This is a genomic window from Bacillus sp. SRB3LM, from assembly GCF_015712745.1.
In the GTDB taxonomy this organism is placed as follows: Bacteria; Bacillota; Bacilli; order Bacillales; family Bacillaceae_G; genus Bacillus_A; species Bacillus_A thuringiensis_K.
This window is the reverse complement of sequence record NZ_VWVQ01000103.1, coordinates 57672-115342: the sequence shown is the minus strand read 5'-3', so window position 1 is coordinate 115342 and position 57671 is coordinate 57672. Positions and strand designations below refer to the sequence as shown.

The following is a 57671-nucleotide window of genomic DNA, read 5'->3' as shown; positions in this document are numbered from 1 at the left end:
TCTATAAATCAACCCTTTTGCTGGAATTAAATTGAACAAATTATAAACTGGTGTAAATAAAAATCCCTATTACTGTGGAGTAATAGGGATTTTGTTTAATATATAGCTCTTGTTCTAAACGAGCCGCTTCCGCTTTTATTTGTTAAACAGCCTTTTGTTTTTCTTCTACATCCTGTCCATCCCAGCACTCTGTATTCTTTAAGCCAGGGATAGAGTTTGCAACGAAGACAGGATCTTTTCCTTGCTTCTTTTGCTTCAAATAGTCTACTAATGCAGCGTAAGCAAATTTGCTAAGGAATGAGATGGCAATTAAGTTTGTGAATACCATTAGTCCCATGAATAAATCAGCTAAACTCCAAACTGTTTTAAGAGCAGCAATTGATCCGAAGAATACCATTCCAACAACTGCAACACGATAAATCATTAACCATGTTTTGCTTTCTTTAATGAATGCAATATTTGTTTCACCGTAATAGTAGTTTCCTAGAAGTGAACTGAAAGCGAATAGGAAAATAATAATCGCTAAGAAAGTGCTTGCCCACGGTCCAATTTGTGAACTTAATGCGTTTTGTGTTAATTCGATACCTTCTAAATTTGATCCTTTGTAAAGTCCAGAACATAATACGATAAATGCTGTTGATGTACATACTAAGAATGTATCTACGAAAACGCCTAACGCTTGAACAAGTCCTTGTTTTACAGGGTGAGATACATCAGATGTTGCGGCTGCATTAGGAGAACTACCCATTCCTGCTTCTGTCGCGAATAAACCGCGCTGAATTCCGAACTTGATTGCTGCTCCAATACCACCAGCGATGGCTTGGTCTAAACCGAATGCACCGTTAAAGATTTCCATAAAAATGCTTGGTAACATACTGAAGTTGTTAATAACGACAAAAATAGCCACGCCGATATAAACGATTGCCATTGGCGGAACAATCATTTCTGTAATACGTGAAATGCTCTTAATACCACCAAAAATAATGACTGCAACTAATAAGGCTAATAGAGCTCCTACGATCGTTCGCTCTAGTCCAAAAGCATTTTCAAACGCTATTGTTACTGTATTCGCTTGTACTGAATTGAAAATTAATCCGTACGCAACTGTAATAAGAAGTGAGAACCAAACACCCATCCAACGTTTGTTTAATCCTTTTTCCATGTAATATGCCGGCCCACCACGGAACCTGCTACCATCTTTTACTTTATAAATTTGCGCGAGCGTACATTCTACGAAACTAGTAGCTGCTCCGATAATTGCGATAAACCACATCCAAAATATTGCGCCAGGTCCACCCATTGAAATTGCTAATGCTACACCGGCTAAGTTTCCGATACCGATACGTGCTGCTGCACTTAAGCAAAATGCTTGGAATGGGGAGATGCTATCTTTCTTTTTTTCCTTTCGATTAAACCCTTTACTAATTAAGCTGACCATTTCACTGAAATGAGTAATTTGGACAAATTTTAATTTAAAAGAGAAGTAAAGACCGAAGCCGATTAGCATTGCAATAAGAATATATGACCATAAAATATTATTCGTTACCTCAAGGAATCTGCTAAAGATATCAACCATATAATACACTTCCTTTTTTTCGTAATAAGAAAATTATATGCAAAAAATATACGAGAATCAATTTTTCTAAAAAACATGTTACTTAAATCATTTTTGTGTTATGATTATGTTACATAATAATATTTTTAGAATTATTTACATTTTAAAAAACTAAATTTAAAGCGAGAAGGTGGGGGTAATTTGAAAGAAGATTCTTTATTGAAAGTAAGCCTTGAGAGTTTGAAAATGAGAAGTAATATATTCTTTATCATTACATCTTTAAGTATCTTTTTAGGGTCCACTTATTATTACAATAAAAGATTTCCAAATCACAAATATCCTGAGTGGTTAGAATTTCTAAAGCTGATTGGATGAATAAAAGACAGAAAAACAGAAAATTAAAATAAATAAGTTATGGAGGATCTAAAAATGAATATTAGAGAAAGTGAACTTCCGGGTATTGGTTATAAGTTTCAAATCGTTACGAAAGGTAACGAAAAGATGGTAATTGTTATTCATGATGATGGACGTAGAGAAATGTATCATTTTGATTCAGACCATGAAGAAAGCATCTCAAGTATTTCACTACGTGACTCAGAGGCAAGACAAATTGCAGCAATATTAGGTGGAATGGTATATAAGCCTAGGGCGTTAGAAAATGTTGAGATGGTTTTTGAAGGTTTAGCAATTGAGTGGTTTAAAGTAGAGAATACAGCTCCAGCAATCGGAAAAACAATTGGCGATCTTGAAATAAGAAAAACATATAGCGTAACGATAATCGCAGTTATGAAGAAGAACATGAAGAAGCTATTTAATCCAGGACCAGAAACAGTAATTGAAGAAGGAGATATGCTTGTAGTTTCAGGTGAGAGAGAAGAAATTAAAAAAATCATTAATGAATTACTTTCAAATAGGGGGGACTGATTAGATGGATACGTTAATTTTTGAAGTTGGTACAGCTTTAGTTTTAGTGGCAATTGCAGCAGTAATTGCTGGAAAATTTAAGTTCTCAGTAATTCCTTTTCTAATCGTTCTTGGAATGTTAGTAGGACCGCATGCACCGACAATAGGTGTTATCAATCTCAAATTTATTGAAAGTGCAAGTGTAATTTCCTTCCTTGGACGAATTGGGGTTCTATTCCTTCTATTCTATCTAGGATTAGAATTTTCAATGAAAAAACTTATTAAATCTGGACGCTCTATTGCGATTGGCGGAACGATTTATATTTTAATTAACTTTTCACTTGGTTTGTTATACGGATTTATAATGGGATTCCCATTACTAGAAATCTTAATTATAGCGGGTATTATTACGATTTCTTCTAGCGCTATCGTTGCTAAAGTGTTAGTGGACTTAAGAAGAACTGGTAATAATGAAACCGAATTAATTTTAGGAATTATTATGTTTGAAGATATATTCCTTGCTGTATATTTATCAGTTGTTTCTGGTTTAGTACTAGGGGATCACGCTTCCTTCTTAGGTGCCCTTACTTCAATTGGAATTGCTTTAGGATATATGCTTCTATTCTTTATAGTAGCTAGAAAGGCTACGCCGTTATTAAATAAATTGCTCAATATTAGCTCAGATGAAATCTTTATTATTGTAGTATTTGCTTCTTTATTCTTCATTGCTGGTTTTTCAGAAACAATTCACGTTGCAGAAGCAATTGGAGCACTTCTTCTAGGATTAGTTTTCTCTGAGACAGAGCATAGTGACCGAATTGAACATCTTGTTGTTCCATTTAGAGACTTTTTCGGAGCTATTTTCTTCTTCAGCTTCGGGTTAAGTATTGATCCGTTCTCATTAGGCGGAGCGATATGGTTAACGTTAGGCGCTGTCCTTCTTACGATAATCGGTAACTTTGTAGCAGGAATGATCGCGGGAAGACAAGCTGGATTATCTCATAAAGCATCAACAAATATCGGATTAACAATCGTTTCAAGAGGAGAGTTCTCCATCATTATGGCTAATATCGGTATCGCCGGTGGCTTAATGTCAGTACTGAAACCATTCTCAGCACTATACGTGCTTATACTATCCATTTTAGGCCCACTTCTGACAAAAGAGTCGAAGAATGTATATAAATTCTTAAATAAAATCTTTAAGTGGGATACGAAAGCTACAAAAATTTAAAATTTAGAAGAACCTATGCTGATATAGGTTCTTTTTATTGTCATTTTTTTAGGGTAAGAGAATACGTTTAATATTTACCATATTGTGGCATACATATAGAAAAAGGGTGCTTGGAAAGGGGAATAAAGAGAAATGGAACTCCAGTTTCAAAATGTATATCAACAGGTAGAGAATTGGTATGTGTTGGATTCGGAGCTTCCTTGGGATGTCAAAAAGCTAAGAGAGGATTTATTTTCTCTTATTGAAGTATGTAAAACGCCCGTTATTTTTTGTGATACGTGTGATGCAAACGATGTGCTTCTATCATTAGGGGAAGAGGAAGAAGAGTTTCTATTCCCAGTAGGTGGTTTTTATCATAAAGAAAAACAATTAATTTTCGTTTGTATGTGGGAAGAGTATGAGCAAGTTCTCAAAACGCTACTGCATGAATTTCGCCATGCGATGCAGCATAAGAGAGATATATTGTATGTGGGAAGTGAACGGTACGAAGAGCGATGGATTGAAAAAGATGCGAGGAAGTTCGCGGAGAGGAAATTGGATGAATATAAGAGTAGAAAGTTAATGTAAAGCATAGTGGAGAAATAGCGCTGTGCTTTCCTTATACTTATTAAAAATAAGTATTTGACTTTAATTAAGTTTAGTTCTAAACTAATGATATGAAACGAGCGAGGTGATGAAATGAAAACAGAGGATAGACTAGGACTACTATTATGGTTTCGTTTGTCACGTTTTTATAATAAGAGTATTCGTGAGACGAATCAGCACTTAAAAAAATGGAATGTATCTGCCGCCCAGTTTGATGTGTTAGCTCAAGTTGGAGGACATGATCGTTTAACGCAGCAAGAACTTGGAAATAAGCTATTTGTTACGAAAGGAAATGTAACGCAGCTTTTAAATAAAATGGAGCAGCTTGAGTGGATTTTGCGTGAACAAGAGGGTACTACGAAATATATTTCTTTAACAGAAAAGGGAAGAGCTTTATATGAGGAAATCGTCCCACCTCAAGAAACGTTCCAAGCAGAGAAGTTTCATAATTTAAATATAGAGGAACAAAAGCAATTATTAAAACTACTAAAAAAGTTACAGTAAGAAAAAATTTTAGAATAAATCTCGAATTCGAGATAGTATGAGGTGAAGGATATGTTTAGAAAAGTTGATCATAAAAATATGGGCAGAGCAAATCATGGTTGGTTAAATACACATTTTCATTTTTCTTTTGCCAATTACTATAATCCAAATAATATGAACTTCGGAGCGTTACGTGTTATTAATGATGATCTAGTAGCGGCGCAAACTGGTTTTGATATGCATCCACATCGTGATATGGAGATTATTTCTTACGTTGTAGATGGTGCTTTAACACATGAAGACAGCATGGGAAATCGCGGAACGATTGAGCGTGGACATGTTCAATATATGAGTGCTGGTACGGGTGTATTTCATAGCGAGCATAATTTAGGCGATGAAACGCTGCGTTTATTACAAATTTGGATTTTACCAGACCGTGCAGATCATAAACCAAACTACGGTGAGTTTAAATTTGATTGGAGCAAGCGTGAAAATGAATGGTTCCATATGGTGTCTTCAGTAGAAGGAAATGCACCAATTCAAATTCACCAAGATGCGAATTTATATTCTTTATCATTAGAGGCTGGAAAAGAAATTCATTTTCCAGTGAAAGAAGGCCGTCAATTGTACCTTGTACAAATTGAAGGAAGCAGTGTAATAAATGGTGAAACATTTGTTATGCGGGATGCAGCAGAATCTGTAGGAGAAGATATTCACATTCAAGCGAAAGAGCAATCACACTATTTAGCAATTGAATTGAAAAAACAATAAAATGCGTAAAAAAAGAGGACATCCTATCGGATGTCCTCTTTTTTTGATTGGAATTGTCTGAAAAATGTTTCTCAAATTTTCGGTAGAGGTATGAGCTGTAAAAATCAGAATTGTATAAAAGTGTCAAAAATCTTTATGGGAATGGGGAATGTTATAGTGAAAAAGCAAGTCATTTCATCAGCATTAGCGTTAACTGTTATCGCCGGGGGATTTGGAGCGTTTGGGGCAACGACAACGAAAGCGGAAGAACAAAAAATTCAATATCATCAAGAATTTAAAACACCTGCATACATAGGTGAAGAATGGAAAGCACCGGAAGGACTAGATAAAAAAGAGACGGTCTTTCAATACTTAGAGAGTAAGAAAGATATGTTTAAATTAGCAGGAAATATTGAAAAGCATTTTAATATCGTTGGAGAAGAAAAAGACGCTGAATCTGATACGACACATGTGAAGCTAGTTGAGAAACATAATAACATCCCTGTGTACGGTTCTGATCAAACTGTTACACTTGATAAAGAGAACAATGTAAAAGCATTCTTCGGACAAGTTATTCCGAATTTAGATGATAAAAATATTCCTGCATCTGCAAGCATTAGTGCGGAACAAGCAGAAACAATTGCAAAGGCAGATATTGAGAAAGAAATTGGTAAAGTAAAGAGTTATGACGGTGTGAAAAAAGATTTATTTGTATATGAAAAGGACGGTAATTACTACCTTGCATACTTAGTTAAGGCATCGATTTCAAAACCAGCTCCAGGATATTGGCATTATTTTGTTGATGCAACGAATGGAAATGTTATTGAGAAATATAACGCTGTAGATAACATTACTGGATTTGGTTACGGAGTATTAGGTGCTAGACAATCATTTGAAATTGCTCAAGATACGAAAACAGGACAATTCAACTTGTTTGATGGTAAACGAGGACAAGGTGTTCACACATTTGATGCAGAAAATATGGACGAGAACTGGTTTAATTTATTCTCACAAATTCTTGGATATACAGGAGAAGAAGTTGAAAGTAAATCTAAGTTCTTCGAAGATAAAGCTGCAGTTGATGCGCATGTAAATGCAGGAAAAGTATATGATTACTACAAAAAGACATTTAATCGTAACTCTTTCGATGATAAAGGTGCGAAGCTTATTTCAACTGTTCACGTAGGGGAGAGCTGGAATAACGCAGCTTGGAATGGTGTGCAAATGATGTATGGTGATGGCGATGGAAAAACATTCATTCCATTATCTGCTGGACTTGATGTTATCGGTCACGAATTAACGCATGCTGTAACTGAACATACAGCAAACCTTGTTTACAAAAATGAGTCAGGGGCGTTAAATGAATCGTTATCTGATATTATGGGTGTTATGGTTGAGAAGAAGAGCTGGGATTTAGGTGCTGACATTTATACACCTGATAAACCTGGTGATGCGCTTCGCTCTCTTAAAGACCCAGCGTCTATTCCAAACCCATTAAAACCAAGTGAAGGTTACCCAGATCACTATAGTAAACGTTATACTGGAACAGCTGATAATGGCGGCGTTCATATTAACAGCAGTATTAACAATAAAGCTGCATACTTAGTATCTGAAGGCGGAGATCATTACGGCGTGAAAGTAACTGGAGTGGGCCGTGAAGCGACAGAAAAAATTTACTACCGTGCTCTTACGAAATATTTAACTGCAAACTCTGACTTCAAAATGATGCGTCAAGCTGCTCTTCAGTCAGCTGAAGATTTATATGGTAAAAACTCTAAAGCTGTACAAGCTGTAACGAAAGCTTATGATGCAGTAGGTGTAAAATAATAAGAGAAAAGACCTGACATCCTAGTCAGGTCTTTTCTTTATCCCGCTATCCGTAAATGATGAAATTTTCACTTTATTTAGTCGCGAATACCTAATGCGATTTTCGCCATACGTGACATACGTTCTTTCGACCAGGGCGGATTCCAAACGACATTAACTTCTATTTCATTAACTTCAGGTACGTTCGTTGATAATACTTTTTTAACGTCTGATACGATTTGCCCAGCCATTGGACAACCGATAGAAGTCATAGTCATCGTAATGACAGCATTATTATTTTCATCTGCTGTAACATCATACACTAATCCAAGATTAACGATATCAACACCTAGTTCAGGGTCAATAACAGCTTCTAAATTGGCAAATAATTTATTTTCAAATGCTTCTTGTGACATAAGCAGCCCCTCCTACACTTTAATGATATCGATTCTCATTATAACGGAAATGAGCATAATGTGCAGGAAATGAGCTCAAAAAAATATCCCTCTTCGCAAGAGGGGTATTTTTTGAACATCTATTCTGTTTTAAAATGAGATACGAGTTGATCTAACTCTTCAACTGTTTGTTTCATTTTTCCAGCAGTTACTGCCATTTCATTCATAACAATAACTTTCTGTTCAGCAGATTGTGCCGTTGCGGCAGTTTCGCTCGATACTTCAGTAGAGATAGAAGCGATGTTATTAAGTGAAGCGTTCATTTCTTCAGCACTTGCAGCCATTTCTTCAGCAGTTGCTGATATATCTTGCATTTGAGTAGATACTTTATTTACTTGTTCTACAATTGTTGTGAAAGAAGTACCAGCTTCACGAATAACATTGATACCTTCAAATGCTTCAGAACGGCCTTGAGACATCATAGAGCTAGCAGTTTCTGTATCATTTTGAATTTGATGTAGTAATTGATTAATGTCTGTTGCAGCTGTTTTAGATTGTTCAGCAAGTTTTCGAACTTCGTCAGCTACGACAGCAAATCCTTTTCCTTGCTCGCCAGCACGAGCTGCCTCAATAGAAGCATTTAAAGCAAGTAAGTTTGTTTGCTCAGCAATATTAGAAATAGATTGTACAGCAGTATCAATATATTTCGTATGAGTGATTAGACGTTCAACCACTTCTGACGTAGCATTTACAGCTTCATGTATCGTTGTCATTTGTGAAACAGATTTTTGGATAACGGTACTTCCATCGCTAGCATGTTCAGATGTGGCAACAGCAAGTTCCGCTACAGATGAAGCAGATTCAGCAATACGCTGAACACTTACTGCCATATCGTCCATTGCAGTTGAACTTTCTTCCATACTAGAAGTTTGTGATTGAATACTTGCATTTAAGTTGGACATCGAGCTTTGGACTCTTAATGTCGCCTCACGTGATGTATTCGTTTTTTCTAGCATATTTTCAGAAGCGGTTTGTACTTCCACTGATGTTTTTTGAACACGATTAATGATATGTTGTAGGTTTTCTAACATTTTATTAAATGATGTTGCGATAGCACCTATTTCATCGTTGCTATTTACTTGTAGACGTGCCGTTAAGTCACCTTCTTGAGAGGCTAATTCTTTTAGTTTCGTGTCAATTTGTTGAATTGGTTTCACCAGTTTACCAGAGAACCACCATGCAAGAATAATTGCAACGATAATACATACAACAAGTGATAAGAAAATAACATATTCGATTAAGAGTGCAGATTGATCAATTTTTTCAATAGATTGTTCACGTAATTTAGCTTGTTCATTACTGTAGTTTGTGAAGTCACCAATTACTTTATAGACAGTTCCGTTTTCTGAAGAAGCTACTTGTAAAGCTTCTTCCCATTTTTGTTCTTTTGCAAGAGTGAATACTTTTTCTTCAACGAACTTTCTCCAAGTAGACCCTAATTCCATTGTGCTTTTTACGGACGAAGAAAGATTTGGATTAGAAAGAAGTTTATCTTTTGAATCCTCAAGACGTTTACTCATCTCATTAAACTTGTCTAATTCGACTTGATCATGTTGTAGTAAATAACCTCTTAAAGCAGAGAGCTGTACTTGATAAGCGTCTCCACGTTCTTTCAATTCTGTTGCCAGTGGAGAAATTTCTTTTTGTAATGTTTCAGCTTTACGAGATTGATCAATAGCAAAAAATAAAATAAAAGCTAAGGCGATACCAAATAAAGCACAAATCGTTCCCATCATGAACATAAGTTTTTTTCTGATACTTACAAAATTCATATGATTAAAAGCCTCCTTTGTGAAATCTTAGTATTAGAATTAATAAATGTAAAAAATTGAAAGAAAGCTTTACTCCGGTTGGAATAAAGCTTTCTTATTTCCTTTAGGAATTATAGCAGACGGAATGAGAGATAGAAAGAGATATTTTAAAGTGAAAAAAGAGAGACTGTAAAACTTTCTTTCCTATACCTTTGAGCTCGTGTCATTTTCACTTTAAGCGTTTGTTTTGAAATGAGAGACGAGAACTTCAAGTTCTTGTACGATTGTTTTCATTTCAGATGATTTTTTAGCCACGATACTCATTTTGTTTACTTGATCACCAGCCGAATGTGCGGTTTGTGATGTTTCTGCAGCAACTTCGTTTGAAATAGAAGCGATATTATTTAAAGCTGCGTTCATTTCTTCAGAGCTTGCAGCCATCTCTTCAGCAGTTGCAGACATTTCTTGCATTTGCGTAGAGACTTTGTTAATGTGGTTAACAATTTCTGAGAATGAAGATCCGGCAGTACGAATAACAGTAATTCCTTCAGAAGCTTCTGCTTGACCTTGTGTCATCATGTCATTTGCTATTTTTGTATCGGCTTGAATTTGATGCAGTAAATGGTTAATGTCAGTTGCGGCTAGTTGAGATTGTTCAGCAAGTTTTCGAACTTCATCGGCAACAACAGCGAATCCTTTTCCGTGTTCACCAGCACGAGCTGCTTCAATAGAAGCATTTAAAGCGAGTAAATTTGTTTGGTCGGCGATATTCGAAATAGATTGAAGTGCAGTATCTATATGATTTGTATGTGTAATGAGTCGCTCAACTACTTGTGATGTAGCGTTAACAGCTTCGTTAATTGTATGCATTTGTGTAATAGATTTCTCAATGACTTTATTCCCATCATCTGCTTTTTCTGACGTTGTGACAGCTAAACTAGTAACAGAAGAGGCGGACTCAGCGATACGCTGAACACTCGTTGCCATGTCATCCATCGCGGTTGAACTTTCTTCAATGCTAGAAACTTGTGAACGAATATTGTGTTCAAGAGCATTCATAGTTTCTTGGGTTCTTGCGGTATTTTCCATAGAAGCGGTTGTTTCGATAAATACATTTTCGGAAGCTTCTTTTACACTTGTTGATGTTTGTTGAACTTGTTTTATTATATGCTGTAAGTTAGTGAGCATTTGATTAAAGGAATTTGCAATGTCACCAATTTCATCTTTACTTGTTACGTGTAATCTAGCCGTTAAATCTCCATCTTGAGAAGCTAATTCTTTTAACTTCTCATCAATTTGTCGAATTGGTTTAACGAGTTTACCAGAGAACCACCATGCTAATAAGATAGACGTTAATGTACATGCAATGAGTGAGAAGAAAATAATATATTGAATAAGTGATGAAGAAGACTCGACGTCAGCAATTAATGCGTCACGTTTCTCATTTTCTTCATTTGTATATTTATTAAAACGACCTAAAAGATCATTTACATAATCTGTTTGTGCTAAAGCAATTTTAGATGCTTCGTCCCATTTTCCTTCACGCGCAAGAGGGAGTACCTCATTATCTATGACGCTACGCCATTTTCCCCCCATTAAAATAGCTTCTTTCATTCCTTCTGGGAGCTTCTTGTCACTTGTTACTTTCTCTCTAGTATCAGCTAATTTTTTCCCTTCTCGGTTGAACTTATCTAATCCTTTTTGATCATGTGATAGTAAATATTCTTGTAAACCAGCAACTTGTGCTTGGAACCAATCGCCACGTTCTTTTAAAATCGTCGCTCTTTTTGATACATCATTTTTTAACGTTTCGATTTCACTTGCTTGATTCATGGCGAATGAAAGAATAACAATAAGAGCAATGCTAAATAAAGAAGAAATGCTTAAGAGTGTGAACAGTAGTTTTTTTCGAATACTAACATATTTCATCGTTACCCCTACCCTCATTTAAACTATTTATTATGATTTATAGATTTTTAAAACGAAATTAATAAAAACATTATTATGAAGTTATTAATCTGTTCAATGAAAATTATAGCAGATAATGGAAGGAGTCAGATTGGTATTAGAAAAAGTTCTTAAAATGTATACATTTGCATATCATAAAATTCATAAATAAATATTAGAAATGCTATTGAAATTTGAAATGACATCATGTATACTTCTAATTAGTTGATAACGATTATCAATATCAACTAAAAACATTACTCTTCGTTATGTTGGTCATACCCCTTTTTGACGACGTAAGTCAGAGACGAAATGTTGAAATATCTTGTGTCCTATTCTACAGAATTATGGTAATCTCCAACCTCAACTTATATGCGTGAGCATGCAAAAAGGATCCTATCCGTGAAGGGATCCTTTTTTGCATGCTGTCGCAATTATTGTATATAGACCAGGGATACGTTCTTCGATTCCTTCTGGTGCAGTAGAAGGGAAGACCCATCTTTGATGGGGCCCATGTTCTTCAACTAGTTTTTCAATTTTAAAACGTTCTTCCGCAAGTGTTGTAATGATTTCTCCTAGCGTCCAGCGACGGATGGTTGTTTTAGGTAACGATTCTTTCTGTGGTTCTGTAAGAAGGATGCTATAAGCAACATCATCTTCAATTAATTCTTCATCAAAATAATTTCCATTGGCCTGAAATGATGGGTGGTTGACTCCTAATAATTTCGTGTAAACAGGATGATAGTCACGAAGGATAAGCATTCCATCTCGCTTAAGTAAAGTAGCAATTTTTTGAAAGAGTGGTTTTAAATCTAGAAAGTAATGAAGTACACCAAGCTCCAGCAATACGATATCAAATGATTTGGAGAGATTTACATCTAGTACATCAGAAACGATGTAATGAATAGAGACGTCTGCGGCGGCAGCAAGTTCATTTGCATATTTTGCATTACTCGCTGAAATATCAACAACTGTTACGTCAGCTCCTAAAAGGGCGAGAGCAACACCTTTATTTCCTTTTGAGCCGAGTAAATTAATAATACATTTTCCTTTTGGAGATTGTATGTAAGGTAAATAATGTGCTACCTCGCGCGTGGGATCTTCCATAATTTTTTTCGCATAACCCTCCGGCGCCCCATGGCGATTCGTCCAAGCTTCATAGGCAGCTGCATTCCAGCTTTTTTCATTTATAGTGCTTAGTTGTTTTTGGTTCAATGTTATCACTCCTTTTGTGAACGTATAGGTATTCGGTGAGAGGATGGGATTTCCTTTTCTTTCTGGATAAAAGTTTGATTTTTCTGTGATTAAGTCGTACAATACTTGTTATACGTAAAAGCGTTGAAAAGGAAAAGTAGGATGAACACATTCTTTCCAGAGAGCTTCGGTAGCTGAGAAGAAGCAAGAATATTCATTTGAACAATGGCCTTTGAGCTTCGTCCTGAACTTATCAAATGATAATAGTAGGCGGCGACGAGAGTTGGTACTCGTTATCAAAACCACAGTATAAGAGCATAGAGCTCCGTACTTGTTAAGGCTAATTATGTGAGTAATTAGCGAAATAAGGTGGTACCGCGACTGTTTATACAGCCCCGCCCTTATCTTTTTTAAGATAAGGGCGGGGCTTTTTATATTTTAAAGGAGGAATATAAGATGAGTATTTTTATTGGAGGCGCTTGGCCGTATGCAAATGGTTCGTTACACCTTGGCCATATTGCAAGTTTATTACCAGGAGATATTTTAGCGCGTTATTATAGGGCAAAAGGTGAGAATGTGTTGTATGTTTCAGGGAGTGATTGTAATGGAACACCGATTGCAATTAGGGCAAAACAAGAAGGTGTGACAGCGAAAGAAATTGCTAATAAGTATCATGAAGAATTCCAGAGATGTTTTCATGACCTAGGTTTTACGTATGATTGCTATACACATACCGCTAGCGAGCATCATCATGAAACGGTTCAAAATGTTTTTTTACGTTTATTAGAAGAAGGCTATATTTATAAAAAAACAGTGGAACAAGCATATTGTGAAACGTGTACGCAATTTTTACCGGATCGTTATGTAGAAGGAATATGTCCGCATTGTCATGAAGCAGCAAGAGGAGATCAATGCGATGCGTGTTCAGCTATTTTAGATCCACTCGATTTGTTAGAAAAGAAATGTAAGTTATGTGGTAGTACACCATCTGTACAGGAAACAGAGCATTTCTATTTCGCGTTGCATACATTTCAGGAGCAAATTAAAAGGGCTGTAGAAATTGCCAAACAAACAGGGACATGGCGCGACAATGCGATTCAACTAACAGAGAGATATGTAAAGGAAGGATTACTAGATAGGGCCGTATCACGTGATTTACCAATTGGGGTACCAATTCCAGTAGAAGGGTATGAAGATAAGAAAATTTACGTATGGATTGAAGCAGTGACAGGCTATTATTCAGCGAGTAAACATTGGGCTGAAAAAACAGGGAAAGATGATCAAGAGTTTTGGGATAGCGAAGCGAAAACATATTATGTGCACGGAAAGGATAATATTCCGTTTCATTCCGTCATTTGGCCAGCGGTATTACTTGGAATAGGGGAAGGAGCAAGCCCGCGTCATATCGTTTCGAATGAATATTTAACAGTTGAAAAAAGAAAATTATCTACAAGTAAAAACTGGGCAGTATGGGTGCCTGACATATTAGAACGCTATGATCCAGATTCTATTCGTTACTTTTTAACCGTCAATGCACCAGAAAATCGCGATACTGATTTTTCATGGCGGGAATTTATTTACAGTCATAATAGTGAATTATTAGGTGCATAAGGGAACTTTGTGAACCGGACATTAAAGTTTATTGAAAAATATTATGGTGGTATCGTGCCGAAGGGAAGTATTGAGGTAGAGCTGAAAGATAAAGTAGAAGGATTATATAAATATGTAGGAGAGGCGATTGAGCAAACTCAATTTAAGGTGGCGTTAGAGACAATATTTGATGCAGTCCGTTTTGCAAATAAATATTTTGATGAAAAGCAGCCTTGGAAACAACGAGAAGATGATCCAGTTTCGTGTGAAGAAATGATTTATAACTGTGTGTATCTTATCGCTAATTTTGCAAATCTCCTTGAACCGTTTTTACCATTTTCAAGTGAAAGGGTTAGAAACACATTATCGATTGTGAAACGAAATTGGGAACCGCAAAATACGTTGCCAAGTAGAATTGATAGCGTGCAGCCATTATTTGAGCGAATCGATGTAAAACAAATTGAGCATGAGATAGAGAAGCTGTATGTAGCGGCAAAATGAGATAGAGAAAAAGACCTTTCAAGTAAATGAAAGGTCTTTTGTTATGCAGTATGATTCTCTTTCTTATCTTTCAAAAAGAAAAGTACAGCAAGGATTACAAGAATAATAGCTGCAATATCATACGTTATTTTAAATGTAGTATTAAAGTTTAAGTACTCTACGAAAGGAGTTTTCACTGCTCCTGCATATATACAAACGGGAATGAGAAGTAAATCGTAAAATTTCTTTTCTTTCATATATCTTATTAGGAAGAAGATACACATAATAGCAAAAAATACGATGCTTAAAATAGTCATTTATACCTCCAGATAAATTCTGCATTTTTTTCAAGCGCTATGCACGCGATTATGTTTCCTTGCTTTCCTAGCTGTAAGCAGCTGGGGAGTGAAAATCCCAATCAATATAAAAATAATTCCAATCCACTGCATGAATGTTACGACTTCATGTACAAGTGTAATAGAAGCGATAATAGCAGTTGGTAATTCAGCTGCACCTAATATTGTACCGAGTCCTGTTCCAACCTTTGGTACACCGATTGAAAAACAAATGACAGGTACAACAACGCCGAATAATCCGAGGAAGAAAGCATATTTCCATAGACCAGCTTGCAGGGCACCATCTATTAAAAAGGTCGGCGGGAAGAATAGGCATACGATAAGAGTTGCACTTGTTGTCATAAGAAAGCTTTTCGTATAAGGGGGAACATCGGTAGCAACGCGTCCGCTTGCAAAAACATAGAATGAAAAAGAGACAGCAGCTAATAGTCCAAATATAATCCCTTTCGTAGAAAAACTTTGTCCGAGGCCCTCAAATATACCACCTGCAAACAATGTACCAGCAAATAAAATAAGGATAGATATGATCTTATCGCGGCTTGGAAATGTTCGATTTGCAATTGCTTCGATAATGACACCAATCCAAGTGAACTGAAAGAGTAGGACGACAGCGATAGATGCGGGTAGCTCTTCTACAGAAATAGCGTAGAAAATTCCAGTCATACTCATTGTTGTTCCGACGGTTAGTAATGAAAAGAATTGTTTTTTTGTTACTTTATGACGTGAAAAGAAAAGAACGAGTAGAAATAGTCCAATCCATCCGAAGACATATTGTCCCCCTAATAGTTGATGTGCTGAAAATCCACTTAGGAATCCGAGTTTGAAAATAGTTGAAAGTATGCCGTAGCTGCAAGCACCAAATAAAACGAGCAAGGAATATTTAAACTTCTCCATAAAAAATCCTCCTTTTAAGTAATAAAAAACGCCCGCTATCCAAATAAGGATAACGGGCGAACGAAACAGAGTAAGACACTCTACAAAATTCCGCCACTCACACATAAAGTATGAGTTTGGGGTATGTAATTATAGTGAATGCTACATTGCTTTTGGGAATACAATGGAGCATTTTACACCTTGAGCTGTGTTTTGTATTCCGTAAGGAAATTGATGTTTATCTAATATTTGTTTCACGATATATAATCCAAGACCGCTACCTTGTACTAAACCGTGTTTATCAGGGTTTGCACGATAGAAAGGCTCAAATAAATGAGCAAGTTTATCTTCATCAATTTGCGAACCTGTATTTAATACTTCTAATGCATAACCGTTTGGTTTTTCATAAAGTTTTACATATACATGCTGATGGTCAATTGTGTAATGAATTGCATTTGAAATAATGTTAAAAATAGCAGTTTGAATAAATTTAGGATCAGCTAAAATTTGTACGTCGTGTTTAATATTAGATTGTACATTTAATTGTTTTACAGATACAAAGTAATCTACTTTCTTCATAACATCCTCAATAATATTAGATAAAGAAATGACTTCTAAATTCGGTTTAAATTGAGGGTTTTGTATTTTGGATAATTCCGACATTTTTTCCGTTAATATGTTAATATCTTGCATCATTTCATAGGAACGTTTTAAATATTTATCTCTATCTTTATAAGCTCCAATTCCGTGAATCATGCCATCTAGTTGTCCCATAACGGCTGCGATTGGTGTTTTTAATTCATGGGATACCATAGACATAAATTCTTTACGAGATTGCTCTAATTGTTGTTCCTTTTTGAGCTCATTTCTTAAATCTTGATTGCTTGCATGTAAATTCTTCACAATATTTGGTACTTGTGAAGCGGCTACTTGCAAATTAAAATCTGTTTGATCTGTATTTTTGTTAAGTAGTTTTTTATCTGAGAAATCAAGATTCATAATATCTTTTAAAGCATCGCTCATATATTGAAAAGGTTTGGCAATTAGTTTTGTATAAATTAAAGATCCGAGTAGTGATAATGCAAGCATTGTCGCGCCAATATGTGGAGCTAATTGCTGCAACGCATCTGCTAACTTTGGATTATCATTTATATCATTTATTTTACTTGCTGCATTTTGTGTATGTAAGGCATCATTATTAGCAGCTTTCTTTTCTGCTTCTATAGGCAGATTAGAAGTGCTATTTTTCCCCGAAAGATTTTGTGTATGTTCTTTTGCCTTTGCAGTTTGGCTAGGCTGCAAAAGGTGATTGATAGCCGTAGAAAGAGATTTATAATCTATAATAGAAGATTGGAAATTAGAAATGCTCCCCTTTGATACAGCTTTATTTTGCGTCGTTTTACTTTCGTCGTTTTGCTTATCTGAATCGGCCTGTTCTGTAGTCGGCGTTCCATTTTCTTTTGCAAAACGTTCTTTATCGTAGTTTGAAGCTAGAAAGTAAATCATTTGATAAAGACAAAGTGATAAAAGAATACAAAATAATAAGGTTTTGATGAAAATATTTTTGGTGATGTTGTCTTTGCTACGATTCGATTTTGTAGCCAATGCCTTTCACCGTTTTAATATAAGGAATTCCTAATTTTTTTCTTAAGTTTTTAATATGTGTATCTATAACTCTTACATCACCATAATGTTCATAGCCCCATACCTTATTCAACAAATCACTTCTTGATAATACTTTTCCTCGATTTTGCAGTAAAGTATAAATAATTTCAAATTCTTTTGTTGTCAATTCAATTTGATTACCATGAACATAAGCTGCATATGCTGTAGAGTTTAACATCAATTCATGGAATTGTAGTATAGTTGCAGCTTCTGCTTCCTTCGTTGCTGCCCTTCTTAATACAGCCTCTACACGCTTAATAAATACAGTGTAATGGAACGGTTTCGTAATATAGTCATCAATACCTAATTCAAATCCTTTAATTTCACTTTCTTCATTATGTAAGCCTGTTAACATAATGATTGGTACATCAGATTGTCCTCGCATAATTTTACAAATACTATAGCCATCTATATCTGGTAACATTACATCGAGGAGGACAAGATCGTATGAATTTTTTTGGAAAAGAAGAATACCTTCTGTTCCAGCACCAACTACATCAACGGTAAAGTTTTGTGCCATTAGAAATTCACGAATAAGTTCTTGTATATCTGGGTTGTCTTCAATCACCAGTATATGCGTCATAGTAACACCTCCTAAATAACGCTTTTTACTGCAATATTCGAATTCATCATTTTTCGAGTGACTCAGATTGTTTATACATATAATAAGCCCCCGCTATAAAATAATCATGAAGGTAGCAAGGGGAATAGTTTAGTGTTACTGAATAGTTCAGAATTACAGTAGTTCTATTATAGTATGTATTATAAAATTTATAAAATATTATAACTGTATAATTTTAATATCTACGTTTATCAATGTTTAGACATTAGCTAATCAAATCTATTCCTATTATATATGTAAATACAGTTGTTTTGCTACTGTAAATGAATAAATAAAATAAGCCAAGACATAAAATTCTTGGCTACACATAAATCTTGTTTTTAGGCTATTTTACAGTGACGGTAGCTTGCTGCTGAACGCGCTCAAATAACCAGTGTATATCATTGTTATACATACGAATACAACCAAGTGTTGTCCATTTGCCGATTGCTTGATTATTGTTAGTTCCGTGAATCGCATAAGTTGTTCCGTAAGTTCCTGCCATATTTAATCCAAGCCAACGGTCACCAAGTGGATTACGTGGATCGCCGCCTTTAATTTTGCCTGTATAATAAGGGCGGTTTTTAATTTTATTTACGATTTGAAAAGTGCCTTTAGGTGTAGGTGTTGCTGCTTTTCCAGTAGCGACAGTAAAACTTTTTATAAATTTTCCATCCTGATAATAATCCATTTTATTTAACTGAGTATCTACGATTAATTGATCTTTCGTTGTAGCTGCCTCTGTGCTAGCGAATGGAAGAGTTAAAAATCCTAATGATAATAGTGCGCTTAATAATAATTTTTTCATTGTTATTCTCCTTTTACTATCGTAATAGTCTTACATACAATGAAGTTGTAATCCTCGTAATGCTTTATTTACATTTTCATCTAATGTTTCAAAGAATGTAGTGATTTTGCTGTTATGTTTGTTGTTATCAATAAGTAATCTTTCATTTAATAAAAGCTCACCACGTAGTCCAAAACTTTGAACTTGAATATTTAGCTCATCTTCATTTTCAGAAATGATTGGTAAGAAATAGTGAAAAGCTTTTGTTGGAATGATGTAGCTTTTGCCAATCATGCTTTCTTGATTTGAATTAATCCATTTTTTCGTGACAATTTTAATATTCTTTTTTGAAACGATAAAAGATAGTGTTGTAGATTTTGTTAAACTTACGTCAAATTCACTTGTTTCACATATTTGTAAATTAAAAACGGTTTCATTTTGATGAGATTCAACATTTGTATTAATAAAATCGTGCATTTTATATGCTTCCATTTCGTATTCACCCTTTTTTCAATTTCGAAAAACGACTTATATTTATTCAAATTAATGCTTAGTCATATATTGGTTAAATTTTTCAACAAATTCCGATATAATCTTACAATACGTATATGAAGCTAATATGAAGTTAGCATGAGTTTGTGATGGTTTTTTATTGAGAACAAAATAAGAGAGGTTTTTTAGTGCTAAAAAATGGATGAAATCTGCATGTTATTAATGTACCTTTTCGCTATTTCGACTTAAAAAATGATTTTTACTATTTAATAAAGAACGAAAATCATTAGTGTGACCCTTACAAAAATGTAATAAAAATGTAAGCTATTGTGATAGTTATTTCGACAATTTTTTTATACAATAATAGTAAGAAGTTGTACGTGACTGAAAGGAGAGATGACATGGAATGGATTCATGAATTATTTCAGCAATACGGGTACTATGTTGTACTTGTCGGCTTGCTGTTAGAATATATTGCACTTCCGTTTCCGGGAGAGCCAACATTAGCATATGCGGGATTTTTAGCACATAAGGGTGATTTAAGTTTACCGATTTTAATTATTCTATCCTTTATTGGGACAAGTGTAGGAATGACGATTCAATACTTTTTAGGAAATAAATTAGGTATGCCTTTCATTCAAAAGTATGGAAAATACGTATTTTTAACACAAAGAAAAATTGACTTAACGAGAATGTGGTTTGATAAGTATGGGTACTTCTTAATTTTTATTGGTTTCTTTATTCCTGGTGTACGTCATTTCACAGGATACTTTGCAGGAATTATTAACTTACCATTCCGTCGTTTTGCCATTACAATTTACTCAGGTGCTCTATTTTGGGTATCATTCTTCTTAATTGGTGGTTACTGGTTAGGTGGCAACTTACATGATATTTTTGGGGCGCTAGAAGGTCACATCGGTAAAATCATTTTTGGGGTGATTGTGATTGTAGCGGTTACGTTAGGTATTCGTTTCCGTAAGCAGTTAAAACGAGTATTACTACAAAACGCAAGTTAATATGAAATCCATTCTATGTCAAAATTTTGAAAGGCAGTGCAGACGCACTGCCTTTTTTATTTTATGTTCCAGTTTATTTTTAATTTTCCTTTTAACTGGTGTCCGCTAACTATAATGTAGTAAGTTCCGGTCTTAATTGCTGCGAAATGGTATGTATTAGGGCCGACTGAAGCTAAATAATTTTCTTCCTCTTGAAACTCACTAGCCATTTTTACGTCTCCCATGTAGCCATCTGGATTTTCAGCTTGTGATTCAATGGTGAATTCTAATATGTCACCTCGTTTTAGCTCAATGGGGACTTTATGTTCACCACTAAAATGTTGAAAAGATGCTTCGAAAGAGTTATCTGTTATTGTTTCGACCCATTGCTCTTTTGATGTTCCAACCTTTTCTAAATCAATAAAGTTGATTGTGATAAATATAATAAGCATAATGCCTGGGACGACATATTGTATCCACTTAAATTTTGTTGCTATAACTATACATAAATAGAAAAAAAGAGAACATAATGCTCCAATTGATCCGAGGTACAAGAACTGTGTTAGACTAGCTTCTTTAAATATTAGGAAGGGAAGAAAAAATAAATAGCCGCAAAAAATATAAAGGAATAATGTCTTTAGTCTTGTATGTGTTTTTAATTTCAATTTATCGATGCAAATAGAACAAAAAATTGCATATGCAGCAAGAATAGGAACGAAGGGAACATATAGTAGTTCGCGTAATCCAGTTAAGAAACTATATAGTGTTGGTTGACTAGTTGTTAAGAGAAGCGTGCTAATAAGTAATAATAACAAGAAAGCTGCTGTAAGCTTAGTAAGAATGTAAGAAAAGGTAGATGTTTTCTTCATATGGAATCTCCTTTGTTTAATATTTCACATTCATTATATAGGTTATTTCTATCATAAGATATCCTTATTTTTGTCAATTATCATAGTCGTAATGACAATTATAATTGACAAAAATAAGGATATTATTTACAATTTTAATTAAATAAATGAAAAAGAGGGAAGACATGAAGCTTCAAAATCGAGTGAGGGAATTGCGAGCAAAGCATCGTTTATCACAAGGGGATTTAGGGAAAGCGATTGGATCATCGCGGCAAACGATTAGTTTAATCGAGCGTGGGGATTATGCGCCATCTATCGTATTGTCGTTAAAAATCGCAAAAATTTTCAACGTATCGGTGGAGGAAATATTTACGTTAGTAGAGGGGGAAGAGGACGATGAAGAGTAAGCGAAAAAAACAATTTGATTCTGTGGGGAAAATAGCATTAAGTATGCTGGGTGGTTTTTTAACGTCTTATATAGCTTTAAATTTACTCTCGGATGAACCGAGAAAATTATCATCCAATACATTTATAGGTATATGTACTATTTTTGGAATCTTAATGATGTACTACACTTGGAAGAATACACGTATGTTAGCAGAGGCACGCGATGAAGAAGAGAGCGTGCAAGGCAGAAAATTAGGCATTATAAGTATATATTTACGTGTAGGTGATATAGTTACGCAGGCATGGTTTGTATATGCAGTTATTACATGTAGACGTGCACTGTTGCAAGATACAAATGTTTCATTTGCGGTGTGGAATTTAGTAGCTTCTATTGCTTGTTTAACTACTGTAGTAATTATCGGACTCATAACAAAAAATCGTTATAATAAGCTATATCCTGAACAAGGTGTAACATATATGGAATCTATGAAAATGTGGACGAAAAACGCAGATGAAGGATTAAAGCACATTGTGCATGAGGCTGGATATAAAGCATATGAATTTACGAATACAATATTGGCATATGTATGGTGGGCTGCTGTTATATATACAGCTGCTAGTGATATCGATTTTGTGTTAATTGGTTTAATCTCATTTATTTGGATATTGCATCTCGGGAAGTTCATGTACGAAATGCAGAGAAAAATGATTTATTAAGGGGAGAAAAAGGTGGATATTTTAAGAAGGCCAGCTGGCTCAATGACAGTGGCGCTAATTCTGTCCATTTTATACGGAGTAATCCGAACTGGGAAATTAGAAGTAATTTTGAACCTGTGGACAATAGTTGGAATTGCATTGTTAGTGTTAGCCATTCATGAGCTAGGACATGTAGTATTTGGTGTAATAGGTGGTTTGACATTTAAATTTATAACAGTAGGACCCATTACTATTCAAAAAGAAAAAGGAAAATTACGCATTCGAGAAAATAAATTATGGGCGTACTTTGGAGGCGTTGCAACACTAGTACCACCTTCTATAGAGACACCGAATCTTTCGAAAAAATGGGCTTGGCTCACTTTAGGTGGACCGATTACGAATTTACTATTTGGTATTACTTTTGGTTACATATACATGGTAAGTTATTATCAATATCTTTTATATTTTTCCTTTTTCCATTTTGCAATCTTTGCGGTTACAATTGTGCCGATAAAAGGAACGCTTATGAGTGATGGGATGCAATTTCTTATTTTAATTAAAGATGATGAAAGAGCTAGAAATCATTTATATGAGATTCAAATATCGAGTGAGTTATTTAGTTATAAAAGACCGAAAGATTGGGATGAAAGATTAGTAGAACTTAGTGAGGAGAAAATAAAAGAGAATAAAGAGATAAGAGAGATAATGAGTAGGCTTATGCTTGTCTTTTTTGCTCGTGCAGATCAAGAGGGAATGGAAAGAGCGATACCGCATATAGAACGAATTGTTCAACTACCTGTAACGAAAGAAAATAAGTTTTTCGTTAGTAGTTTTCATAGTTGGTACCTTTTATATAAAGCACTTTATGAGATGGATAGTCTTTCTTTGCAAGAAGCAAAGGAACATGCAAAGGCCATTACAAAAATGGATCTAAACGGATATTACCGTACAAAAGGAATTATTAAATATTTAGAGGGCGATATGGAAGCATCCCGTACTTATATGAGGAAAGCTGATAAAGAATTAAAGAGCGCCGAGAAGAGTGAAATGGGATATTTACAATTAGAGAGAGAATGGTTTGAGCAGCTAAAGAAGAGGGTATCTTACGATGGGTGAGGTATCCTCTTTTTTCTATGTCATCTTATGCCGTTCCATAAACAGCCTAGGGCGAGTAAAATAAGATAAGAAGAGCGCAGCTTGGAGGAAGTAAATATGGAAATTTTATCAATTATTTTGATAGTCTTGCTCATTTATGTTGTTTTTAAAGTGGCATATGTAGCATTAAAGATACTCGCGATCCTATTAATTATCTTTTTAATCGTAGAGTTCGGCAGTAAGTTGCTTGGGGGATAGGGTATGTTGTACGTTTCGAGTGTCGAAGATTGTCGTTAAAACGATATTTTGTGCCGAATCGTTGATATAAGTGGAGAAACGATCGATATATTTGAAAAATCGTTGATATATTTAAGTGAATACGAAGTGGGGTATGTGGAAAAGAAGTTGCCGTTGGGTAGCTTCTTTTTATTGTGGTGACGGGGTATAGAGCATAAATAGGTTGCCGAAAATTGTCGGTAAGTCGATATAATGTGTCGAACCGTCGATATAATGAAAAAATCGCTGATATAAGTGGAGAAATCGCCGATATATTTGGAGAATCGCTGATATATTACGGTAGATACTAACCGGGGTATGCAAACCAACATAAAAAAGCTGGAAGAATTCCTTCCAGCTTAAGAGTTACTTTCAATTTGGCGACCGCTATCTTCTTCATTGTCTTGTAATAGGTTGAATACGTCTGCTAAGCAGAATGCAATGAACCAAGTCCATAGACCGTGGAAGAAAGCTGAGCTTAATTGAAGTGGTAATGTATAGTTTGTCATTGAGTAGGAAATACATCCACCAACGATTCCGATCATTGTTAATAACATTGTTTTTTGAGCATTTTCTTCTGGATTGAAGAGGAAGTAAATGTATCCGCCTAAAATTGAAGCGCTTACAAGTGTTTCGATTCCATTAAAAATGATATTCTCTCCAAGCTGAGTGTTTGTCCAGAAGCAGATTGTTCCGCCGATAATAGCAAACAGGACAGCTATTGTATATCGTATATATTGATTCATATGTTCATCTCCCTATGTAATAAGATGATTTGGAAGTCAAAAAGGTAGGTATAGTATATTGAAGTGAGTTTTAATTGTACGTATCTTTTTATAAAAAGATCATTGAAGAGTAACTAAGATGATCGGTTGTTTAAACCGTTACGTGTATGGTGTCTGAAATATACCCGACTGCTCGTTTCTTTTTGCTTGTAAAATAAGAGAAACTTCCAAGTCTATATACTCTTTTTTTGTGAGTCTGCTTTCATTATAACACATTTAGGGACATAATAATAGAATTATCTGATTTTGTAATAAGTGTAAAAAATAAAAAGCGCAAGGAAATACCATTAACGGTGCAGTTTAGTGGAAGAAGGATTTTAATTTATTATGATGAAATATGTAATTAAGGTGAGATCTAAGAATGAGGCTTAAATACTATAAAAAATGTTTTATAGCATGAATGTAAGGGAGGAGAGCTAACTTGGAGTTCACAACAGAAAGATTAATAATTAGACCTTTTAAGAGTACTGATTTACAGGATGTATTTGCTATTTATAATAGTGATGATACATGTAAGTTCCTATTACATAATAAGTGGACTCATGAAGACATGCAGAAAAGATTTAATAAGAAGCTAGCAAATAATGTACTTACTAAAGAATCAATATTAAGTTTGGCAGTTATATATAAGGCTAAAGTAGTTGGTGATTTATCCGTATGGTACACAAATATGAAAGACACTGTTGAGATTGGTTATAGTTTTTCAAATGAAGTAGCTGGGAGAGGTTTGGCAACAGAAGCAGTAAGTAGTTTAGTATTGAAATTATTTAATGAATGTAATGTACATCGTATACAGGCTAATCTTGATGCACGTAATACAGCTTCACAAAAATTGTGTGAACGAATAGGCATGAGAAAGGAAGCACATTTCATACAAGATTTTTGGAATAAAAATGAATGGACAGATAGTATTGTATATGGAATGCTATCCTCCGATTTGTAGTAATAAACTTAGTGATTTTATTATGCTAAAAGGTGCGTTAGTTGAATAACAAAGGGCATAACATATTATATATGACTAATATGTTATGCCCTTTAATTTATTACCCTTTTTTATATACGTTTGAAACGGCCGACAATTTCAACTGTTTCAGTAATGTTCATAAATGCTTTGTTATCCACTTGACGGATAATACGTTTCATTTCGCCTAACTCATAGCGAGTCACGACAGTGTAAATCATTTTTTTCTTATGGTTTGTATAGCCGCCGACAGCGTCTACCATTGTCACCCCGCGTATACCGTGATGTAGTAGTGCGCTTTTTATTTCCTCGCCTTTTTCTGTAATAGTCATTATCGTTAATTTAATATGTTTCGTATGCACAGCGTCGATAACTTTGCTGACTACAAATCGACTAATTAACGTATAAAGTGTAATATCCCAACCGAAAATAAAACCTGCTGCTACAAGTAAGATTAAGTTGAATACAAATATGATTGCTCCAATTGAAACATCTCGATATTTCGCTACAATCAATCCAACAACATCAAAACCACCTGTTGAAGAAGCAAATCGGAATATAATTCCTGAAGCTGCTCCGCAGATAACACCACCGAATACAGAAGAAAGTAAAATATCGTCTGAAACTTGGTGTACCGGGATAATGTTCATCGCTAACGATGATATAGCTACAAAGTACGCTGTTAAAAAGGTTGTCTTCTTGCCTAAGTAAAAGTGACTTAAAATAAGAAGAGGAATGTTTAGTAAAAAGATAAGTGCACCGATATTGTAGTGCATTAAATAACCGATAATCATCCCTACACCAGCGAACCCACCGCTAATCATATTATGCGGGATAAAAAACATATTCATAGAAATTGCATACAAAATAGAAGCTATAAAAATAACAACCAACTGTATTATAAATTCTAAGTGAAATGTTTTCGCTGCTGGGAAGGATAAAAAGGCGGTGTCGGGAACGTAATCGGCGTCTCCTAGTTGACCCATAGTATGTTTCATCTCCATATTCATTTTTGATTACAAGAAGAGAATAAAGGTTTTTTCAAAAACTGGCAATAGTTTTATTATAATGCAAAAATTTTATAAATTTCTAATAAATCAAGCCTATTCATTGATGTGTGTGAATATACTAAAGAAAGCGAATACAATGTTTCTTAATTATTATTTTCTTGAGAAAATATGCAAAATGCTTTTTTTGAAAATAAAAGGAAATAGAGAATGTTTGCCGAATGTGCTAAAATGACCTTATTAAGGATGTGAAGCGATGGAATTTTTATTGCAGGATGCAATTCTATATATATCGTTTGTAACGACAGCACTTTGTTTATTAGAAGTTTTCTTCCTTACTAATGTTTCTCGCTTTGTGCGTCAACAAGCATCAAGCGGTAGACAAAGAGCTTTTGCGTTAGTTGATACATGTGAAGATAGTGCGGGAAATGTACCGCTATTTTCTATTTTTTATAAATATGGAATGATTCGTTCTGTACGCAGACAAGAATCAAGTGAAGAGAATGACGAGGTCGGTCCGTATACACCAATGTTTCGCTAAATAATTACGAAACATTGGAGGAATGAACATGTTAAAATCATACCGAGCTGTGCTCGTTAGTTTATCATTATTACTTGTTTTTGTTTTATCTGGTTGCAGTAATGCGGCCCCAATTGATGCACATAGTACTGGGATTTGGGATCATTATTTTGTATATCCAATCTCGTTTATGATTCAATTTGTTGCGCATCATATATCTGGAGCTAGCTTTGGGATTGCCATCATTATCATGACGCTCGTTATTCGTTCAGCCATGATTCCATTAGCTGTTTCGCAATATCGCAGCCAAGCGAAAATGAAGAAAATGCAACCTGAATTGCAGAAGCTAAAGAAAAAATACGGTGATGTAAGTAAAGATCTTGAAAAACAAAAACAGTATCAAAAAGAAATGTCAGAACTAATGAAATCAGGCGGTTGGAATCCACTTGCTGGTTGCTGGCCAATTTTTATACAAATGCCGATTTTCTCTGCTTTGTATTATGCGATTAGCCGAACAGAAGAGATTCGCACATCTTCGTTTTTATGGGTGAACTTAGGACATGCAGATCCATATCATATATTACCGATTATTGCAGCGTTAACGACATTTATTCAAATGAAAGTTTTCCAATCTAATATTACACCTGGAGAACAAGTACAGATGCTAAAGATGCAGCAAATTATGATGCCGGCAATGATTCTATTTATGGGGTTTGCGGCGCCATCAGGACTTGTATTGTACTGGATAACAGGTAACTTATTTACAATGACACAAACAATTGTATTAAGAAAAATAATGGAACGTGAAGAGTTACAATTACAAAAAGCATAGAGAAACACCGCTCATCACGAGCGGTGTTTTTTATTTGAATCGTTAAGGAAATTTTAAGGAACCAACATTACTATAGGTGATGTATACGAAAGTGTACATGCTTTAGAAATATGAAGGAGGAAATTTCCTATGAAGAAGAAAACAGTTGGGTATTTAGCGATTGCAGGTGCTTTATCATTCGGAATCATTGGAGGAGTCGGTATTCCGGCATTCGCGGCAACGAATACTCCAGCAACAGATCAGCCTGCAAAAACGGCGAAAAAGGATTTGGATGACGCTACAAAACAAAAAGTAAAAACAATTATGGACGATACAAAGAAACAGTTAGAGGAACTAGGTGTAAAGCTTCCGGAGAAAGAAAAACGTAAAGACATGTTCGCAGGATTAGATGATCAAACGAAAGAAAAAGCGAAGTCAATTTTAGAGCAAGAGAAATCTGGAAAATTAACGCATGAGCAAGCAAAAGAGGAATTAACAAAGTTAGGTGTGAAAATGCCGGAGAAAGGTAAGCATGGAGACATGTTTGCAGGATTAGATGAACAGGCGAAAGCAAAAGTGAAGTCGATTTTAGAGCAAAAGAAATCTGGAAAATTAACGCATGAGCAAGCAAAAGAGGAATTAACAAAGCTAGGCGTGAACATGCCGGAGAAGGGTAAGCGTAAAGACATGCTTGCTAACTTAGATGAAGCAACAAAGAAAAAAGCAAAGTCTATTTTTGAACAAGAAAAGTCCGGAAAATTAACGCATGAGCAAGCAAAAGAAGAATTAACAAAACTAAGTGTAAAACTTCCAGAGAAAGAGATGCATGAAGATATCTTTGTGGGATTAGATGAAGCAACGAAAACAAAAGCAAAAGCGATTTTAGACAATGAAAAGAAACAATTAGAGGAATTAAATGTGGATCTTCCGCATCATAAAGTGAAACTTTAATCAGTGGTGCATTTCCACTGATTATTAGCCCTCACCAATCGGGCTTTTACGGGGCAAGTTTTTTTATGAAAAAAGAAGATAAATAATGGATTTATGTATCTTTCGTGGGGCAACCGGAAGGTACGTGCGAGGACCGATTTCTACTTATAGAAATCGGTCTCTTTTAATGATTCAATAAAATTCTTTTCATTGTTAGTATGTATCCGAAGACGCAGTAGAAGATTGCAAAACCGATAAACACTTCCGTATATTGATATTTACCCAATACGTAGAAGGAACCAGCTGGTATAATAGCTACCGCTAAAATGCTATAACCAGGATACTTGTGCCGATGCATGATAGCGAATAGAACAGAGAGACATGTAGCGATGATACAAAAGACAGCAATCATTATTGATGCACCTCCTAAATGGATTATACCATTTTTAGGGGAATAGAGAAGTTTTGTATCTTCTGTTATAATATAAGAAGAGAATTCTTTCTTATGTTATATAAAAAATATATTGATTTTTTATAACAATTCAATATAATGAACAATAACTACAAAATTCGACATCAAGAAGTGATGATGAGGACACGATCAATTTTTTACGATTCTCAGAGAGGGAAGCCTTTGGCTGTGAGCTTCCTAATACGGAAAAATAGATTACCACCTCTGAACTGCAGCAGTGAACGAATATCTAGTAATTGCTTGCCGGCAAAAACCGTTATTTAGACTTGAGAAATTGGTGAAGTGTGTTACTTTACGAATTGAAACAAGGGTGGAACCACGAATACAACACTCGTCCCTTTTTTAGGGAGGAGTGTTTTTTTATTTCATTTTTGCATCACACTAGGATTGGAAGGAGGATACGCAGCATGCATCATGATGAGAAGAACAAAATTGGTTTAACAGTAGCACTTTCTATCGTAGTAGGAACGATTATTGGATCTGGTGTGTTCATGAAGCCAGGGAGCGTATTAGATTACTCGGGAAGTTCTAATATGGCCATTCTTGCTTGGGTAATTGGTGGTCTATTGACGCTAGCGAGTGGTTTAACAGTAGCTGAAATTGGAGCGCAAATCCCGAAAAATGGTGGTTTGTATACGTATTTAGAGGAGATTTACGGAAGTTTTTTGGGATATTTATCAGGTTGGATGCAAACAATTGTTTATGGACCTGCTATTATCGGAACATTAGGCTTATACTTTAGTTCTTTAATGATTAATTTTTTCTATTTAGATAAAGCATGGAATTTACCAATCGCAATTGGAACGGTTGTGTTCCTTGGCGTTGTAAATAGTATGGGAACAAAATACGGAGGTATCGTTCAAACAATCACGACAATTGGGAAGATGATTCCGATTGTGTTAATTGTTGTGCTAGGTTTTTGGAAAGGGAATAGCGATATCTTTAACGTAGTTGTGCCGATATCGGAAAATCAAAGTATCGGTATGGCAATTTTAGCAACGTTATTTGCTTATGACGGCTGGATTTTACTTGCTTCAATTGGCGGGGAAATGAAGAATCCAACAAAGTTATTACCGAAAGCAATGACAGTTGGGATTTTAATTGTAACAGCTGCATACGTATTAATTAACTTGGCGTTATTAAATGTATTACCAGCAGCGAAAATTGTAGACCTTGGAGAAAATGCAACAGCGACAGCTGCCGGCATGCTACTTGGAGAATATGGCGGGAAAATTATTAGTATCGGTATTATCGTTTCTATTTTCGGTTGTTTAAATGGAAAGATTTTAACGTTCCCACGTATCCCGATGTCGATGGCAGAACGTGGACAACTTCCATTTGCTAAGTTTATTGCAAAGGAAAGTCCAAGATTTAAAACACCAGCAAATGCGATTACTGTTGAAATCATTTTAGGAATTATTTTAATGATTATTAGTGATCCAAATAAGCTATCTGAGATTTCCGTATTCATTATTTATATTTTCTATGTGATGACGTTTATTGGTGTCTTCATTTTAAGAAAACGTAATAAGAATAAAGAGCGTGCATATAGTGTACCGTTATTCCCAATCGTACCAATTGTTGCGATTTTAGGTTCACTTTTTGTAATCGGTAGTGCGATTATTAACGATCCAGTAAGTTGTTTTTTATCAATTGGAATTGTATTTACGGGACTTCCGGTGTATTGGTACTTGAATAAGAAGAAAGAAACAGAATGATGGAAGGGTAGGCGTATAATACGCCTACCTTTTTTACTGCAAAAAAATTATACTTGCGTCCACTTTCTAATTTGGTTACTATAGTCGTAGTAACCAAATTAGAAAGCGTGGGGAAAGACTTGAATTTTCGTGTTTATATTTTAGCTATCGCGGCTTTCGTAGTCGGAACGGTTGAGTTAATTATAGGAGGAACGCTCGATTTAGTTGCCAATGATTTAGGAGTATCTATTAGCGCAGCTGGTCAGCTTATCACAATATTTTCGGTAGTATTTGCTTTGTCAGGTCCAGTTTTATTAGCTGTGACAGGGAAGTTTGAAAGAAAAACATTGTATGTTGGAGCATTATCGATTTTCTTAATCGGAAATATCATTTCGGCATTTAGTGTAAATTACGGAATGTTAATGTTCTCAAGGGTTATTTGTGCGGCAAGTGGTTCATTAATTATTGCACTATCGGTAACACTTGCTTCTAGTGTAGTGGAACCGCATTTTCGTGCGCGTGCAATTGGAATCATTTTTATGGGGATTAGCGGATCACTCGTACTTGGAGTACCGCTCGGTCTTGTGCTCGGAAATGCATACGGATGGCGTGCGCCATTTGTATTAATTTCGATATTAACAGTTATGGCTATTGCTTGTATTTCATTGTTCTTAACGAAAGTACCACCGACATCGGTATTATCAATAAAGAAACAACTTGCTACTTTAAAAGATAAAAAAATTGTAAGTGCACAGTTAACATCCTTTTTATTTTTAACGGGTCATTTAACACTATATGCATATTTAACGCCTTTCTTAAAGGATGTCATGCATGTTGAAGCAAACTGGATTAGTGTGTTTTACTTCATTTTCGGAATCGCAGCAGTAATTGGCGGCGGATTTGGTGGATGGCTTGCTGATAAATGGGGGTCGAAGAAAAGTATTATCTCGATTATTATCGTATTTGCATGTGCAATCTTCATGTTGCCATTAATGACATTCTCATTCCCGCTCTTCATCATTATGATGGGACTTTGGAGTATGCTGAGCTGGGCGATTTCACCAGCACAGCAAAATTATTTAATTGAAATTGCACCGGAATCAGCTGGTATTCAGCAAGGTTTAAATAACTCTGCGCTTCATTTAGGAATTGCACTCGGTTCAACAGTAGGTGGAGTTGTTATTGAAAAATCATCTGTTATATATAATGCTTGGGTAGGCGGTGGCTTTATTATATTAGCACTACTTTGTGCGATTTTCTCGATTACAAGAGGACGCTCTACTCAGTTCGTGAAAGAAGAATCTATCGTTTGATAGGTTCTTTTTTATTTGTAAAAAATTGCAGGTTTTAGTAGAAAGATGGAGAAGGTGTATATAGCGAGGTGAGGTATATGTATACGAATTTTTCAATTATTGGTCTTCTAATTTCAATGCTCCCTTTGTTTCTTATTATTCTTGCACTTAGATGGGGTCGTTTCATCTATAAAAATTCTGAGAAACAGGTAGAGCAAAATGAGAAAATCATTGAGCTGTTGATGGAGATAAAGGAACAAAACGAAAAGGAGTCTAAGTGAAAAACTAGACTCCTTTTTATTATTTAATTAGTATCTTAATTTCATTAACAAACTCTTAATTTCCTCATCTTCCATAAAGAGGTCATGGTGTTTCTGGGTAATCTTTGCAAGTGCAACGTCGTGATAGAAAAATTCTGTAAAGAACTTTACGAAAGGTTGTGACATTGTTTTCATCGCTTGCCATGACTCTTGTTCTACGCCAGCAAATAAAATTTCACGATTGTCAACGATGAGTAGTAAGTAGCGCTCTAATGCATTAGGCTCTTCAGCTGGGATTAGAAAATGCATCTTTTCTAAGTCTGTTTCTACTTCTCCAACAATAAGGGATTCAATTTGAACACCTTGTTTTGCTTTTTGTTCTAGTAAAGGGAGATATTCTAAAAGAGTATCATTCCAAGCTGAAATACGGATTGATTCTTTTGCACTTTCAATGAGTTCTTTACTTTGAACTCGAATAGAAGATTGCATTTTTAAGCTCCACACACGGTCATCTGTAAATGATTTTTTTGATATATTTGTTTCCAGTTCTTTAATATTTGATTGGAATTCTGTCGTTAATTTTTCAATTGCTAGCTTTAGTGGTAATGCTGTATACAATTTTTTCTTTTCTGAAACAGAATCCATTACCATTCCTTTATCGATTAGGCGTGCTAGCACTTCATATATTTTTGCTTTTGGAACACCTGAATGCTTCACAATTGTTGTAGCATCTAACGGTTCATTGCTTGATACGACAACTTCATAAGCTTGGCTTTCATATTGTGAGAAACCGAATTTTTGTAACATAGTTACCTCCGAACGAATGAGATTATATTTTAAGGATAATGAACTATTTGTTTTTGCACAAGTGGTAGTCCGTTTTCTAATTGTATTAAGGTGAGAATTAATTTCAATTTTTTAATTTTATCTATTATACTTAATATAATGATTAATAAGATTTTAGTTTAATGCGAAGGGGATGCTAGGGGGAAGATGTTAAGAAGTTTACGTTTAAAAATTGCGGTAGTGTTTTCAGTACTTATTTCTATGATGTTCGTAATATTGGGTACAGCTGTGTATCAATTACAGAAAGAAAAGGAAGTGCGTTCCTTAGACGAGTATTCTCAAAATGCGATGGATCTTGTGACAGAGCAACTTACGACATTTGTTCAAAGAACGGATGAAGATATGGGGTATTATGCGGACAGTGAGATGATTCGTAATATGCTTCAAGGTGGGGTTACTCCAGAAGAGGAAGCGTTTTTAACGAAAGAGTTTGCAGAGTATAAAAAGAATCATCCTGGTATTTTAGATTTATATATTGGTACGAAAGATAAAAAAACATTAAGTGCCAATCTTGCTGAAGGTGGGCAAGTGCCAGAAGGATACGATCCAACGACAAGACCATGGTATAAAGATTCAGAGGCTGATGTAAAAAAGGTCCATTGGGGACAACCTTCTTATGAAATTGCAACAGGAAAGTTAAGTGTAGGTGTTTCTAAAGCAATTACAGCTCAAGATGGGTCTGTATTAGGTGTTGTTGCGATGGATGTATCGCTTGGGACGATTCAGAAGTTGCTTCACAATATTCAATACAATAATGACGGAGAAATGTTTATTATAAATGATAAAAATATGGCTCTTGTTTATCCAGAAAAGATAGGGAAAGATGTTTCTAAAGAGCCACTTATAAAGAGCTTAAATAAAGAGGTAACAAAATATGCGGTCACTACAATAAAAGGTGAAGATGTAGTTGTTTATAGTCAATCATTTGATACGATGAAATGGACGATAGGAATCTTTTATCCGAAAGAAACGATCGATGGGCTATTAAATAGTACAAGAAATACAGTTATTATAATGGCATGTATTAGTTTATTAGTTGGAATCGTAGCTTCCTACTTGTTCTCAAGAAGATTAGCAAGACCACTGCAACTATTAAAGAATCACGTGCAAAAAGTAGCAGAAGGCGATTTAACGCTGCGAATGAAAGTGACAAGTAAAGATGAAGTTGGAGAGTTGACTAAGCACTTTAATGATATGGTTGAACAAATGAATGAAATGGTAAGTAAAATTAAAAACAGCGTATCAACGGTGCAACAATCAACGAATAGTTTACATTATTTAACGAACGAAACAGTAGCGGCTAGTAGAGAAGTTTCAGGAGCAATGGATGATGTGAGCGGAGGAGCTTCTACTCTTGCGAATAGTGTGGATGAAGTTTCAGCTCAGCTCGAGAATATGGCGGAGTCAGTGGAACAAATGAATAGCTCCGTTGGTGAAATAAAAGGAGTGGCTGGCAAAGCGGAAGAGGCATCTAAGCAAGGATTAAATACAATGAGGAATTTAATTCATACGAGGGGACAATCATCTTCGATTGTTGTTCATACAGAAGAAGCATCGGATAAGTTAGAACAAAGAGTTGGATCGATTCAAAATGTTGTTGAGCTTATAAAAGGCATTTCAGATCAAACAAATTTACTTGCTTTAAATGCATCGATTGAAGCTGCCCGTGCAGGTGAGCAAGGTAAGGGATTTGCGGTTGTTGCTGAAGAGGTTCGGAAATTAGCGGAACAATCAAAAGAGGCAACCGGAGAAATCACAACGATGATTGGTGATGTACAATTAGAAGTAAAAAGGGTTGTAGAAGTTGTAAGTAAATTGAAAGACATTGCAGATGTGCAAAATAAAGTGACGACAGAGGCGGAAATGGAGTTCCGCACAATTATGTCAGTCGTAAATACGATTAGTACTTCAGTTGAAAAAATTGTAGAAGAGGTACATAACATAGGTTACGAGCAAGGGGAAATTACAGCGGTAATGCATACAATTGCTGGTACGAGTCAAGAAAGTGCAGCTGTTTCTGAAGAGGTACATGCTGCAACGGAATCACAGGTGAATCATTTAGAAAAGGTAGCTCACACGATGGAAAGTTTGACAGAACATATGAGAGATTTAGAAAGATTAGTCGAGCAGTTTAAAGTGGAAGAGTAACATATTAGTAAAATGATGAGGATTTCGGTAAAATAGACAATGGATATATAAGAAACGATTATAGGAGGAAGACTACTATGGCAATTGTTGATGTATCGATTATTCCAGTAGGAACAGGTAATCCAAGTGTTAGTGAATATGTAGCAGAAGTACAAAAGGTGCTAGAGAAAAATGCGGATCGCGTGAAGTATCAATTAACACCGATGAATACAATTATTGAAGGAGATCTTCCTGTCATTCTAGAAGTAATTCAACAAATGCATGAAGTTCCATATACGAAAGGTGCACAGCGTGTTGCAACAACTATTCGTATTGATGATCGTCGTGATAAAGTAAGCACAATGGAGAAAAAATTAAACTCTGTTCGATCAAAATTATAAGAAAAAGCAGCGATCTTCGCTGCTTTTTTCATATAGGAGGTAAATAAGATGAGTGAAAAGTTTAATGAACAATTTGACGGGTTGTTAGAGAAATACACGGAACTATTACTTGGAGAGAGCAATGAAGAGAGAAAAGAGCAGGTGCAGAAGTGGGCGCTTTATTCTTACATAGCGAAGACAATGCCAGCTTTAGTAAAGCATTGGAATGAGACATATCCAGATGCGAAAGAAGAGATGGTGCAGTTAATTACAGATATTAAAAGGCTGAATGAAGAGAAGCGAAATGAGCAATAAAAAAACTTGAGGGAAATATAATCGCAAGTTTTCTGTATTAATATCCTTATATAACTTACGTGGAATATAAAGGGTTTTATAGGCATGTCGAATATTTTCGGTATGCCTATTTTTGCCCTAGTAAACCCGTTTTTTCTAAATGTCGAAAAATATTCCCTTCATATTTGCATGCGAGAATATAGGTTTTTAAATGTTTTTATAGTATTTTATAAATTATCTAAATAATTATTTGTATCCAATAATTTTAAACAATGATATAATTTTGAAGAGGGGTAAAAAACAGATAAATTACAGTCATAGGGGTGAATTACATGGAACAATTAATGCGAAATTCGTTTCTTTTCTTATCTAAAAATAAAGCGCTAACAAAACTGGCTAAAAAGTACGGTTTACGCTTTGGTGCAGGTCGCTTTGTCGCAGGGGAGACAATTGAATTAGCGACAGCAGCTATTAAACAATTGAACAAGCAAGGACTTTGTGTAACAATCGATTATTTAGGGGAATTCGTTGATAATGAAGCAGAAGCAAATGAAATGGCTAACCAATCGATTGAAGCGATCCGTGCAATTGGAAGAGAAGGTCTTGATTCGCAACTTTCTTTAAAGATGACTTCTATGGGATTAGATATCTCTGATGAAATCGTAATGAACAATATGCGCCGTATTTTAGAAGCTGCAAAAGAAAATGGCGTGTTCGTTACAATTGATATGGAAGATTATACACGCTGTGGTAAAACAATTGATATCTTTAAACAATTAAAATCTGAATACGATAATATTGGTACTGTTATTCAAGCTTACCTATATCGTACAGAAAAAGATATGGAAGAATTAAATGCGTATAATCCTAATTTACGTCTTGTAAAAGGTGCTTATAAAGAACCTGAAGAGGTAGCATTCCCAGATAAGAAAGATGTAGATGAAAATTATAAAAAGATTATTAAAATGCACTTATTAAATGGAAATTATACTGCGATTGCTTCACATGATGAAGCGATTATTGAATATACAAAAAAACTTGCTGAAGAACACAACATTCCAAGGGATCAATTTGAATTCCAAATGTTATATGGTATTCGTAATGAGCGTCAACTTGAGCTAGTAAAAGAAGGTTACAAAATGCGTGTTTACGTACCTTATGGAAACGACTGGTATGGCTACTTCATGCGTCGTCTAGCAGAGCGTCCAGCAAACGTTGCGTTCGTATTAAAAGGTATGGTTAAAAAATAACCAAGGAGAAAATACTCCTTGGTTATTTTAATTGCTGAAATGCATAATGTGCCATTTTCTTCGTATCAGGATATAGTTGCGCCCGAGTAGAAGATAATACGACGTTAATGACGCGTTTACCATCTTTTTCATCGACTGTTACGACTGTATATTTGCCAAGTGCTGATAGACCGCTTTTACTTCCAATCGCATATGGATCGTCATATAGTTCTTCTCGTCCATAGTTTGCGATATTTGGAGAGCGTTCTGAAGTATGTAGAGTTGTACGTGTTGAATTCATATATTCTAAAACAACTGGATACTTTAATGCTTCTTTCGTAATCATAGCAATGTCATATGGTGATACTTTATTTCCAATCGCATCAGCACCACTTGCGTTCTTGAAAGTCGCATGCTTTGTACCAAGTTCCTTCGCTCTAGCATTCATCATTTTCACAAATTCATTTTTTGATCCTGCGATATGTTCTGCAATTGATTCAGCTATTGGATCTGCACTAATGATAAGCATAAGTTTTAATGCCTCATCACGTTTTAATTTTTCTCCAGCACGAAGTTTAATTTTCTTACTTTGACTTTCTGTTTTAATTGCATTTTCTGTAACTGTAATTTCTTCATCTTCTTTTACATTCTCTAGTAAAAGAAGGGTTGTCATCATTTTGGCTATACTAGCCGGATAAGAGCGTTCGTCTTCACGTTTCCCATACAAAATTTCACCTGTGTCTGCATCGATTGTAATGGCGTATTGCCCAGTAATGTTAGGTTGATTAACTCTTACAGCTTGTTGCCTTTGTGCATAAGAGAAGAAAATCATCCCTGTAAATAGTGTAGCAATCATTACAATCATAACTATTGTTCGTTTCATCATCGGTCCCTCTTTTGTTTTCCATATGTACAAATAAATTGGGCAGAAAAAGCAGCCATTAATCATTATGCCACGTTCTCTGCCCAAAAATATAGCGTTATTTTTCGCCCATATTATGCTTCTTATATTGTTGGTTGTTACCTTGGCGTCCTTTTTCAACACCGTGATTATGCGGACCTGCGTTTCCAGTTACACTAGCTGCACTAATTCCAGCCTTTGAAGGGTTCTTCTTAAGTTTTGCCATATATATTCCTCCAGTTTCGTCAGATTATAAAAAGGAAAAGTGCATTTAAACAAAGAAAATACACATGTATAGCATAGCCAAATGAAAGAAAAATATTTATTTCAGAAAATTTTATCAATAAATATATTGCGAAAATTTAAACAGTATCATATATTTATTAGTAGAGGCTCACTCATTGATTGCGACTTATGTCGAAAAATTGAATGAGCATTCATTCAAGAATAGGGGGAGAATTGGATGTTCCAAATTAAAAAGGCTGCTGTTCTAGGTTCAGGCGTAATGGGTTCGGGAATTGCGGCACACTTAGCTAATATTGGTATTCCGACATTATTGCTTGATATTGTACCACCTGCGCTTACGAAAGAAGAAGAAGCGAAGGGACTTACATTAGAACATAAAAGTGTGAGAAATCGTTTTAGTAATACGGCTGTGCAAAAATTATTAAAGCAAAAACCAGCTCCTCTGACAGTGAAAGGAAATCTAGCACTGATTGAAGCAGGTAACTTAGAAGATGATCTTGAGCGTCTAGCTGATGTAGATTGGATTATTGAAGTAGTAGTTGAAAACTTAGAGATTAAAAAGAAATTATTTGAAAAAGTAGACGCTGTTCGTAAACCGGGTTCTATTGTCAGCTCGAATACGTCAGGCATCTCAGTTGAAAAAATGGCAGAAGGTCGTTCAGACGACTTCCAGAAACACTTCTTAGGCACACACTTTTTTAACCCACCACGATATTTAAAACTTCTAGAGGTAATACCGACGAAAGAAACAGATCCACAAGTATTAAGCTTCATGAAACTATTTGGCGAAGACGTTCTTGGAAAAGGCGTTGTTATCGCAAAAGACACACCAAACTTTATTGGAAACCGCATCGGTACGTACGGTTTACTTGTTACTCTTCAAGAGATGGTAAAACGCGGCTATAGTATTGGGGAAGTTGATTCTGTAACAGGCCCACTTATTGGTCGTCCGAAGAGCGCAACGTTCCGCACATTAGATGTTGTCGGCTTAGATACATTCGTACACGTTGCAAATAACGTATATGAAAATGTGCAAGAAGAAGAGCGTGATGTATTTAAAGTACCAGCTTTCATGCATGAAATGCTTGAGAAAAAATGGCTTGGAAGTAAAACGGGTCAAGGCTTCTTCTTAAAACAAGGGAAAGAAATTTTAGAGTTAAACCCTAAAACGATGGAATATGAAGCGCGTAAAAAATTAAAAGCTGCATCCGTAGAGTTAAGTAAACAAGAAAAAGGATTAGCGAATAAATTGAAAGCGCTTGTATACGCGAAAGATCGTGCAGGAGAGTTGTTATGGAACATCATTACACCAACTCTTTTATACTCTGCAAAACTTCATAAAGAAATTGCTGACGATATCGTTGCAATTGACCAAGCGATGAAGTGGGGCTTCGGCTGGGAGCAAGGACCATTTGAAGTGTGGGATGCAATCGGTGTTGAAAAATCTGTTCAAAAGATGGAAGAAAACGGCGTAGTTGTTCCTACTTGGGTGAAAGAAATGTTAGAGAAAGGTTTCACTACTTTCTATAAACATGATAACGGCGATAGCTACTATTACGATAATGGCGAATATAAGCTAATCGAGCGTAATAAAAAAGCAATTTCTCTTAAGCAATTAAAAGCGAAAAATGGTGTATTAAAGAAAAATAGCGGAGCGAGCTTAATTGATTTAGGCGACGGCATCCTTTGCTTAGAATTCCATTCGAAGAGCAATGCAATCGGTATGGATATTACGCAAATGATTAACTATGCTGTTGATGAAGTAGAAAAAAATTATAAAGGTCTTGTTATCGGTAACCAATCGAAGAACTTCTGCGTTGGTGCGAACTTAGCGATGATCTTAATGGAAGCACAAGACGACAATTACTTTGAAATTGAGTTGGTTGTGAAAAACTTCCAAGATGCAATGACGAAAATTAAGTACTCTTCTAAGCCAGTTGTAGCAGCACCATATGGTATGACGCTTGGCGGAGGTACAGAAGTTTGCTTACCAGCAGCTAGCATTCAAGCTTCTAGTGAAACGTATATGGGCTTAGTAGAAGTTGGTGTTGGCTTAATTCCTGGCGGAGGCGGTAATAAAGAGCTATACATTAAACACTTAAATAAAATGCCAAATGGTGTAGAGTTTGACCTGCAAAAAGTTGCGAATAAAGTGTTCGAATCTGTAGCGATGGCGAAAGTTTCTACATCAGCCCAAGAAGCTGTATCGAACAACTTCTTAGGCGATAAAGACGGTATTAGTGTGAATGGTGATCACTTACTATATGATGCGAAACAGAAAGCACTTGCTTTATATGAAGCTGGTTATAAAGCACCGATTCGTAAAAAGATACCAGTTGTTGGTGAAACAGGATATGCAACTCTTGTACTTGGTGCAGAAGCAATGCATTTATCAGGTTACATTTCTGAACATGATCTTCACATTGCGAAGAAACTTGCATATGTCATTGCGGGCGGAAAAGTGCCGTACGGAACAGAAGTTGATGAGCAATATTTATTAGATGTAGAACGTGAAGCATTTATTAGCTTAGTAAGTGAGATGAAATCACAAGCAAGAATGCAGCACATGCTTGTAAAAGGAAAGCCATTACGTAACTAATAACGAGGGGAGATATCGTTCATGAGAGAAGCTGTCATTGTTGCGGGAGCAAGAACACCAATTGGAAAAGCAAAGAGGGGTTCATTAAAAACAGTTCGTCCTGACGATCTAGGGGCGTTAGTAGTAAAGGAAACGTTAAAGCGTGCGAATTATGAAGGACCAATTGACGATTTAATTTTCGGCTGTGCGATGCCAGAAGCAGAGCAAGGTTTAAATATGGCTCGTAATATCGGTGGATTAGCAGGACTTTCTTACGATGTTCCAGCTATTACGATTAACCGTTACTGTTCTTCAGGTTTACAAAGTATCGCTTACGGAGCAGAGCGTATTATGCTTGGTCACTCTGAAGCTGTATTATCAGGTGGAGCGGAATCAATGAGTTTAGTTCCAATGATGGGACACGTTGTTCGTCCGAATAGTCGCCTTGTAGAAGCAGCTCCAGAATATTATATGGGTATGGGACATACAGCAGAGCAAGTTGCTGTGAAATATGGAATTTCTCGTGAAGAGCAAGATGCATTCGCAGTAAGAAGTCATCAACGTGCTGCCAAAGCATTAGCGGCAGGGAACTTTGCTGATGAAACAGTATCTGTAGATGTAACGTTACGTACTGTTGGAGCAAACAACAAATTACAAGAAGAAACAATCACTTTCGCGCAAGACGAAGGTGTAAGAGCAGAAACGACATTAGACATCTTAGGTAAATTACGTCCAGCATTTAACGTTCGCGGTTCTGTAACAGCTGGTAACTCTTCACAAATGAGTGATGGTGCAGCATCTGTATTATTGATGGATCGTGAAAAAGCAGTAAGTGATGGTATGAAGCCACTTGCGAAATTCCGTTCATTTGCAGTAGCTGGCGTACCACCAGAAGTAATGGGAATCGGTCCAATCGCTGCAATTCCAAAAGCATTAAAACTAGCTGGCTTAGAGCTATCTAATATTGGCTTATTCGAACTAAATGAAGCATTCGCTTCTCAATCAATTCAAGTTATTCGTGAACTTGGTTTAGATGAAGAAAAAGTAAACGTAAACGGTGGTGCAATCGCACTTGGACATCCACTTGGCTGTACAGGAGCAAAACTAACACTATCTCTTATTCACGAAATGAAACGCCGCAACGAACAATTCGGTATCGTAACAATGTGTATCGGTGGCGGAATGGGAGCAGCGGGAGTATTTGAATTACTATAAAAAAAGTGGAAGCGGCTTGCTCAGAATGTGAGGGGGATGGAGCTTCAGACGAAGAGGCGCTCTTTGCCTCGTAGGAAGAAGCGAAGCCACCGAACATTCTAGCCACTGGAACTGGACTATAAAAAAGTGAAAGTGGCTTGCTCAGAATGTGAGGGAGATGGAGCTTCAGACGAAGAGGCGCTCTTTGCCTCGTAGGAAGAAGCGAAGCCACCGAACATTCTAGCCACTGGAACTGGACTATAAAAAAAGTGGAAGCGGCTTGCTCAGAACAGGAGGGCGTTGGAAGCCCTGACGAAGAGGCGCTTTTTGCCTCACAGGAAGGGGTGAAACGACCGACTGTTTTAGCCACTGGAACTGGATTATAAAAAAAGAATGGAAGCAACGAAGGTTTATAAAAAATAAAATTGAGAGCCAGCTTCTTTCTTTTTTGAAAGAAGCTGCTCATGAAAATATGAAGGAGGAAATTTTCATGGAAAAAACAGTAGGAAATGCGGTTAAAGGCGGTAGCTTTTTAGTAGATGAGATTACGATTGATCAAGTGTTTACGCCAGAAGATTTTTCATCTGAGCATAAAATGATTGCAAAAACGACAGAGGACTTTATCGTAAATGAAGTTCTTCCAGAGCTTGAATATTTAGAGCAACATGAGTTTGATCGTTCTGTTCGTCTGTTAAAAGAAGCTGGAGAACTTGGTTTATTAGGTGCTGATGTACCAGAAGAGTACGGAGGAATTGGCCTTGATAAAGTAAGCTCAGCGTTAATCGCAGAGAAATTCTCTCGCGCAGGTGGCTTTGCAATTACTCACGGTGCTCACGTAGGTATCGGATCGTTACCAATCGTATTATTCGGTAACGAAGAGCAAAAGAAAAAGTATTTACCATTACTTGCAACTGGTGAGAAATTAGCTGCATACGCATTAACAGAGCCAGGTTCAGGATCTGACGCATTAGGTGCAAAAACAACTGCACGTTTAAATGCAGAAGGTACACATTATGTATTAAATGGTGAAAAACAATGGATTACAAACTCTGCATTCGCTGACGTATTTATCGTGTATGCAAAAATTGATGGAGAGCACTTCTCAGCATTTATCGTAGAGAAAGAATATGCTGGCGTATCTACAAGCCCAGAAGAAAAGAAAATGGGTATTAAATGTTCTTCAACTCGTACGTTAATTTTAGAAGATGCATTAGTACCGAAAGAAAACCTACTTGGTGAAATCGGTAAAGGTCATATTATCGCATTCAACATTTTAAATATCGGCCGTTATAAATTAGGTGTTGGTACAGTTGGATCTGCGAAACGTGCAGTAGAAATTTCAGCACAATATGCAAACCAACGTCAACAATTCAAACAGCCAATCGCTCGCTTCCCATTAATTCAAGAGAAACTTGCGAATATGGCAGCAAAAACATATGCAGCTGAAAGTTCTGTATATCGTACAGTAGGTTTATTCGAAAGCCGCATGAGCACATTATCTGAAGAAGAAGTAAAAGACGGTAAAGCAGTAGCAGCTTCTATCGCTGAATATGCAATCGAGTGCTCTTTAAATAAAGTATTCGGTTCTGAAGTATTAGACTATACAGTAGATGAAGGTGTTCAAATTCACGGTGGTTACGGATTCATGGCAGAATACGAGATTGAAAGAATGTACCGCGATTCTCGTATTAACCGTATTTTCGAAGGAACGAACGAAATTAACCGCCTAATCGTACCAGGTACGTTCTTACGTAAAGCGATGAAAGGTGAATTACCACTTCTTCAAAAAGCACAAAAATTACAAGAAGAGTTAATGATGATGATGCCAGAAGAAGTAGGCGATGAGCCATTAGCACTTCAAAAGTATTTAGTAACTAATGCGAAGAAAATCGGCTTAATGGTAGCTGGATTAGCTGCTCAAAAATACGGTAAAGCATTAGATAAAGAGCAAGAAATTCTTGTGAATATCGCTGACATCGTAAGTAACCTATATGCAATGGAATCAGCTGTTCTTCGTACAGAAAAAGCAATTAAAACAACTGGTCTTGAAAAGAATAAACAAAAAGTGTTATACACTGAAGTATTCTGCCAAGAAGCATTCAACGAAATTGAAGCAGATGCGAAAGAAACACTTATCGCAGTTGAAAACGGCGACATGCTGCGCATGATGTTATCATCATTACGTAAATTAACTCGCCACACACCACTTAACGTAATTCCGAAGAAACGTGAAATTGCTGCGAAAATTTTAGAAGATGAGCGTTATACAGTTTAATATCTTTAAAGAACAGTAGTCGTTTATACGGCTACTGTTCTTTTTTTTGAAAAAAAGAAATTTTTTAGTGACATAAAACTAATACCATTAGTATAATAAAACTAATGGTATTAGTTTTCGTGAAAAGGGAGATGGAAATATGAGAATGATACATGAACAAACGGTATATCAATTGTCATTTTTGCCAAGAGTGTTTCCTGTGAATTGTTACTTTGTGGAGGAAGAAGATGGTTTAACTTTAATTGATGCGGCTTTGCCATATAGCGCAAAAAGTATTTTACAGGCGGCTGAGAAAATAGGAAAACCAATTACTAAGATTGTATTAACACATGCGCATGATGATCACATCGGTGCATTAGACGCAATAAAGGAAGTACTCCCTAATGTTCCAGTCTATATTTCTAAGCGGGACGCAAAGCTGTTAGAAGGAGATACGACGTTACAAAAGGATGAACCAAATATACCGATAAAAGGCGGTGTACCTAAAAAGGTAAAAACGGTACCTGATGTTTTATTAGAAGATGGCGACCGAGTTGGATCGCTTCTTGCGATTATGACACCGGGACATACGCCAGGATCCATGTCATTTCTTGATGTACGAAATAAAGCTCTTATTGTTGGGGATGCATTCCAAACAAGAGGAGGTATGGCTGTTTCGGGACAAATGAAATTTTGGTTTCCGTTTCCTGCGATGGCAACGTGGAGCAAAGAAATATCATTACAAAGTGCAGAGAAGTTAAGCGAATATGAGCCTTCCTTACTTGCGGCAGGGCATGGGGAAATGATAAAGAATCCAGGGACTGTCATAGAGCTTGCTATTAAGGAAGCGAAACGGAATATAGAAAGTAAGAAAGAGGGTTAATTTATGTCACCGAGAATCGGACTTACATTACAGAAAATTGTAGAAACAGCTGCAGAGATTGCAGATACAAATGGAATACAAGAAGTAACGTTAGCTTCATTAGCGAAAAGGTTAGGGATACGTTCGCCCTCACTATATAATCATGTAAAAGGGTTACAAGATGTACGGAAAAATCTTGGTATTTACGGAATAAAACAGCTGCATAACAAACTGGAAGAAGCGGCCGAGGATAAACGTATGGATGAAGCAATTCATGCATTAGGAGAAGCGTATGTAGCATTTGTCCGAAAACATCCTGGACTATATGAAGCAACTTTTTTACGAGATGAAGAAGTAAGAAAAGCAGGTGACGGAATTGTAAAGCTTTGTCTTCAAGTATTACAACAGTATGGCTTAGAAGGAGAGAATGCACTTCATGCGACACGCGGATTCAGAAGTATTTGTCATGGATTTGCTTCGATTGAACAGCAAGGCGGATTTGGTTTGCCGTTAGATCTAGATATAAGTTTACATGTATTATTGGAAACGTTTATTAAAGGGTTACGTGAATAAGAAGCAAGGTAAACAAAAACCTTAGAAGTGATTCTAAGGTTTTTTAGTGCATATGATTCGAAAAGAATGGTAGGCTTTTTCTTATGAAATGATATTATTTTGCAGGTTTGAAAAATGTATATATGGCTAAGAAAAAGCAAACGAAACTGAATACGATGGGGTCTTGATAGGGACTAGGCTCAGAGCCCTTCTGGATTTCTGTAAGGAAGTCATGTGTTTTCATGTTCATTGCTCCTTTAACTAATAAGTTTTATATGATGCGAGGATTATGGTGGATAGGAAGTGTTTTTTGAAATTTCATATAATAATTATTGCATAGCAATCCTATTCCTAAAACTATAAAATATAAAGTTTTCATAATATGTAAAATTGCATATTATTCTTTTTGTAAATTTTGTTATATTATCTTTATATTTAAATTAAAGGATTTTAATGAGATAAATGAGAATAACTGGAGGGATACTGTGGGTAAAACAGTGTTAGAAGCGTATAGTGTGGAAAGAAAAATCGAGAATATAACATATAAAAATCTATTTGTAATGATAGCAATGATTATAGGGATTTCACTCCTAGGAGGATTATTTCTTGGTTTAGCCTTTGAGATTTATGGAGAAGAAGCATTAAGTACTAAATTAGAAGGATATTATTTACTCTTATTCGATGCAATTGTTGTTGCTATCGTTTTATTAGCCTATAAACCGGTTTTTCATTTTATTAAATACATTTGGGATGTATCCGTTTTGAAGAATGGGAAGACATATTTATATCTATTAATTGGTTTTATTATCATTGCAGTATCACAATATTTAATGTTACATGTGTTTAGTTTTGAAAGTGCAGCGGAACAAAAGGAACAATTAGGGAGTTTAAGGCTTCAAAATAGCATACAAAGTATTATATATGTGTTAAGTGTTGCTATCATTACGCCGGTTAAAGAAGAAATTCTATTTCGAGGTATTTTATATCGATTTTTAGAAAAGAAATATAATTTTTTAGTTAGTATCATTATCTCTTCCTTCATTTTTGGACTTCTTCATGGGGGGCTTCTAATTACAGCAACGATTATGGGAATGGTATTTGCAATGTTATACAAAAAGACGCAATCTATTATACCTAGTATTATTTTACACATTGTATGGAACTTACTTGTGAGTATAAGTATGATTGTATCTCTATAAAAATAAATACATAACCAGTATAAAAGGTGAATGGCTTAGCTATTCATCTTTTATTTTGTATGCACGTGAAAAAGTTAATTCATGTATACAATCAAAAAATAGCTAAATACTAACAGTGAACGAATAAAGAAAGGTAGGAGTATCCTATGCAAAACTTAACAGAGCTTGAAGTAGAAAATTTACGTCATTTAATCGGTGGACATGCAACAATTATTAACAAGTTGGAGCAGTATGCACAGACGTGTACAGATCCACAACTGAAACAAATGCTACAAAAGGATGCACAAGATGCACGAAATACGAAGCAACAATTAATGACTTTTTTAGGATAGGAGGAAGCGGAACATGAATGAAAAAGATATGGTAAATGATTATTTAGCAGGATTAAATGCAAGTTTAACAAGTTATGCAAATTATATTGCTCAGTCTGATAATGAGCAGTTACATCAAACGTTAATCCAAATTCGTAATCAAGATGAGATGCGCCAACGTAATATGTATGAGTACGCAAAGCAAAAGAGTTATTATAAACCAGCAGCACCTGCGAATCCGATGATTGTGCAGCAATTGAAAAGTCAGTTAAGTGCAGAATAATAGGATGAAAAAACGAGCGAAAATGGATTCGCTCGTTTTATTTTGTTGTATGTCAATAAATATATAATAAATATTTTTCCAGTTGTAACAAATATGACGAAAATGGAATATAACAATTCACAAAAAGGACAAAAACTTTGTTCAATATTTCACAAAGTATCCATGGTTTCTATCGTGATAACCTCTATAATTAAGAGTGTAAAGAACAAAAGAAATAGATTATATGATCACTTAGGAGAGATTGCTATGAAAAGACATACAAGAAAAATTGCAATTATCGGTACTGGATTAGTTGGATCAAGTTGTGCGTATTCTATTGTGAATCAAGGCATTTGCGAAGAGCTATTATTAATTGATATAAATCATGAACGTGCAGTTGGGGAAGCAATGGATTTATCACATTGCATTAACTTTACAAATACAAGAACAAAAGTATATGCAGGAAGCTATGAAGACTGCAAAGATATGGACATTGTTATTATTACTGCAGGGCCAGCACCAAAACCTGGACAAAGTCGCTTAGATACTTTAGGAGCAAGTGCAAAGATTATGGAAAGTGTTGTTGGTGGAGTAATGGAAAGTGGATTTGATGGTATTTTCTTACTCGCATCGAACCCAGTTGATATTATTACATATGAAGTATGGAAATTATCTGGATTACCTAGAAATCGTGTGATCGGTACAGGTACATCATTAGATTCTTCTCGCTTAAGAACAATTTTATCTGAAATGTTACATGTAGACCCTCGTAGTATTCATGGGTATTCATTGGGAGAACATGGTGATTCTCAAATGGTTGCTTGGTCTCACGTAACTGTTGGTGGAAAGCCAATTCTGCAAATTTTAGAAGAACAAAAAGAACGATTTGGTGAAATAGATTTAGATGAAATTGTTGAGAAGACTGCGAAAGCTGGATGGGAAATTTATAAGCGAAAAGGAACTACTTATTACGGAATCGGAAATTCTCTAGCATATATTGCGAGTTCAATCTTTAATGATGATCACCGTGTCATTGCTGTATCAGCCATTTTAGATGGTGAGTATGGTGAATATGATATTTGTACAGGAGTACCAGCTATTATTACTAGAGACGGTATAAGAGAAGTTGTAGAACTCAATTTAACAGAGGATGAAGAATCTCGATTCGCAAAATCAAACGATATTTTACGTGATTATATGAAAACAATTGGTTACTAACTTATAGAAGAAGGTGAAACAAATGAAGGAATATATAATGTCTCGTGTATTTAAAGCATCTGCTGGAATCGCACAAGGTATTTTCGTATCCCTCGGAATTGGTTTACTGATCGAAAATATAGGAAGAATTGTTGATATACCATTACTTATTACAATCGGAGTTGTTGCAAAATCACTTATGGCACCAGCAATTGGTGCCGGGATTGCTTTTATGCTCGGTGCAAATGGCCTTGTAATCTTCTCGGCTATGGTGGCTGGAGCAATTGGTGCCGGATCCATTTCAATTACTGAAGCAGGTCTAATTATTAAAACAGGTGAGCCAATCGGTGCTTTATTAACAGCAACTTTAGCTGTATATATTGGTAAACGTTTAAGCGGAAAAACTGCTTTAGATATGATGCTCGTTCCATTTGCGGCAATATTAGGCTCTGGTTTAGTTGGTATTTGGTTAGCTCATAATATTACTCCTGTTTTAAACGCAGTTGGAGCTTTTATTAAAGATAGCTCGGCTGGTAGCCCGTTTATCGCTTCTATCGTCATTGCAGTAGTTTGGGGACTATTACTTATCTCTCCAGCTTCATCAGCTGCGTTAGCAATTGCACTTAGCTTAGACGGTGTTGCAGGTGGTGCTGCTCTTGCCGGATGCGTCGCTCAGTTTATCGGATTCTCTGTCATCTCAGCGAAAGAAAACAATTTAGGTGGCATATTAGCTCAAGCACTTTGTACTCCGAAAGTACAGTTGCCAAATATCACTAAAAATCCAATGATTCTCGTTCCAACTGTCGTCGCCAGTGCTATAGTCGGTCCAGTATCCGCATTAATTTTCCAACTGGAAGCAGGAAAGGAAATTGCAGGTCTTGGATTAAGTTCTCTTATCGCACCAATTAATTTAATTTCCAGCCAAGGATGGGGAGTTCTCCCAGCGATGGTAATTACTTATATCGTTATTCCAGTAGCTGTTTCTTATATACTTTACATTGCTCTTAAAAAAGCAGGTCGTATTCATTCTGGTGATATGACTGTACCGCAATCTTAAATTGAAAATCTCCTTAATAATAGATAAAAGCAGACTGAGAAGCCACAGTCTGCTTTTTTGTCATGTTACATTCTATGATTTTGTTTTACTGGAACTCTTATTGGTTCTTTCGCCAATAAGAGTTGAACGCCGAAGTAAAGTATGCTTGCAAGCGTCATTCCAGAAACGGCATCTACAAAGGCATGCTGCTTCGTAAATAACGTTGATAAAATAATAAGTGTACCGAAGAAAGTAAGGATGTAATATTCAAAAGCATGTTGCTCTCTACGCTTAAAGGCAGCTAACATAATTACAAATGTAGTAAGAACGTGAATGCTAGGGAAACAGTTTACCGGTTGATCGATACTATAAATATAGCGAACTAGTTCAGAAAATACATCTGTTCCAACGACAGTCGGACGCGGTACAGTTGTTTGCCAAAAATAATAAATAGAAAAACAAGCAAGCTTTCCAAAAATAACACTACTTAAAGTGACATAATATTGCTTTCGGTCAGCAAAGCAGTAATAAATAAGTGCGCCGTATAAGTATGGAAACCAAAGTAAATAAGGAATAATAAATGCTTTTACAAATGGAATCCAATCATCTACTACAGTTGTAACGTCTACTGCGTGAACAGTCGATTTATTTAATACGTCGTAAAGGGGACTTACGAGTACAAGTAGAAGTATATAACTTAACGGAAGAAAAGATGAAAGTTTAAATTTCTTCATGTTGATCTCCTATGTTTAGTAATGTAAGTAAATTCAATTGATTATAATATAGAAACGTGAATTGGGCTATCGATTTTACTTACAGTTTCTTGAATTAACCTTACGTTTTTGTCACTTGACTAAAAAGAAGGGGAGGGTGCTATATGAAGCGTTTATCGTATTTCTTATTTTTTATATTGATATGCCTAGTCAGTGCTGGGTGTGCAAAGGATAAAGAAGGAGAGAAATTAGAATATAACGGAAGAGCACTCGTAATTGGAGTTGTTGGAGAAAAGCCGAAAGATACGTTTAGGAATGTAAAGTTTGAGGAAATGAAGTTAGAGGCACTGGAAAAGAAATCTAAGGAAGTGGATGGTTTTCTAATAATGAAAGATCACTTTCAAGAAGCCTCAACAGAGCAGTACAAAAATGTATTTTCATCGCTAAAGAAACCAGTGTTTTTTATCGGTTTACAAGATAAATCATATTCAATTTTTATTACAAAAGGGACAGAGTATAACAGTGCACGAAAAGATGTAAATGTGATGTATACGCAAGGTTTTGCAAATATCGGAAGTGGTGAAGGGCAACAATGGGCAATTGGTTTATCTAATGGAGGAAATACAGAAGAAAGTATTCATAATATGTATATCGTCGTATTTCAAACCATCGCAGATTATTTGAATAGATGATGAGGGAGCCTGTAAACAAGGCTTCTTATTTTTTTAAATAAACGTTTGTTTAAGCTGTATGTTCGGTAGGAAGAAACCGATGTAACTTAAGGGTTAAGAAAGAAAAATGGAGAATTAATCAAACGTTTGTTTAAGCTGTATGTTCGGTAGGAAGAAACCGATGCAGCTCAAGGCGTAAGAAAGAAAAATGTGGAATTAATCAAACGCTTGTTTAAGATATATGTTTGGTGCAGAATCTAAAAAAATTTATATATTTATTTTTTTCTTAACAAATGGCGGAAAAATAAGAAAAATTCGCAGGATTATTAAAAATTATCACGAAATAAGTAAAAGTTTAGCGAATAATGGTTTGAAATAATAAAACGTTTTCTATATGATAAAGGTAAAGGTTAGTAAAAAAGTAGGTGAATTTATGACAGTAACATTTTATTCATATCCAAAGTGTGGCACATGTCAAAAGGCAAAGAAATGGTTTGAGGCAAACGATGTAGCATATGAGATGATTCATATTGTTGAAAATCCACCATCAAAAGAAGATTTACGTAATTTACATGAAAAAAGTGAATTACCATTAAAAAAATTCTTTAATACAAGTGGAATGCGTTACCGTGAACTTGGTCTGAAAGATAAGTTGAAAGATGCAAGCGAAGACGAAATGTACGAGCTTTTAGCATCTGATGGCATGTTGATTAAACGTCCAATTGTAACAGATGGAACGAATGTAACACTTGGTTTTAACGAAGAGCAGTTTGAAAGTGTGTGGAAAAAGTACCAATAAGGTATTTTTACATAATTAATACATTCACTGGAGGTACAGTCATGAGCATTCCAAATAATTTACGTTACTCTGAAGAACACGAATGGGTAAAAACTGAAGGTAATGAAGTTGTTATCGGTATCACTCACTTTGCACAAGGTGAGCTAGGCGATATCGTATTCGTTGAACTTCCTGAAGTAGGTGCAACAATCGAAGCTGACGAGCCATTCGGAAGCGTAGAATCTGTTAAAACAGTTTCTGAGTTATACGCACCTGTAAGCGGTAAAGTTGTAGCAGTAAACGAAGAATTAAGTGACCAACCAGAACTTGTTAACGAATCTCCATACGAGGGTGCATGGATGGTTAAAGTTGAACTTTCTGATGCAAGCCAAGTTGAGAAGTTATTAACTGCAGAAAAATATGCAGAAATGACAAATCAAGACTAATTTAGTCGACTAAAGGACAGCCTTTGTGCTGTCTTTTTTTATTTTGTGTGAAATAATGAAATTCAAGTTATATGTAAATAAATAAGCTATTATGAGAAAAACTGTTTTGTGGTAAGGTTTCATAAGTCTTCACAATCTGAACGAGCCGCTTACGCTTTTCTTTTGCAAAAATAAACAGGAAACAACATGAAAATAACGAATATACTATATACTAAGTTCAAGGTTATATAGTATATGGTGATCGGGTGATGACATATGATTTATGTAGAAAAAGTCATTATTGTAGAAGGTACATCAGATAGAAGAAAGATTGAATCTATTATTCGTGAACCGGTGGAAATTGTTTGTACAAATGGTACAATTGGTTTGTCGAAAATGGATGAGCTCGTTGATCAGTTTTTTGATAAGGAAGTGTATGTGCTAGTGGATGCTGATGATGCTGGAGAAAAGTTAAGGAAACAATTTCGAAAAGAATTTCCGCAAGCCGAGCATATCTATATTGATCGCTCGTACCGAGAAGTGGCAACTGCGCCATCTACACACTTAGCAAATGTATTATGGGGAGCCGACATTGACGTTTATACAGAATATTTACGGTAAGGAATGATAGAAGTGATTGATTGGACAGGAGCCGAAGCTACAGCCCTAATAGAGAACGAAGAAAAAACAGTATTATATGTATATACTCCAATGTGTGGAACATGCCAATTAGCAAAAAAGATGTTAACAGTCGTTGAGATGACAATTGAAGGCCTCAAAATTGGGATGTTAGATTTAAATTATGCTCCGCATTTAGCGAAAGAGTATGGGATTGAAAGTGTACCTTGTTTACTTGTTTTTGAAAATGGGACACTGATGAAGAAGATATACGCATTTCATTCGGTTGAATATTTATATACGGAATTAAAGTAGGCGGCAAAATTTTTGCCGCCTCGACATATTTCTTGGGAAATATGTCGAGATGCAGGGTGGATACAGTATTTGTCGAGCGAAAATAACAGGATTGCTCTTTAGTGAGAGGGAATGGTATGTAATAGAAAGTGATATGAAGGATGTGATTTAAGGTGAAATTATATTCTTTGCTTCAATCATTTGTAAATTACGCTAATGGTCAATATCATTTAGAGCCGCTTTTAAGAAAAGAAGAAAAAACTGTTAATTTCCGCTTTGGAGATGAAAGTTGTTCGTTACAAATTTCAAGAGATTATATAGAACTGCTACATGAGGAAATAGGGACGGAGCAAATCGTTTGTGTAGATGAAGAAGATGTAAAACAATTGGTAAACGGCAATGTACGATTGCAAATGTTAATGAACGATGGACGTGTACAATATTCGGGAACGTATCGAACGATGCTATTAGTCGAATCGATGTTTCATATATGTAAACCGATGTCAGTAGGTGCTTAAAATTCTGAAGGTTCATTTTTTACGAAAATTTCTGTTGACATGGTGTTTAGATATTGATACAATTCAATTCATAAAATATAGACAATTTCATAAATTACAAATCAGACGAAAATTGAATCTGATTTCTCTTATCAAGAGAGGTGGAGGGACTGTGCCCTGTGAAGCCCGGCAACCGTCAACTTATGTTGAAATGGTGCCAATTCCTGCAAAGCAAATGCTTTGAGAGATGAGAGAGAGGGATAATGTTGTTATATACGCACATAAACCTTTCTGCTTCTCTAAAGCAGAAAGGTTTTTTTATTGTTTGAATGTGGAGGACATTCAAATAATAAAGGTAGTGATAACGGTGGACTACGCGCATTAAACATAAAAAATTGCGGAGTCGATCTAAACAAAAAGGGGTGAACATCATGATCTTATTAGAAAATGTAAAAAAAATATATAAAGCAAAAAGCGGTGATGTCACTGCTGTAGATAACGCCAATTTAAAAATAGACAAAGGTGAAATCTTTGGTGTTATCGGATATAGCGGCGCTGGGAAAAGTTCGTTAATTAGATTGTTTAATCAGTTAGAGAAACCGACTTCTGGCCAAATTACAATTGCCAATCGTGTTATATCAGCAATTACAGGAAGTGAACTTCGTAAGGCAAGGCAAGAAATCGGAATGATTTTTCAGCACTTTAACTTACTTTGGTCACGAACTGTACGTGAAAATATAGAGTTTCCACTTGAAATTGCAGGTGTTGATAAAGCGAAGAGAAGAAAACGTGTTGATGAATTAATTCATCTTGTTGGATTAGAAGGGAGAGGAGACGCGTACCCATCTCAGCTAAGCGGAGGACAAAAGCAACGCGTCGGGATTGCAAGAGCTTTAGCTAACAATCCACAAGTGCTTTTATGTGATGAAGCAACGTCAGCTCTTGATCCAGAAACGACAGATCAAATTTTGGATTTACTATTAGACATTAATAAGCGCCTTGGTTTAACAATTGTACTCATTACACATGAGATGCACGTGATTCGAAAGATATGTAACCGAGTGGCGGTAATGGAGAGAGGAAAGATTGTAGAAATAGGTCCAGTACTTGATGTATTCCGTAATCCGAAGCAAGATATTACGAAACGATTTGTACAGCAGTTAACAGATTCTGAAGATACAAATGAAACGATTGAAAGTTTAATTGAAAAATATCCAGATGGAAAAGTAATTCGTTTGCAATTTATCGGTGAGGCTGTAGAAAGACCAGTGCTTCAACGATTAATGCAACGCAGTGATATAGAAGTTAGCATTTTGCAAGGGAATATCGCACAAACGAATAACGGTTCTTACGGTAGTTTAGTTGTTCATTTAAATGGTGAGGAAATAGCGATCCAGCAAGCAATAGAAGGAATTCATCAAGATCAAGTAGAGCTGGAGGTGATTGCACATGGATAAGTTACTCGCAAATGTTGATTGGAATCAAATGTTAGAAGCAACTGGTGAAACGTTATATATGACGGCAATCGCAGCTCTTGCGACATTTGTTTTAGGACTAATTTTAGGATTGTTACTCTTCATGACAGCGAAAGATAATTTATGGGAAAACAAATCAATTAATACGGTGATTGGAGCATTCGTAAATATATTCCGTTCTATACCATTCATCATTTTAATTATTTTATTAATCCCATTCACAAAGATTCTTCTTGGAACAATTCTTGGAGCAAGTGCAGCATTGCCAGCTTTAATTATTGGAGCGGCACCATTCTACGCGAGAATGGTTGAAATCGCACTTCGCGAAATTGATAAAGGTGTAATTGAAGCTTCAAAAGCAATGGGAGCGAAAACAAGCACAATTATTTTGAAAGTGTTAATTCCAGAATCGTTACCAGCATTAGTATCTGGTATTACTGTTACGACAATTGCTTTAGTAGGCTATACAGCAATGGCGGGAGTTGTTGGTGCTGGTGGCCTTGGAACACTTGCTTACTTAGAAGGATTCCAAAGAGGGAATAACGATGTAACAATCGTTGCGACAATTTGTGTATTACTAGTTGTATTTTTAATTCAGTGGATTGGTGATAGTTTAACGACTCGAATAGATAAACGGTAATAAAAAACGGGAGGATGTTTCAAATGAAAAAATTATTACTTACGGCACTTATTTCAACTTCAATTTTTGGGTTAGCTGCTTGTGGTGGGAAAGATAAAGATGAAAAGAAACTTGTTGTGGGTGCTTCTAACGTACCGCATGCTGAAATTTTAGAAAAAGCAAAACCGTTACTTGAGAAAAAAGGAATTGAATTAGAAGTCAAAAAGTTCCAAGATTACGTGTTGCCAAATAAATCGTTAGCGGATAAGGATTTAGATGCAAACTACTTCCAGCACATTCCGTATTTAGAGAAAGAGATTAAAGATAAAAAATATGATTTTGAAATAGCAGGAAAAATTCATTTAGAACCAATCGGTGTATATTCTCAAAAATATAAGAGCTTAAAAGAACTTCCAGACGGAGCGACAATCATTATGAGTAATTCCGTTACTGACCATGGACGTGGTTTAGCAATTTTACAAAAAGAAGGCATTTTAAAAATTAAAGACGGGGTAGATCCAGTTAGTGCAACTCCAAAAGATATTGCAGATAACCCGAAAAACTTAAAGTTTAAAACGGACATTGAGCCAGGTTTGTTACCACAAGTGTATAACAATAAAGAAGGCGACGCTGTTTTAATTAACTCGAACTATGCAATTGATGCAAAGTTAAATCCAGAAAAAGATGCAATTGCAATTGAAGGTGATGATTCACCGTACGCAAACGTATTAGTGGTTCGTAAAGGTGATAAAGATAAAAAAGAGATTAAAGAGCTTGTAGAAGTATTGCATTCTAAAGAAATCGAAGACTTTATTAATAAAGAATATAAAGGGGCAGTTGTTCCTGTAAAAGAATAATTGCTGAAAAGGCTGGTGTATGCCAGCCTTTTTTATAACTACATAACTATAGGGGAGAAGGGGACATCATATGAAAAAGATTTTATTGTCAGTTGTTACAGCGCTGTCTGTATTTACATTAGCTGCTTGCGGAGGAAAAGAAGAGAATAAGCTTGTTGTTGGAGCCTCTAACGTGCCGCACGCTGTTATTCTAGAGAAGGCACAGCCAATATTAGAGAAAAAAGGTATTAAGTTAGAGATTAAAAAGTTCCAGGATTATGTACTGCCAAATAAAGCGTTAGCGGATAAAGAAATTGATGCGAACTACTTCCAGCATATTCCGTACTTAGATAAAGAAATCCAAGAAAAGGGATATAAAATTGTAAACGCAGGAAAAATCCATTTAGAGCCGATGGGTATTTATTCTAAGAAATATAAAAGCTTAAAAGACTTACCAGATGGCGGAACAGTAATTATGAGTAATAACGTAGCGGAGCGAGGCCGTATGTTAGCATTGTTACAAAAAGGCGGAGTGATTAAGCTTAAAGATGGTGTAGATGTTGTTAAGGCAACCGTAAAAGATGTAGTCGAAAATCCGAAAAACTTAAAGTTTAAAACAGATGTAGAGCCTGGATTGTCACCAAAGCTGTATGAAAATAATGAAGGTGATGCTTTATTTATTAATTCAAACTATGCAATTGATGCAAAATTAAATCCAACAAAGGATGCAATTGCGATTGA

Annotated in this window: 61 protein-coding genes, 1 pseudogene, 1 riboswitch and 2 other annotated features (1 of these 65 only partly in view); of the genes and pseudogenes, 43 read left to right on the top strand and 19 right to left on the bottom strand. The window is 35.6% G+C overall.

Translation table 11 applies throughout. The features are described 5' to 3' along the window. Positions 1 to 142: 142 nt before the first annotated feature. Positions 143 to 1576, bottom strand: coding sequence for an alanine/glycine:cation symporter family protein (locus F3I02_RS27825; protein ID WP_000227591.1), 1434 nt, complete (start codon positions 1574 to 1576; stop codon positions 143 to 145). Positions 1577 to 1984: 408 nt separating this feature from the next. Here F3I02_RS27825 and F3I02_RS27820 point away from each other — a divergent pair, with 408 nt between their 5' ends. The 6 genes from F3I02_RS27820 to nprB all read left to right on the top strand — a co-directional run bounded on the left by F3I02_RS27820 (position 1985) and on the right by nprB (position 7334). Beyond that, entirely contained in the window at positions 1985 to 2479 is a 495-nt protein-coding gene (locus F3I02_RS27820) for a cation:proton antiporter regulatory subunit (protein ID WP_001026075.1), read from the top strand. 4 nt (positions 2480 to 2483) lie between these two features. Continuing rightward, on the top strand, positions 2484 to 3689 hold the full coding sequence (locus F3I02_RS27815) for a cation:proton antiporter (RefSeq protein ID WP_000380229.1): 1206 nt from the start codon (positions 2484 to 2486) through the stop codon (positions 3687 to 3689). A gap of 132 nt (positions 3690 to 3821) precedes the next feature. Continuing rightward, positions 3822 to 4256, top strand: coding sequence for a DUF3920 family protein (locus F3I02_RS27810; protein WP_000422801.1), 435 nt, complete (start codon positions 3822 to 3824; stop codon positions 4254 to 4256). Positions 4257 to 4367: 111 nt separating this feature from the next. Then, on the top strand, positions 4368 to 4778 hold the full coding sequence (locus F3I02_RS27805; protein ID WP_000845479.1) for a MarR family winged helix-turn-helix transcriptional regulator: 411 nt from the start codon (positions 4368 to 4370) through the stop codon (positions 4776 to 4778). A gap of 51 nt (positions 4779 to 4829) precedes the next feature. Next, positions 4830 to 5528 (top strand): pirin family protein, encoded by a 699-nt coding sequence (locus F3I02_RS27800; RefSeq protein ID WP_000488930.1) that lies wholly within the window; start codon positions 4830 to 4832, stop codon positions 5526 to 5528. A gap of 156 nt (positions 5529 to 5684) precedes the next feature. Then, complete coding sequence (gene nprB, locus F3I02_RS27795; protein WP_000745128.1) at positions 5685 to 7334, top strand: neutral protease NprB; 1650 nt, start codon at positions 5685 to 5687, stop codon at positions 7332 to 7334. Positions 7335 to 7411: 77 nt separating this feature from the next. On the opposite strand, the gene F3I02_RS27790 is transcribed toward nprB, so the two are convergent. From F3I02_RS27790 to F3I02_RS27775, 4 genes are all read right to left on the bottom strand, one after another. After that, positions 7412 to 7729 (bottom strand): metal-sulfur cluster assembly factor, encoded by a 318-nt coding sequence (locus tag F3I02_RS27790; protein WP_000076418.1) that lies wholly within the window; start codon positions 7727 to 7729, stop codon positions 7412 to 7414. A gap of 119 nt (positions 7730 to 7848) precedes the next feature. Then, entirely contained in the window at positions 7849 to 9540 is a 1692-nt protein-coding gene (locus F3I02_RS27785; protein ID WP_196478643.1) for a methyl-accepting chemotaxis protein, read from the bottom strand. Between the two features lie 213 nt (positions 9541 to 9753). Beyond that, a complete protein-coding gene (locus tag F3I02_RS27780; protein ID WP_000878439.1) occupies positions 9754 to 11448 on the bottom strand; it encodes a methyl-accepting chemotaxis protein in 1695 nt (564 codons plus the stop codon). Positions 11449 to 11862: 414 nt separating this feature from the next. Next, positions 11863 to 12681, bottom strand: a complete 819-nt coding sequence (locus tag F3I02_RS27775) for a class I SAM-dependent methyltransferase (protein ID WP_001072236.1) — start codon at positions 12679 to 12681, stop codon at positions 11863 to 11865. Between the two features lie 114 nt (positions 12682 to 12795). Then, positions 12796 to 13066: a binding site (T-box leader), on the top strand. A 50-nt stretch (positions 13067 to 13116) separates the two neighbouring features. Here F3I02_RS27775 and metG point away from each other — a divergent pair. Then, positions 13117 to 14751: pseudogene (gene metG / locus F3I02_RS27770) on the top strand (methionine--tRNA ligase). Between the two features lie 41 nt (positions 14752 to 14792). On the opposite strand, the gene F3I02_RS27765 reads toward metG, so the two are convergent. From F3I02_RS27765 to F3I02_RS27740, 6 genes are all read right to left on the bottom strand, one after another. Beyond that, positions 14793 to 15047, bottom strand: a complete 255-nt coding sequence (locus F3I02_RS27765) for a hypothetical protein (RefSeq protein WP_000154129.1) — start codon at positions 15045 to 15047, stop codon at positions 14793 to 14795. A 30-nt stretch (positions 15048 to 15077) separates the two neighbouring features. After that, the gene (locus F3I02_RS27760; RefSeq protein WP_163050639.1) at positions 15078 to 15980 is read right to left on the bottom strand and encodes an EamA family transporter; all 903 of its coding nucleotides are present in this window, start codon (positions 15978 to 15980) and stop codon (positions 15078 to 15080) included. A 141-nt stretch (positions 15981 to 16121) separates the two neighbouring features. After that, a complete protein-coding gene (locus F3I02_RS27755; protein WP_163050640.1) occupies positions 16122 to 17564 on the bottom strand; it encodes a sensor histidine kinase in 1443 nt (480 codons plus the stop codon). Then, a complete protein-coding gene (locus tag F3I02_RS27750; protein WP_000148833.1) occupies positions 17542 to 18207 on the bottom strand; it encodes a response regulator transcription factor in 666 nt (221 codons plus the stop codon). The genes F3I02_RS27755 and F3I02_RS27750 overlap by 23 nt, the downstream gene beginning before the upstream one ends. A gap of 364 nt (positions 18208 to 18571) precedes the next feature. Next, a complete protein-coding gene (locus F3I02_RS27745; protein ID WP_000735062.1) occupies positions 18572 to 19033 on the bottom strand; it encodes a L,D-transpeptidase in 462 nt (153 codons plus the stop codon). A 30-nt stretch (positions 19034 to 19063) separates the two neighbouring features. Further along, the gene (locus tag F3I02_RS27740; RefSeq protein WP_000388768.1) at positions 19064 to 19504 is read right to left on the bottom strand and encodes a DUF3978 family protein; all 441 of its coding nucleotides are present in this window, start codon (positions 19502 to 19504) and stop codon (positions 19064 to 19066) included. 401 nt (positions 19505 to 19905) lie between these two features. On the opposite strand from F3I02_RS27740, the gene F3I02_RS27735 reads away from it, so the two are divergent. Next, positions 19906 to 20520, top strand: a complete 615-nt coding sequence (locus tag F3I02_RS27735; protein ID WP_000454751.1) for a DedA family protein — start codon at positions 19906 to 19908, stop codon at positions 20518 to 20520. A gap of 56 nt (positions 20521 to 20576) precedes the next feature. Here the strand turns inward: F3I02_RS27735 and F3I02_RS27730 are convergent, their stop codons facing one another. Further along, on the bottom strand, positions 20577 to 21368 hold the full coding sequence (locus F3I02_RS27730) for a hypothetical protein (protein ID WP_000753815.1): 792 nt from the start codon (positions 21366 to 21368) through the stop codon (positions 20577 to 20579). A gap of 164 nt (positions 21369 to 21532) precedes the next feature. Between F3I02_RS27730 and F3I02_RS27725 the strand changes: the two genes are divergently transcribed. From F3I02_RS27725 to F3I02_RS27710, 4 genes are all read left to right on the top strand, one after another. Further along, positions 21533 to 21754 (top strand): helix-turn-helix transcriptional regulator, encoded by a 222-nt coding sequence (locus F3I02_RS27725; RefSeq protein ID WP_000776161.1) that lies wholly within the window; start codon positions 21533 to 21535, stop codon positions 21752 to 21754. Next, positions 21744 to 22451 (top strand): DUF3169 family protein, encoded by a 708-nt coding sequence (locus tag F3I02_RS27720; protein WP_046946676.1) that lies wholly within the window; start codon positions 21744 to 21746, stop codon positions 22449 to 22451. Before F3I02_RS27725 ends, F3I02_RS27720 begins: the two co-directional genes overlap by 11 nt. Before the next feature lie 42 nt (positions 22452 to 22493). Beyond that, positions 22494 to 23546 carry a site-2 protease family protein gene (locus F3I02_RS27715; RefSeq protein WP_033703600.1) on the top strand — a complete coding sequence of 351 codons (1053 nt, stop codon included), beginning with the start codon at positions 22494 to 22496 and terminating at the stop codon, positions 23544 to 23546. Between the two features lie 96 nt (positions 23547 to 23642). Next, on the top strand, positions 23643 to 23783 hold the full coding sequence (locus tag F3I02_RS27710; RefSeq protein WP_000404758.1) for a DUF3985 family protein: 141 nt from the start codon (positions 23643 to 23645) through the stop codon (positions 23781 to 23783). A 377-nt stretch (positions 23784 to 24160) separates the two neighbouring features. Here the strand turns inward: F3I02_RS27710 and F3I02_RS27705 are convergent, their stop codons facing one another. Next, positions 24161 to 24547 carry a DUF3938 domain-containing protein gene (locus F3I02_RS27705; protein WP_001077773.1) on the bottom strand — a complete coding sequence of 129 codons (387 nt, stop codon included), beginning with the start codon at positions 24545 to 24547 and terminating at the stop codon, positions 24161 to 24163. A gap of 460 nt (positions 24548 to 25007) precedes the next feature. Here F3I02_RS27705 and F3I02_RS27700 point away from each other — a divergent pair, with 460 nt between their 5' ends. Beyond that, positions 25008 to 25529, top strand: a complete 522-nt coding sequence (locus F3I02_RS27700) for a GNAT family N-acetyltransferase (RefSeq protein WP_000397304.1) — start codon at positions 25008 to 25010, stop codon at positions 25527 to 25529. A gap of 110 nt (positions 25530 to 25639) precedes the next feature. Here the strand turns inward: F3I02_RS27700 and F3I02_RS27695 are convergent, their stop codons facing one another. Further along, positions 25640 to 26533 (bottom strand): YitT family protein, encoded by an 894-nt coding sequence (locus tag F3I02_RS27695; protein ID WP_196478642.1) that lies wholly within the window; start codon positions 26531 to 26533, stop codon positions 25640 to 25642. Positions 26534 to 26810: 277 nt separating this feature from the next. Between F3I02_RS27695 and F3I02_RS27690 the strand changes: the two genes are divergently transcribed. From F3I02_RS27690 to F3I02_RS27680, 3 genes are all read left to right on the top strand, one after another. Beyond that, positions 26811 to 27095 (top strand): hypothetical protein, encoded by a 285-nt coding sequence (locus F3I02_RS27690; RefSeq protein ID WP_000394936.1) that lies wholly within the window; start codon positions 26811 to 26813, stop codon positions 27093 to 27095. A 28-nt stretch (positions 27096 to 27123) separates the two neighbouring features. Beyond that, a complete protein-coding gene (gene yidC / locus F3I02_RS27685; RefSeq protein WP_000920540.1) occupies positions 27124 to 27906 on the top strand; it encodes a membrane protein insertase YidC in 783 nt (260 codons plus the stop codon). 129 nt (positions 27907 to 28035) lie between these two features. Then, a complete protein-coding gene (locus F3I02_RS27680; protein WP_196478641.1) occupies positions 28036 to 28836 on the top strand; it encodes a hypothetical protein in 801 nt (266 codons plus the stop codon). A 163-nt stretch (positions 28837 to 28999) separates the two neighbouring features. Here F3I02_RS27680 and F3I02_RS27675 read toward each other — a convergent pair whose 3' ends face one another. Beyond that, positions 29000 to 29227: a hypothetical protein gene (locus F3I02_RS27675; RefSeq protein ID WP_000562230.1), complete on the bottom strand. Its 228-nt coding sequence runs from the start codon at positions 29225 to 29227 to the stop codon at positions 29000 to 29002. Between the two features lie 165 nt (positions 29228 to 29392). Then, positions 29393 to 29629: a binding site (T-box leader), on the top strand. A gap of 65 nt (positions 29630 to 29694) precedes the next feature. On the opposite strand from F3I02_RS27675, the gene F3I02_RS27670 reads away from it, so the two are divergent. The 3 genes from F3I02_RS27670 to F3I02_RS27660 all read left to right on the top strand — a co-directional run bounded on the left by F3I02_RS27670 (position 29695) and on the right by F3I02_RS27660 (position 32557). Then, positions 29695 to 31005: an APC family permease gene (locus tag F3I02_RS27670; RefSeq protein WP_196478640.1), complete on the top strand. Its 1311-nt coding sequence runs from the start codon at positions 29695 to 29697 to the stop codon at positions 31003 to 31005. Between the two features lie 107 nt (positions 31006 to 31112). After that, on the top strand, positions 31113 to 32297 hold the full coding sequence (locus F3I02_RS27665) for an MFS transporter (RefSeq protein WP_003303294.1): 1185 nt from the start codon (positions 31113 to 31115) through the stop codon (positions 32295 to 32297). Positions 32298 to 32374: 77 nt separating this feature from the next. Continuing rightward, positions 32375 to 32557, top strand: coding sequence for a hypothetical protein (locus F3I02_RS27660; RefSeq protein ID WP_196478639.1), 183 nt, complete (start codon positions 32375 to 32377; stop codon positions 32555 to 32557). A gap of 27 nt (positions 32558 to 32584) precedes the next feature. On the opposite strand, the gene F3I02_RS27655 is transcribed toward F3I02_RS27660, so the two are convergent. Next, positions 32585 to 33343, bottom strand: coding sequence for a TrmB family transcriptional regulator (locus F3I02_RS27655; protein ID WP_196478638.1), 759 nt, complete (start codon positions 33341 to 33343; stop codon positions 32585 to 32587). A gap of 186 nt (positions 33344 to 33529) precedes the next feature. On the opposite strand from F3I02_RS27655, the gene F3I02_RS27650 reads away from it, so the two are divergent. The 4 genes from F3I02_RS27650 to F3I02_RS27635 all read left to right on the top strand — a co-directional run bounded on the left by F3I02_RS27650 (position 33530) and on the right by F3I02_RS27635 (position 37433). Beyond that, positions 33530 to 35530 (top strand): methyl-accepting chemotaxis protein, encoded by a 2001-nt coding sequence (locus F3I02_RS27650; RefSeq protein WP_196478637.1) that lies wholly within the window; start codon positions 33530 to 33532, stop codon positions 35528 to 35530. 77 nt (positions 35531 to 35607) lie between these two features. Then, entirely contained in the window at positions 35608 to 35910 is a 303-nt protein-coding gene (locus tag F3I02_RS27645; protein WP_001018860.1) for an MTH1187 family thiamine-binding protein, read from the top strand. A 48-nt stretch (positions 35911 to 35958) separates the two neighbouring features. After that, positions 35959 to 36204, top strand: a complete 246-nt coding sequence (locus F3I02_RS27640) for a YusU family protein (RefSeq protein ID WP_001290594.1) — start codon at positions 35959 to 35961, stop codon at positions 36202 to 36204. Between the two features lie 311 nt (positions 36205 to 36515). Beyond that, complete coding sequence (locus tag F3I02_RS27635; RefSeq protein ID WP_074593749.1) at positions 36516 to 37433, top strand: proline dehydrogenase family protein; 918 nt, start codon at positions 36516 to 36518, stop codon at positions 37431 to 37433. Positions 37434 to 37455: 22 nt separating this feature from the next. Here F3I02_RS27635 and F3I02_RS27630 read toward each other — a convergent pair whose 3' ends face one another. Then, positions 37456 to 38295, bottom strand: a complete 840-nt coding sequence (locus F3I02_RS27630; RefSeq protein ID WP_000831481.1) for a D-alanyl-D-alanine carboxypeptidase family protein — start codon at positions 38293 to 38295, stop codon at positions 37456 to 37458. Between the two features lie 97 nt (positions 38296 to 38392). After that, positions 38393 to 38539, bottom strand: a complete 147-nt coding sequence (locus F3I02_RS27625) for a YuzL family protein (RefSeq protein ID WP_001096344.1) — start codon at positions 38537 to 38539, stop codon at positions 38393 to 38395. Positions 38540 to 38776: 237 nt separating this feature from the next. Here F3I02_RS27625 and F3I02_RS27620 point away from each other — a divergent pair, with 237 nt between their 5' ends. The 10 genes from F3I02_RS27620 (at position 38777) to F3I02_RS27575 (ending at position 50025) form a co-directional block, all read left to right on the top strand. Further along, on the top strand, positions 38777 to 41158 hold the full coding sequence (locus tag F3I02_RS27620; protein WP_000486395.1) for a 3-hydroxyacyl-CoA dehydrogenase/enoyl-CoA hydratase family protein: 2382 nt from the start codon (positions 38777 to 38779) through the stop codon (positions 41156 to 41158). Between the two features lie 21 nt (positions 41159 to 41179). Next, positions 41180 to 42352, top strand: coding sequence for an acetyl-CoA C-acetyltransferase (locus F3I02_RS27615; protein ID WP_196478636.1), 1173 nt, complete (start codon positions 41180 to 41182; stop codon positions 42350 to 42352). A gap of 469 nt (positions 42353 to 42821) precedes the next feature. After that, the gene (locus F3I02_RS27610) at positions 42822 to 44606 is read left to right on the top strand and encodes an acyl-CoA dehydrogenase family protein (protein WP_000416287.1); all 1785 of its coding nucleotides are present in this window, start codon (positions 42822 to 42824) and stop codon (positions 44604 to 44606) included. 139 nt (positions 44607 to 44745) lie between these two features. After that, positions 44746 to 45468, top strand: coding sequence for an MBL fold metallo-hydrolase (locus F3I02_RS27605; protein WP_001242348.1), 723 nt, complete (start codon positions 44746 to 44748; stop codon positions 45466 to 45468). 3 nt (positions 45469 to 45471) lie between these two features. Further along, positions 45472 to 46020, top strand: coding sequence for a TetR/AcrR family transcriptional regulator (locus tag F3I02_RS27600; protein ID WP_000074931.1), 549 nt, complete (start codon positions 45472 to 45474; stop codon positions 46018 to 46020). Positions 46021 to 46484: 464 nt separating this feature from the next. Next, entirely contained in the window at positions 46485 to 47198 is a 714-nt protein-coding gene (locus F3I02_RS27595; RefSeq protein WP_000520911.1) for a CPBP family intramembrane glutamic endopeptidase, read from the top strand. A gap of 146 nt (positions 47199 to 47344) precedes the next feature. After that, positions 47345 to 47530 (top strand): hypothetical protein, encoded by a 186-nt coding sequence (locus tag F3I02_RS27590; RefSeq protein ID WP_001180555.1) that lies wholly within the window; start codon positions 47345 to 47347, stop codon positions 47528 to 47530. A 13-nt stretch (positions 47531 to 47543) separates the two neighbouring features. Continuing rightward, entirely contained in the window at positions 47544 to 47792 is a 249-nt protein-coding gene (locus F3I02_RS27585) for a spore coat protein (RefSeq protein WP_001002987.1), read from the top strand. A 246-nt stretch (positions 47793 to 48038) separates the two neighbouring features. After that, the gene (locus F3I02_RS27580) at positions 48039 to 48989 is read left to right on the top strand and encodes an L-lactate dehydrogenase (RefSeq protein WP_000820650.1); all 951 of its coding nucleotides are present in this window, start codon (positions 48039 to 48041) and stop codon (positions 48987 to 48989) included. 22 nt (positions 48990 to 49011) lie between these two features. Next, positions 49012 to 50025 (top strand): PTS sugar transporter subunit IIC, encoded by a 1014-nt coding sequence (locus F3I02_RS27575; RefSeq protein WP_000666162.1) that lies wholly within the window; start codon positions 49012 to 49014, stop codon positions 50023 to 50025. 65 nt (positions 50026 to 50090) lie between these two features. On the opposite strand, the gene F3I02_RS27570 is transcribed toward F3I02_RS27575, so the two are convergent. Next, a complete protein-coding gene (locus tag F3I02_RS27570) occupies positions 50091 to 50738 on the bottom strand; it encodes a phosphatase PAP2 family protein (RefSeq protein WP_000713772.1) in 648 nt (215 codons plus the stop codon). 143 nt (positions 50739 to 50881) lie between these two features. On the opposite strand from F3I02_RS27570, the gene F3I02_RS27565 reads away from it, so the two are divergent. The 10 genes from F3I02_RS27565 to metQ (F3I02_RS27520) all read left to right on the top strand — a co-directional run. Further along, positions 50882 to 51409, top strand: a complete 528-nt coding sequence (locus F3I02_RS27565; RefSeq protein ID WP_000826885.1) for a hypothetical protein — start codon at positions 50882 to 50884, stop codon at positions 51407 to 51409. Positions 51410 to 51821: 412 nt separating this feature from the next. Beyond that, positions 51822 to 52187 (top strand): arsenate reductase family protein, encoded by a 366-nt coding sequence (locus F3I02_RS27560; protein WP_000218968.1) that lies wholly within the window; start codon positions 51822 to 51824, stop codon positions 52185 to 52187. A 41-nt stretch (positions 52188 to 52228) separates the two neighbouring features. Beyond that, positions 52229 to 52612: a glycine cleavage system protein GcvH gene (gcvH, locus tag F3I02_RS27555; protein ID WP_000026896.1), complete on the top strand. Its 384-nt coding sequence runs from the start codon at positions 52229 to 52231 to the stop codon at positions 52610 to 52612. Positions 52613 to 52867: 255 nt separating this feature from the next. After that, positions 52868 to 53212, top strand: a complete 345-nt coding sequence (locus F3I02_RS27550) for a toprim domain-containing protein (RefSeq protein WP_000640870.1) — start codon at positions 52868 to 52870, stop codon at positions 53210 to 53212. Positions 53213 to 53215: 3 nt separating this feature from the next. Then, entirely contained in the window at positions 53216 to 53524 is a 309-nt protein-coding gene (locus F3I02_RS27545; protein WP_002025020.1) for a thioredoxin family protein, read from the top strand. A 152-nt stretch (positions 53525 to 53676) separates the two neighbouring features. Continuing rightward, a complete protein-coding gene (locus tag F3I02_RS27540) occupies positions 53677 to 54021 on the top strand; it encodes a hypothetical protein (RefSeq protein WP_000781210.1) in 345 nt (114 codons plus the stop codon). Between the two features lie 125 nt (positions 54022 to 54146). Beyond that, positions 54147 to 54254: riboswitch (SAM riboswitch) on the top strand. A 177-nt stretch (positions 54255 to 54431) separates the two neighbouring features. After that, a complete protein-coding gene (locus F3I02_RS27535) occupies positions 54432 to 55457 on the top strand; it encodes a methionine ABC transporter ATP-binding protein (protein WP_196478635.1) in 1026 nt (341 codons plus the stop codon). Continuing rightward, positions 55450 to 56115, top strand: a complete 666-nt coding sequence (locus tag F3I02_RS27530) for a methionine ABC transporter permease (RefSeq protein ID WP_000359401.1) — start codon at positions 55450 to 55452, stop codon at positions 56113 to 56115. The genes F3I02_RS27535 and F3I02_RS27530 overlap by 8 nt, the downstream gene beginning before the upstream one ends. A gap of 23 nt (positions 56116 to 56138) precedes the next feature. Beyond that, the gene (gene metQ, locus F3I02_RS27525) at positions 56139 to 56951 is read left to right on the top strand and encodes a methionine ABC transporter substrate-binding lipoprotein MetQ (protein ID WP_000735087.1); all 813 of its coding nucleotides are present in this window, start codon (positions 56139 to 56141) and stop codon (positions 56949 to 56951) included. Positions 56952 to 57021: 70 nt separating this feature from the next. Next, positions 57022 to 57671: the 5' portion of a methionine ABC transporter substrate-binding lipoprotein MetQ gene (gene metQ / locus F3I02_RS27520; protein WP_000722399.1), read on the top strand. 157 nt of this gene lie beyond the right edge of the window; only the first 650 of its 807 coding nucleotides appear in the window; the start codon lies at positions 57022 to 57024; its stop codon lies off the right edge, out of view.

What these genes read in the sequence shown, in the direction of transcription:
- F3I02_RS27730 (WP_000753815.1), bottom strand. Translation starts at nt 21,368, where the DNA reads ATGAAGAAAACATCTACCTTTTCTTACATTCTTACTAAGCTTACAGCA.
- F3I02_RS27615 (WP_196478636.1), top strand. Translation starts at nt 41,180, where the DNA reads ATGAGAGAAGCTGTCATTGTTGCGGGAGCAAGAACACCAATTGGAAAA.
- F3I02_RS27745 (WP_000735062.1), bottom strand. Translation starts at nt 19,033, where the DNA reads ATGAAAAAATTATTATTAAGCGCACTATTATCATTAGGATTTTTAACT.
- F3I02_RS27820 (WP_001026075.1), top strand. Translation starts at nt 1,985, where the DNA reads ATGAATATTAGAGAAAGTGAACTTCCGGGTATTGGTTATAAGTTTCAA.
- F3I02_RS27805 (WP_000845479.1), top strand. Translation starts at nt 4,368, where the DNA reads ATGAAAACAGAGGATAGACTAGGACTACTATTATGGTTTCGTTTGTCA.
- F3I02_RS27630 (WP_000831481.1), bottom strand. Translation starts at nt 38,295, where the DNA reads ATGAAACGAACAATAGTTATGATTGTAATGATTGCTACACTATTTACA.
- F3I02_RS27565 (WP_000826885.1), top strand. Translation starts at nt 50,882, where the DNA reads ATGAAGCGTTTATCGTATTTCTTATTTTTTATATTGATATGCCTAGTC.
- F3I02_RS27725 (WP_000776161.1), top strand. Translation starts at nt 21,533, where the DNA reads ATGAAGCTTCAAAATCGAGTGAGGGAATTGCGAGCAAAGCATCGTTTA.
- metQ (WP_000735087.1), top strand. Translation starts at nt 56,139, where the DNA reads ATGAAAAAATTATTACTTACGGCACTTATTTCAACTTCAATTTTTGGG.
- F3I02_RS27765 (WP_000154129.1), bottom strand. Translation starts at nt 15,047, where the DNA reads ATGACTATTTTAAGCATCGTATTTTTTGCTATTATGTGTATCTTCTTC.
- F3I02_RS27740 (WP_000388768.1), bottom strand. Translation starts at nt 19,504, where the DNA reads ATGGAAGCATATAAAATGCACGATTTTATTAATACAAATGTTGAATCT.
- gcvH (WP_000026896.1), top strand. Translation starts at nt 52,229, where the DNA reads ATGAGCATTCCAAATAATTTACGTTACTCTGAAGAACACGAATGGGTA.
- F3I02_RS27600 (WP_000074931.1), top strand. Translation starts at nt 45,472, where the DNA reads ATGTCACCGAGAATCGGACTTACATTACAGAAAATTGTAGAAACAGCT.
- F3I02_RS27640 (WP_001290594.1), top strand. Translation starts at nt 35,959, where the DNA reads ATGAGTGAAAAGTTTAATGAACAATTTGACGGGTTGTTAGAGAAATAC.
- F3I02_RS27780 (WP_000878439.1), bottom strand. Translation starts at nt 11,448, where the DNA reads ATGAAATATGTTAGTATTCGAAAAAAACTACTGTTCACACTCTTAAGC.
- F3I02_RS27695 (WP_196478642.1), bottom strand. Translation starts at nt 26,533, where the DNA reads ATGGGTCAACTAGGAGACGCCGATTACGTTCCCGACACCGCCTTTTTA.
- F3I02_RS27660 (WP_196478639.1), top strand. Translation starts at nt 32,375, where the DNA reads ATGTATACGAATTTTTCAATTATTGGTCTTCTAATTTCAATGCTCCCT.
- F3I02_RS27710 (WP_000404758.1), top strand. Translation starts at nt 23,643, where the DNA reads ATGGAAATTTTATCAATTATTTTGATAGTCTTGCTCATTTATGTTGTT.
- F3I02_RS27790 (WP_000076418.1), bottom strand. Translation starts at nt 7,729, where the DNA reads ATGTCACAAGAAGCATTTGAAAATAAATTATTTGCCAATTTAGAAGCT.
- F3I02_RS27750 (WP_000148833.1), bottom strand. Translation starts at nt 18,207, where the DNA reads ATGACGCATATACTGGTGATTGAAGACAACCCAGATATACAAGAACTT.
- F3I02_RS27715 (WP_033703600.1), top strand. Translation starts at nt 22,494, where the DNA reads ATGACAGTGGCGCTAATTCTGTCCATTTTATACGGAGTAATCCGAACT.
- F3I02_RS27625 (WP_001096344.1), bottom strand. Translation starts at nt 38,539, where the DNA reads ATGGCAAAACTTAAGAAGAACCCTTCAAAGGCTGGAATTAGTGCAGCT.
- F3I02_RS27580 (WP_000820650.1), top strand. Translation starts at nt 48,039, where the DNA reads ATGAAAAGACATACAAGAAAAATTGCAATTATCGGTACTGGATTAGTT.
- F3I02_RS27610 (WP_000416287.1), top strand. Translation starts at nt 42,822, where the DNA reads ATGGAAAAAACAGTAGGAAATGCGGTTAAAGGCGGTAGCTTTTTAGTA.
- F3I02_RS27590 (WP_001180555.1), top strand. Translation starts at nt 47,345, where the DNA reads ATGCAAAACTTAACAGAGCTTGAAGTAGAAAATTTACGTCATTTAATC.
- F3I02_RS27675 (WP_000562230.1), bottom strand. Translation starts at nt 29,227, where the DNA reads ATGATTGCTGTCTTTTGTATCATCGCTACATGTCTCTCTGTTCTATTC.
- F3I02_RS27815 (WP_000380229.1), top strand. Translation starts at nt 2,484, where the DNA reads ATGGATACGTTAATTTTTGAAGTTGGTACAGCTTTAGTTTTAGTGGCA.
- F3I02_RS27825 (WP_000227591.1), bottom strand. Translation starts at nt 1,576, where the DNA reads ATGGTTGATATCTTTAGCAGATTCCTTGAGGTAACGAATAATATTTTA.
- F3I02_RS27655 (WP_196478638.1), bottom strand. Translation starts at nt 33,343, where the DNA reads ATGTTACAAAAATTCGGTTTCTCACAATATGAAAGCCAAGCTTATGAA.
- F3I02_RS27560 (WP_000218968.1), top strand. Translation starts at nt 51,822, where the DNA reads ATGACAGTAACATTTTATTCATATCCAAAGTGTGGCACATGTCAAAAG.
- F3I02_RS27810 (WP_000422801.1), top strand. Translation starts at nt 3,822, where the DNA reads ATGGAACTCCAGTTTCAAAATGTATATCAACAGGTAGAGAATTGGTAT.
- F3I02_RS27785 (WP_196478643.1), bottom strand. Translation starts at nt 9,540, where the DNA reads ATGAATTTTGTAAGTATCAGAAAAAAACTTATGTTCATGATGGGAACG.
- F3I02_RS27545 (WP_002025020.1), top strand. Translation starts at nt 53,216, where the DNA reads ATGATAGAAGTGATTGATTGGACAGGAGCCGAAGCTACAGCCCTAATA.
- F3I02_RS27530 (WP_000359401.1), top strand. Translation starts at nt 55,450, where the DNA reads ATGGATAAGTTACTCGCAAATGTTGATTGGAATCAAATGTTAGAAGCA.
- F3I02_RS27720 (WP_046946676.1), top strand. Translation starts at nt 21,744, where the DNA reads ATGAAGAGTAAGCGAAAAAAACAATTTGATTCTGTGGGGAAAATAGCA.
- F3I02_RS27605 (WP_001242348.1), top strand. Translation starts at nt 44,746, where the DNA reads ATGAGAATGATACATGAACAAACGGTATATCAATTGTCATTTTTGCCA.
- F3I02_RS27760 (WP_163050639.1), bottom strand. Translation starts at nt 15,980, where the DNA reads ATGGAGAAGTTTAAATATTCCTTGCTCGTTTTATTTGGTGCTTGCAGC.
- F3I02_RS27535 (WP_196478635.1), top strand. Translation starts at nt 54,432, where the DNA reads ATGATCTTATTAGAAAATGTAAAAAAAATATATAAAGCAAAAAGCGGT.
- F3I02_RS27680 (WP_196478641.1), top strand. Translation starts at nt 28,036, where the DNA reads ATGAAGAAGAAAACAGTTGGGTATTTAGCGATTGCAGGTGCTTTATCA.
- F3I02_RS27735 (WP_000454751.1), top strand. Translation starts at nt 19,906, where the DNA reads ATGGAATGGATTCATGAATTATTTCAGCAATACGGGTACTATGTTGTA.
- F3I02_RS27690 (WP_000394936.1), top strand. Translation starts at nt 26,811, where the DNA reads ATGGAATTTTTATTGCAGGATGCAATTCTATATATATCGTTTGTAACG.
- F3I02_RS27585 (WP_001002987.1), top strand. Translation starts at nt 47,544, where the DNA reads ATGAATGAAAAAGATATGGTAAATGATTATTTAGCAGGATTAAATGCA.
- F3I02_RS27800 (WP_000488930.1), top strand. Translation starts at nt 4,830, where the DNA reads ATGTTTAGAAAAGTTGATCATAAAAATATGGGCAGAGCAAATCATGGT.
- F3I02_RS27570 (WP_000713772.1), bottom strand. Translation starts at nt 50,738, where the DNA reads ATGAAGAAATTTAAACTTTCATCTTTTCTTCCGTTAAGTTATATACTT.
- F3I02_RS27645 (WP_001018860.1), top strand. Translation starts at nt 35,608, where the DNA reads ATGGCAATTGTTGATGTATCGATTATTCCAGTAGGAACAGGTAATCCA.
- F3I02_RS27620 (WP_000486395.1), top strand. Translation starts at nt 38,777, where the DNA reads ATGTTCCAAATTAAAAAGGCTGCTGTTCTAGGTTCAGGCGTAATGGGT.
- F3I02_RS27575 (WP_000666162.1), top strand. Translation starts at nt 49,012, where the DNA reads ATGAAGGAATATATAATGTCTCGTGTATTTAAAGCATCTGCTGGAATC.
- F3I02_RS27650 (WP_196478637.1), top strand. Translation starts at nt 33,530, where the DNA reads ATGTTAAGAAGTTTACGTTTAAAAATTGCGGTAGTGTTTTCAGTACTT.
- yidC (WP_000920540.1), top strand. Translation starts at nt 27,124, where the DNA reads ATGTTAAAATCATACCGAGCTGTGCTCGTTAGTTTATCATTATTACTT.
- F3I02_RS27705 (WP_001077773.1), bottom strand. Translation starts at nt 24,547, where the DNA reads ATGAATCAATATATACGATATACAATAGCTGTCCTGTTTGCTATTATC.
- F3I02_RS27635 (WP_074593749.1), top strand. Translation starts at nt 36,516, where the DNA reads ATGGAACAATTAATGCGAAATTCGTTTCTTTTCTTATCTAAAAATAAA.
- F3I02_RS27670 (WP_196478640.1), top strand. Translation starts at nt 29,695, where the DNA reads ATGCATCATGATGAGAAGAACAAAATTGGTTTAACAGTAGCACTTTCT.
- F3I02_RS27550 (WP_000640870.1), top strand. Translation starts at nt 52,868, where the DNA reads ATGATTTATGTAGAAAAAGTCATTATTGTAGAAGGTACATCAGATAGA.